The organism is Salipiger bermudensis (assembly GCF_020171625.1).
Classification (GTDB): domain Bacteria; phylum Pseudomonadota; class Alphaproteobacteria; order Rhodobacterales; family Rhodobacteraceae; genus Salipiger; species Salipiger bermudensis_B.
Map to the genome: position 1 here is coordinate 54,597 of NZ_JAIUZY010000009.1, position 53,691 is coordinate 108,287.

Sequence of the window (53,691 nt, forward strand, 5' to 3'; positions counted from 1 at the left end):
CAACCCGATCTCGGATCTGGCGGACGCCGCCGAGATCGGCCGCGACCGCAACAACCGCAGCAAGGGCAGTTCGCGCCGCATCCGCATCCCCGACCTGACGGCGCGGCCCGACGAGATCGGCCGCCTCTCGGGGGCGCTGCGCGGCATGGTTTCGGCGCTCTACGACCGCATCGACAGCAACGAACAGTTCGCCGCCGATGTCGCGCATGAAATCAAGAACCCGCTGGCCAGCCTGCGCTCGGCCATCGGCTCGCTGCGCATCGTCAAGAAGGAAGAGCACCGCGACAAGCTGCTCGACGTGATCGAGCATGACGTGCGCCGCCTCGACCGTCTGGTGAGCGACATCTCCAATGCCTCGCGGCTCGACAGCGAACTGGTCAAGGAAGAAGAGCAGGAGTTCAACCTGCTCGAGATGATCGGGAACATCACCCAGTTCCTTGGCGAGGATGCCCGCGGCAAAGGGGTCGAGTTCATCACCGACCTTCCCGCGAAACCGATCAGCATCAGCGGCCTCGAGCCGCGCCTCGCGCAGGTCTTCGTGAACCTGATCACCAACGCCATCAGCTTCTGCGAGGACGGCGACGCCATCCGCGTCTGGGCGCGCCGCCGCGACAACCGCGTGCTGGTGGTGGTCGAGGATACCGGCCCCGGAATTCCGGAAGAGGCGCTGCAGAAGATCTTCAAGCGCTTCTACTCGCAGCGCCCCGAAACCGATTTCGGCAACAATTCCGGCCTCGGTCTCGCGATCTCGAAGCAGATCGTCGAAGCCCATGGCGGGGTGATCTGGGCCGAGAATATCCGCCCCACCGAGGCCGACGTGACCTCCGAGCCGCTCGGTGCGCGCTTCGTTGTCGGCCTGCCGGTCTGAGCGCTCCTCTGATCCCCCCGTCCGATCCTCCGCAGCCCATGCCCTCCGACGCCTCCGAGATCCTGCACGCCACCGCCGTGGCCGTCATGGGCCGGGGGCTGCTGATCCGCGGCGCCTCGGGCAGCGGCAAGTCGGCGCTGGCGCTCGAGATGATGGCCCGCGGGGCCGTGCTGGTGGCCGACGACCGCGTCGTCGCCAGCCTGCGCGATGCGACGGTGTGGCTCGCGCCCCCTGCCCCGCTGGCGGGGATGATCGAGGCGCGCGGCATCGGGCTGCTGAACGCCGAGACCATCGCCCCTGTGGCGCTGGCCGCCGTGCTCGACCTCGACGATGACGAGACGGCGCGCTTGCCGCAGCACCGCGAAACCGTGCTGCTGGGGCAGAAAATCCCCTTGCTTCACAAATCCGCACATCCCTATTTTCCTGCAGCGCTCGTACAATATCTCAAGGGCGGCCGAAGGGAATAGACGAGGATGCAGGATCAATCGAAAGGACAACAGCGCGTCGTGCTGGTCACCGGGCCCTCGGGCGCCGGGCGCTCCACCGCGATCAACGTGCTGGAGGATCTCGGCTACGAGGCCATCGACAACATCCCTCTGAGCCTGATCCCGCGCCTGCTGCTCGAGGGCGGCGCCCTGGCGCGCCCGGTGGCCCTTGGCGTCGATATCCGCAACCGCGACTTCTCGGTGCAGGGGCTGCTCGAGCTGCACCGGCGCCTCACCGCCGAGCCCGCGCTGGACGCCCAGCTGTTCTATCTCGACTGCAGCGCCGAGGTGCTCTCGCGCCGCTATTCCGAGACCCGCCGCCGTCACCCGATGGCCCCGGACGAGAGCTACACGCAGGGCATCGAGCGCGAGCTTGCCCTGCTGGAAGAGGCCCGCAATGCCGCCGACATCCTGATCGACAGCAGCGCGCTCTCGCCGCATGACCTGCGCGCGCAGATGGCGGGGCAGTTCGCCGACCGGACCGGGCAGAAACTGGCGGTGGCGCTGCATTCGTTTTCCTACAAGCGCGGCCTGCCGCAGGGCCTCGACTGGGCCTTCGACTGCCGCTTCCTCGACAACCCGCACTGGCAGCCCGCACTGCGTGGGCTGACCGGCCTCGATGCCCCGGTGGTCGCGCACATCGAGACCGACGCCCGCTTCGCGCCCTTCGTCGCCAAGCTGACCGATCTGGCGCTGTTCGTGCTGCCGGCCTGCAAGGACGAGGGCAAGGCGCACCTGACCTTCGGCATCGGGTGTACCGGCGGGCAACACCGGTCGGTCGCCGTGACAGAAAGACTGGCCGCTGCCCTTGCAGACAGTGGCTGGCAAGTGTCAATTAGGCACCGCGAGCTCGAGCGTCGCGGACTGGCTTCCGCGTCCGGCCAGAACAGGACCATCGGAGGACAGAACGGGTGATCGGCATCGTGATCGTGGCCCATGGCGGACTGGCGCGGGAGTATCTCTCGGCGATCGAGCATGTCGTGGGCAAACAGCCCGGCATCGTCGCGGTCACCATCGAGGCCGACCATGACCGCGCCGACAAGCAGGCCGAGATCTGCACGGTGGCCGACGGTGTCGACACCGGCGATGGCGTCGTGGTGGTCACCGATCTCTATGGCGGCTCCCCGTCGAACCTGTCGCTGCTGGCCTGTCAGCCCGAGAACCGCCGGATCCTCTACGGCATGAACCTGCCGATGCTGATCAAGCTTGCGAAGAGCCGGCAGAAGGATGTGCCCGATGCGGTAAAAGGCGCGCTTGAAGCAGGACGGAAATACATCGACAGCGTCAACGTGAAGCCCGAGCCGCTCTGAGCGGGATCGCGCAGGCTCTGTCCAAGGGAATTTGTAGTTTATGGCCGACAACGTGCACCGCGAGCTGAAGATCGTGAACGAAAAAGGGCTACACGCCCGCGCCTCGGCCAAGCTCGTCGAGGTGGTCGAGGGGTTCGACGCGCGCGCCGAGATCAGCAAGGACGGCATGAGCGCCGGCGGCGACAGCATCATGGGGCTTTTGATGTTGGCAGCTTCCAAAGGAAGCCTTATTGAGGTCGAAACCTCGGGGCCGGACGCGGTCGCGCTGGCCGATGCGCTGGAAGCGCTGGTCGCGAACCGGTTCGGAGAAGAGAACTGACCGCCGGCAAACCCCACCGGCGCAGGACGACGGAACAAGGCGGGCACATGGTTGAGAGCTATCAGGCCACGGCCGGTCAGGGCGGCGTCACGCGTCCGCTGCACGCTCCCTACGACAAGCGCAAGCTCAGCTACGCCAACACCTTCACCAACCCGTGGAAGGCCAACACCATCCGCGCGCTGGAATGGGCGACCGGCAAGATCCCGATGATCCGGCTGGTGCGCAAGGTCGAGCGTGCCGGCATTCCCGACGGGCAGGAGTTCTGGCGCCACGCGCTGGGGCACATGCGCATCCGCCTTGACACGCCTGCCGAGCAGATCGCGCGCATCCCCAAGGACGGGCCTGTGGTCGTGGTGGCCAACCACCCGCACGGGCTGGTCGACGGCATGATCCTCGCGGATCTGATCGGTCGGGTGCGCACCGATTACCGCATCCTCACCCGCTCGCTGCTGACAGGGGTGAAGGAGATCGAGGAATTCATGATCCCGGTGCCCTTCCCGCACGAGGAAAGTGCCCGCGAGCAGAGCCTCGAGATGCGTGCCCGCGCCATGGATCACCTCAAGGGCGGCGGCGTCATCGCGCTGTTCCCGTCGGGGGTCGTCGCGGCCTCACACTCGCTGCTCGGTCCGGCGATCGAGGCGGTGTGGAATCCGTTCACCGCCAAGATGATCCAGCGCTCGGGCGCGACGGTGGTGCCGATCTACTTCCCCGGCCAGAACAGCCGCGCCTACCAGATCGCCAACCGGATCTCGCCGACCCTGCGCCAGGGGCTGCTGATCCACGAGGTGATGCACGCCTGCGGCCGCCCGCAGAAGCCGGTGGTCGGCGAGCCGATCACCCCCGAGACGGTGCGGGCCTGGAACGGAAAGCAGCGCGAGTTCATCGCCTGGCTGCGCGAGGCGACGCTTCGCCTCAGAACAGAACTCTGAGCCGCCGCAGAAAATTCGTACGAATTTTCTGATCCCCCACCGAGTAAGATTTTTCGTACGAAAAATCTTCGCCCGCGTCAGCGTGTCGGCACCGGCTCATCGCCGCGATAATCGTAGAAGCCGCGCTTGGTCTTGCGACCGAGCCAGCCCGCCTCGACATACTTTGTGAGCAACGGACAGGGCCGATACTTGGTGTCGGCCAGCCCGTCATGCAGGACGTTCATGATCGCGAGGCAGGTGTCGAGCCCGATGAAATCCGCCAGTTCCAGCGGCCCCATCGGATGATTGGCGCCGAGCTTCATCGCCATGTCGATGGAGCGCACGTTCCCGACCCCTTCATACAGCGTGTAGACCGCCTCGTTGATCATCGGCACGAGGATGCGGTTGACGATGAAGGCCGGGAAATCCTCGGCGCTGGCGGCGGTCTTGCCGAGGTTCTCGACCACCTTGAGGCAGGCCTGATAGGTCTCCTGATCGGTGGCGATGCCGCGGATCAGCTCGACCAGCTGCATCACCGGCACCGGGTTCATGAAGTGGAAGCCGAGAAACTTCTCGGGTCGGTCGGTGCGCGAGGCCAGCCGCGTGATCGAGATCGACGAGGTGTTCGAGGTCAGGATGGTGTGCGGCAGCAGGTGCGGCGCGAGGCTGTCGAAGATCTTCTGCTTCACCGTCTCCTGCTCGGTCGCGGCCTCGATGATCAGGTCGGTCTGGCCGATCTCGGCGATGTCGAGCGTCGACGAGATCCGGCCCAGCGCGCCGTCGCGCTCCTCCTGGGCGATCTTGCCGCGGCTGACCTGCCGGTCCAGGTTGGCGGCGATCAGGGACATGGCCTTGTCGAGCGCCTCGGGGCTGACATCCGAAAGCCGGACCTCGTATCCCGCGAGAGCCATCACGTGCGCGATGCCGTTGCCCATCTGGCCCGCACCCACAACACCGATCTTGCTGATATCCATCGCCGATAACCCTTTCGTTTGCGCGCCAAACATAGGCACGCGCCGCGACCCGCCGCAAGGCAGATGGGCCGGATTTGTCGGGCTTTTTCGCTTTAGCAAAATCTCAACTCCGCTGTCCGAGGCTCTCTTCCGGGTGAGTTTGAACCAAGGTGGGAGTCATGACCTTCGCTATGACAGCGCCGGGGGCGCTGGACTATTTTCCGTGTCGCTACGGCCGGTCGCGCGTGCTGTTCCGCGGGCCACGGCGGCCGCTCGATGTGCCGTACGTGGCCTTTCTCGGCGGCACCGAAACCTATGGCCGTTTCATTGAAACGCCGTTTCCTGCGCTGATCGAGCGCAGGCTCGAAACCACCTGTGTCAATCTCGGCGTGGTGAATGCGGGGCTCGACCTCTACCTGCACGATCCAGGCGTGCTGCACGTGGCCGAACGCGCCGACCTCTGCGTCCTGCAGGTCATGGGGGCGCAGAACATGTCGAACCGGTACTACGGCGTGCATCCGCGCCGCAACGATCGCTTCCTGCGCGCCTCCGAGCGGCTCCAGACCCTCTACCCAGAGGTCGATTTCACCGAGTTTCACTTCAACCGGCACCTGCTCGGTCGTCTGCAGGAGATCTCGGAAGAGCGCTTCGACGAGGTCGCCGCCGAGCTGCGGCAGGCCTGGCTGGCGCGGATGAAGCACCTGCTGACCCTACTGCGGGGCCGGGTGCTGCTGCTCTGGCTGTCCGGGAATCCGCCGCCCGACGCGCCCGACGCCTCGCTCGACGCCGGGCCGCTGCTCATCGATCGCACCATGCTCGACGCGCTGCGCCCGCGCTGCGTCGGGCTTGTCGAGATGCCGCAGAGCGAGGAGGCCCGGCAGTACGGCGCGCCGGGGCTGGTGTTCAGCGACTTCGAGGCCAGCGCCGCCGCCGAGTTCATGGGGCCGCTGGCGCATGACGAGACCGCCGCCGCGCTGGCGCCGCTGATCGCGGACTATCTCAACTGACGGTGCCTGCCCGATTTTCGGGCGGCGCCTGTCTCGCAAGACATTGATCCGCCTCGCTTGCCGCAGTGCGGCGAGCGGACGCAGGCGCGGGGTCGTGGACGCGTGGCCCAAAGGGTCTATAGCTGTGGTCCAAAGCCCCGCCCTGCCCGACATCCGGTGGCAGGCCCGTGAACAGCCGGAGACCCCTAATGCTGATCGAGAACCGCACCTTCGACGAACTCAAGGTGGGCGACAAGGCGCAGCTGAACCGCCTCATCACCGCCGACGACCTGCTGGTCTATGCCAACGTGTCGGGCAACCACAATCCGCTGCACATCTTCGATCAGGACGGCGATGGCGATGGCCACCCCGAGGCGATGGCGCCGGGCTCGTTCATCGGCGCGCTGCTCGGCGCCGTTCTGGGCAACGTGCTGCCTGGCGCCGGCGCCCTCTACCGTGCCCAGAACGCCCAGTTCCACGCCCGCGTCTTCGCCGGCGACGAGCTCGAGATCGGCGTCACCGTCACCGACAAGAACGAGCGCGAGACCACGGTGACGCTGGCCACCGAGGTGCGCCGCTTCTCCGACGGGGCGCTGGTGCTCTCTGGCGCCGCCGAGGTGCTCGCCCCGCGCCGCAAGGTCAGCTACAACAGCCACGATCTCCCGGGTCTCGTGGTGCAGCGCCATCGCCATTTCGAGAAACTGCTCAAACGCGCCGCGCCGCTCGCCGCCCTGAAGACCGCCGTTGTCTGCCCCGAAGAGCCCAACTCCCTCGGCGGCGCGCTCAAGGCGCGCGATCACACCCTGATCGAGCCGATCCTGATCGGCGACACCGACAAGATCGCCAAGGTCGCCTCTGCCATGGGCGTGACCCTCGATGACGTCGAGATCATCCACGAGCCGCTGCACCGCAACGCCGCGCGCAAGGCGGTGGAGCTGGTGCACGAGGGCCGTGCCGAGGCGATCATGAAGGGGCATCTGCACACCGACATGCTGCTGCGGCCGATCCTCGACAAGCAGACCGGTCTGCGCATGGGTCGGCGCTTCACCCATATCTTCGTGATGGACGTGCCGGGCCAGCCGCACCCGCTGCTGGTCACCGACGCCGCGATCAACATCGCCCCGGACCTCAAGACCAAGGTCGACATCACCCAGAACGCCATCGACCTCGCGATCTCGCTCGGCATCGAGCAACCCAAGGTCGGGGTGCTCTCGGCCACCGAGACGGTGAACCCCGACATCCCGTCCTCGATCGATGCGGCGCTGCTGTCGAAGATGGCGGAGCGTGGCCAGATCACCGGCGGGCTGGTGGACGGCCCTCTGGCGATGGACAACGCCGTCGACATCGCCGCGGCGCGCACCAAGGGCATCACCTCGGACGTGGCCGGGCGGGCCGAGATCCTCGTCGTACCCAATCTCGACGCCGGCAACATGCTGGCCAAGCAGCTGACCTACATCTCTCACGCCGAGGCGGCGGGGCTGGTGCTGGGGGCGCGGGTGCCGGTCATCCTCAACAGCCGCTCCGATGACGACATGAGTCGCCTCGCCTCCTGCGCGGTCGCGGCGCTGCATCACGCGCGGATGAGCGGCAGACTGGCCTGACAACGGCGCGCCCGCGGGCCGGGAAGCCCCCTTCGGCGGCGACTCCCCCGTGGCGGGAAAGCCTGAGCGCCCGCGCCTCGCCCGGCGCAAGCGAGAGGACGGGTCACGCGCATCTCGTCCGCCGGGGGTCGGCGCCTCCATCAACCTGACACCCCTTGTCATCAACACGTCACTTGCCCGGCGCGCTATACTTCCATATTTCATGAAATATGGAAGCGATAAGATTCGAACAGCTCGGCACCCTCAGCCACCCCCAGCGGATGGAGGTGTTTCGCCTGCTCATGCGGCGCTACCCCGACGCGCTGCCGGCGGGCGAGATCACCGAGGTTCTGGGGCTCAAGGCCAGCACCGCCTCGGTCTACCTCTCGGCCCTGCGCGAGGCCGGCCTGATCACCCAGACACGAGCCGGGCGCTCGCTGCTCTACCGGGCGAACGTCGCGGCGCTGCGCGGACTGGTGGGCTTTCTGTTCAACGATTGTTGCCGGGGGCGGCCCGATCTCTGCCCGCCCGAGGCGCTTGCCGGCCTGCAAACCGGCCCCGCCATCTCCGGCGGGCCATATAACGTGCTCTTCATCTGCACCGGCAACTCCGCCCGCTCGATCATCGCCGAGGCGCTGCTGAGCCACCTCGCGGGCGACCGCTTCATTGCCTTCTCGGCGGGCACCCGGCCCTACTCCGAGCTCAATCCGATGGCCATCGCCACGCTGCGCGACAAGGGCTTCGACACCGGGGGCCTGAGGGCCAAGACCATCTCGGAGTTTCAGGGCCCCGACGCGCCGAGACTCGACTTCGTCTTCACCGTCTGCGACCGCGCCGCGAACGAGGACTGCCCGGCCTGGGCCGGTCAGCCGATCAGCGCCCACTGGGGCCTGCCGGACCCGGTGAAGGCCACCGGCACCGAGGCCGAGAAAAGCCTCGCCTTCCAGCAGGTCTTCGGAATGCTCAAGCACCGCCTCACGGCCTTCACCGCGCTGCCGCTCGACACACTCGACCGCATCTCCCTGCAACAGGCCGTCGATCAGATCGGCCACCCCGAACCCGAGGACCACGCCGGATGACCACCTACGCACTGAACGGGCTTGGCCGCATCGGCAAGCTTGCACTGCGCCCGCTGCTCGACGCGGGCGCCGACATCGCCTGGATCAACGATGCGGTGGGCGATCCGGAGATGCACGCGCATCTTCTGGAGTTCGACACCGTGCACGGGCGCTGGGATGCCACCTTCTCGCATGACGCGGACAGCCTCTCCATCAATGGCACGCGCCTGCCGGTGCATGGCAAGACGCGGCTCGAGGACCTGCCGCTCGAGGGCGTCGACGTGGTCATCGACTGCACCGGCGTGTTCAAGACCGAGGCCAAGCTCGCGCCCTATTTCGCCGCCGGCGTGAAGAAGGTGGTGGTCTCGGCCCCGGTCAAGGACGGCCCGACCGCCAATATCGTCTACGGCGTCAACGACGACGCCTACGACCCGGCGCAGCACCACATCGTGACGGCGGCAAGCTGCACGACCAACTGCCTCGCGCCGGTGGTGAAGGTGGTGCACGAAAATCTCGGGATCCGACACGGCATGATCACCACGATCCACGACGTGACCAATACCCAGACCATCGTCGACCGCCCCGCCAAGGATCTGCGCCGCGCCCGCTCGGCCCTGAACTCGCTGATCCCGACCACCACCGGCAGCGCCACCGCGATCACGCTGATCTACCCCGAGCTGACCGGCAAGCTGAACGGCCATGCCGTGCGGGTGCCGCTGCTCAACGCCTCGCTCACCGACTGCGTGTTCGAGCTCGAGCGCGAGACCACCGTCGAGGAGGTCAACGCCCTCTTCGAGGCCGCCGCTACCGGCCCGCTCAAAGGCATCCTGGGCTACGAGACCCGCCCGCTGGTGAGCTGCGACTACGTCAACGACGCGCGCTCCGCCATCATCGACGCGCAATCGACGATGGTGGTCAACGGCACCCAGCTCAAGGTCTACGCGTGGTACGACAACGAATGGGGCTACGCCCACCGCCTCGTCGACGTGGCGCAGATGGTCGCCGCTTCGCTCTGACACGCCCCCGTCACGCGCCTGCGCTAGCACGCGCGTGACACTCCGCACCGGAAAGACCCGCCATGACCACCGTCGCCCCCGAGAGGCCGCTCGCGGCCTATATCGCCGTCACCGCGGCCTACTGGGCCTTCATGCTCACCGACGGCGCCCTGCGCATGCTGGTGCTGCTGCATTTCCACACGCTCGGCTTCTCGCCGGTGCAGCTGGCCTACCTGTTCGTGCTCTACGAGATCGCCGGGGTGATCACCAACCTGTCGGCGGGCTGGATTGCGGCGCGGTTCGGGCTGACTTCGACGCTCTATGCCGGGCTGAGCCTGCAGGTTCTGGCGCTGCTGGCGCTGGCACTGCTCGATCCCGCGTGGACGATCGGGGCCTCGGTGACCTTCGTGATGCTGGTGCAGGGGGCCTCGGGCGTGGCCAAGGATCTGGCGAAGATGTCGTCGAAATCGGCAGTGAAGCTGCTGGCGCCAAAGGGCGAGGACGGGCTCTTTCGCTGGGTCGCCGCGCTCACCGGCTCGAAGAACGCGGTGAAGGGGCTGGGCTTCCTGCTCGGCGCGGCGCTGCTGGCGCTGGCGGGCTTCGTGCCCTCGGTGCTCGCCATGGCGGCGGTGCTGGCGCTGATCCTCGTGGCGGTGGCGCTGCGGATGCCCAAGGGCCTGCCCGCGGGCCGCAAGGATGCCAAGTTCCGCGAGGTGCTGTCGAAGAACCGCAACGTGAACTGGCTGAGCTTCGCGCGGGTCTTCCTGTTCGGCGCCCGCGACGTGTGGTTCGTGGTCGGCATCCCGATCTACTTCTATGCCGTGCTGTCAGACGGCACCGAGGCGGGCAACCGCGTGGCCTTCTTCACCATCGGCACCTTCATGGCGGTGTGGATCATCCTCTACGGCGCGGTGCAGGCGGCGGCGCCGCGGCTGCTCAGGGCGCGCCAGCGCGGCGAGGCGGCGCTGGTCGGCGACGCCCGGCACTGGGCGCGGGCGCTCTTCGTGGTGCCGGCGCTGCTGGCGCTTCTGGTGGCCCTGGCCGGCGCGCCCGCGCCGTGGCTGACCGTGACGCTGGTGCTGGGCCTGCTGGTCTTCGGGGCGATCTTCGCGGTGAACTCGTCGCTGCACTCCTACCTCATCCTCGCCTTCACCGAGGATGACCGCGTGACCATGGATGTGGGCTTCTACTACATGGCCAACGCCGCCGGGCGGCTGCTGGGCACGGTGCTGTCAGGGGCGAGCTATCAGCTTGGCGGGCTGCCGCTCTGCCTTGGCACCGCCGCGGCCATGGTGGCGCTGAGCGCGTGGGGCGCGGGGCGGCTGCGCCCGCATCCGGCGACGGCCTGAGATTGCCTGCCGACCGAGGCCGGGCCGTCTGCACGAAGTGGAGGGTTCGCCTCGGCGTCAGTCGTTCTGGGCGCGATCGGCCAGCGTGTCGAGCTTGCCCATGTGGTAGAGTTTGACCTCGCGCGCCAGTCGCAGCGTGGGCTTTGCCATGAACAGCACCGAGCCCACGGTGAAGAACCAGATCGCCGGGGTCTCGTACTGCTTCCAGAAGAACAGCACCGAGCCGATGGTGAAGCATACGGCGGCGCCGAAATCGACCAGCGTGTGGGCGATCTCGAACCGCGCATAGACTCGGCGGGTGTCGGCGTTGCGCTGGCGGTTGGCGTGGTTGAAGAGCTTCATCGCGGGGCATTCCTCAGGTCGGCGGGCGTTTCCCGGATGTTAGGTCTTGGGCCCGCGATGGCCAATCGGATCAGCGCGACAGGCCACCCCGGATCGTCGGCACGTCGAGCGAGGCGAAGCCGTAGTGGCGCAGCCAGCGCAGGTCGCTGTCGAAGAAGGCGCGCAGGTCGGGAATGCCGTATTTCAGCATCGCGATGCGGTCGATGCCCATGCCGAAGGCAAAGCCCTGCCATTCGTCGGGATCGATGCCGCCGGCGGCCAGCACCTTGGGGTGCACCATGCCCGAGCCCAGAACCTCGAGCCAGTCGTCGCCCTCGCCCACCACGACCGAGCCGTCCTTCCACTGGCACTGGATGTCGACCTCGGCCGACGGCTCGGTGAAGGGGAAGTGCGAGGCACGGAAGCGGGTTTTCACCGTGGTGCCGAAATAGGCCGAGAAGAACTCTTCCAGCACCCATTTCAGGTTCGCCATGGAGATGTTCTTGTCGATGGCGAGGCCCTCGACCTGGTGGAACATCGGCGTGTGGGTCTGGTCGTAATCGGCGCGGTAGACGCGGCCCGGGCAGATGATGCGCAGCGGCGCGCCCTGCGCCTCCATCGAGCGGATCTGCACCGGCGAGGTGTGGGTGCGCAGCACGTGCGGCGGGCGGTCGTCGCCCTCGGCACGGTTCATGTAGAACGTGTCCATCTCGGCGCGCGCCGGATGGTGGCCGGGGATGTTGAGCGCGTCGAAGTTGTACCAGTCCTTCTCGATCTGCGGCCCTTCGGCCACCGAGAAGCCCATGTCGGCGAAGATCGCGGTGCACTCTTCCCAGACCTGGCTCACCGGGTGGATGGAGCCCTGGCGGCGGGTCCGGCCCGGCAGCGTCACGTCGAGCCATTCGGACTGCAGGCGCTCGTTGAGCGCAGCATCGGCCAGCGCCGACTTCTTGGCGGCGAGCGCGCTGTTGATCTCGTCCTTCAGCGCGTTGAGCCTGGGGCCCATGATCTGGCGCTCTTCCGGGCTCATCTTGCCGAGGCTGCGCATCTGCAGGCTGATCTCGCCCTTCTTGCCGACCGCCTGCACGCGCAGGTCTTCGAGCGCCGCCTCGTCGGCAGCAGCCCCAATCAGCTCGATGTACTTTTCGCGCAGATCATCCATCTCGGCACCCTCGTATCCAGGAGTTGTCCGTCACCTAGCCGGGCCGGTGGAAAGACGCAAGCCACAGGGGCAAAACCCCGGCGCCAAGGCCGATTGCGCGGCCTGTCTCTTGTCGCTAGAACGGGCGGGCGCACGGCCCGTTAGCTCAACTGGATAGAGCAGCTGACTTCTAATCAGCAGGTTCGGGGTTCGAGTCCTCGACGGGTCGCCAGCGCTTGTCTCCCTGCCAATGCACCATAAGCTTGCACGTTTTGGCGGTTTTCATGCACACCCACTGTCAACCTATATTTGCAGGAGGAACCTATCGTCGCATTTCCACGATCGCAGATATAATGAGGCACAACTTGAAGCTAAGAACCGAACCAATCACCGTTGAGACCTTAGGGTCAGGACTCATAGCCAATAGATGACGGTTGCCGCGAGGGAGATGGCTGAGAGGAAGACCTTTGGGCAGCGGTCGTAACGCGTGGCGACACGCCGCCAGTCCTTAAGCCTGCCGAACATGATCTCGATCCTGTTACGCCTTTTGTACCGACGCTTATCGTATGTCACGGTCTTCTTGCGCTGCTTTCGGCTCGGGATGCAGGCGCGTATCCCCTTGTCGTTCAATGCTTCTCGGAACCAATCGGCGTCATAACCGCAATCCCCGAGCAGCCAATCGACTTTCGGCAAGTTGCTCACCAAAGCCCGTGCGCCGATGTAGTCGCTGACTGTCCCGCGGTCACGAACAGGCTCAGGGGGCATTCGCCATCGTCGCTCGGACCAATGGCGCGACATGGCTCATCTGTCGCAGATGGCGTGCAACTTGGTATTCATGCCGCCCTTGGTTCGCCCGATCAGGCGTCCACGCCCCCCTTTTTCACGCCCATGCTGGTCGCTGTGCGGTGTGCCTTCAAATAGGTTGCGTCGATCATAACGATCTTCCGTTCGCCGTGATCGGCGGCCAAGCCGACCATCATCCGCGCGAAGATACCCTTGTCACTCCAACGTTTCCAACGGTTGTAGAGAGTCTTGTGTGGCCCATATTCCGCCGGAGCGTCGCACCAACGTAAATCATTGCGATTTATGAAAATAATCCCACTCAACACACGCCGGCCATCGACGCGAGGCTTGCCGTGGGACTTGGGAAGGAAGGGCTCCAGGCGCGCCATCTGCGCATCGGTCAACCAGAAGAGATCAGACATGTTCACCGCTCGATTTTCGAGCCGTGAATCACGCTGCTACCGGGAAATCAATGGGTCCTGACCCTAGGCCTCTGGCTATCTAAATACCACCCAACCGCTTGTACTACGCGATCCGCGGGCGGCTCCACCTGAAATTGCACCGTCGCCAACCCTCACAACAATCCGGACCTTTGGAGCTCTTACCCGAACTTTCGCTCTTCCGCCTCAGGCTGCTGGTAGGGGCCTCGCGCCTCGACCGGCCGCTTCCCGCCCCTCCTTATAAGTCACGCCGAGTTCCAAGGGGTGTTCCTGCCTGAGCGGCCGCTTCCATGTCCAGGCAAGGGTGTCTTCGCACGCGCAGCGGACGGCTGCTCTCCGCCCTCTTGCACCCTCTAGGTGGGGGTCGCTGCACGAAACCTCACCGGGATGGAGCATCATGATGAAGACGTCGAAGACGTCTTGCCCGAAATGCGCGAGCGAGCGGTGCGGCCGCTACGAAAATCACGCGCAGCGCAATCGCTGCCTCGCCATGTTCGTGTGCGCCTACAACACCGCGCGGCGCGAGAAGACGCTCAAGGGGCCAACGCCGGTGCAATTCATCCGGCGAGCATGGCAGGCCGATCCCGGCCTCATCCACCGATCTCCGTGTTTCTTGAACCCGGCGCCATACACCTGGCAGTTGGTGGCCTTGGTCAGGCCCGCAGCACCATCGCCACGGCGCAGGCAGCCGTTGCCGGCAGGCGCAGCATGTCGTGGATCTGGGCCACGCGTTCGGGCGTGTAGTAGCCCTCTTCATGCAGGATGTTCATCGTCGCGATGACCTTGCCGTTTATGATCAGCGGCAGGTTCACGACAGAGCCGCAGCCGAGCTTGCCGATCAGCTCGGCATCAGGGAACACCGTGTCGATATCGGCCAGCGTGTTGGACACGAAGGCCTGCTGCCGGGTCAGCACCTGTTCGAACCAGCGGTTCAGTACGATCGGCTTCTCGCCCGAGGTCGGATAGTTCTCGGCATCGTCGGTATAGGCGCGGCGCGCCACCATGGCCTCGGTGTCCGAGGTCATCACGGTGAACAGCTTCGCACCCACCGTCGCCTTGGTCAGCGCGCAAAGCGCGTCGAAGGCGGCCTCTTCGGTCGTGGCAGCCGCGAGGGCGGTGGTGAAATCGGCAAGCGCCTTGTTGGTATCGGTCATGCGGGGTCCTTGGTTTCGGATGCCGCCAAAATCACGGGACCGGCATCGGGGTTGCCGCCTGAGGCGGCATAGAGGTCGCGCGTATAGGGATCGGCGAAACTGCCGTCATAGAGCGCGGTCTTGGGGGCGATCTCGACGATGCGGCCCTTGTTCATCACCGCCATGCGATCGCACATGAAGCTGACCACCGGCAGGTTGTGGGTGACCATCAGGTAGGTCAGCCCCTGTTCACGGCGCAGCCGCTTCAGCAGGTTCAGGATCTCGGCCTGCACCGAGACGTCGAGCGCGCTGGTCGGTTCGTCCAGCAGCATCACCTTGGGTTCCAGCATCAGGGCACGCGCGATGGCGACACGCTGGCGTTGCCCGCCCGACAGCTGGTGCGGAAAGCGGAAGCGGAAACGCTGGTCGAGGCCAACGGCGCCCAGCATCTCGACAACCTTCTCGCTGCGCTTGCCGATGCCGTGGATCGCCAGCGGCTCGGACAGCACCGTGTCGATGGTCTTGCGGGGATGCAGCGAGGCGTAGGGGTCCTGGAAGACCATCTGGCAGGTCTCGGAGAACGCCCGGTCGGTACCATGGCCGCGCGGCTTGCCCAGCACGGATATCTTTCCCGTCCAGTCCGACGCCAGCCCGGCGATAGCCTTCAGCACGGTCGACTTGCCCGAACCGCTCTCGCCAACCAGCGCGAAGCTCTCTCCCGTCGCCACATCAAAGCTCACGTCGCGCACCACCTTGGTGTCTCCGTAGGAGATATCTAGATCCTTCAGGGAAATCGCGGCGCTGCTCATGTGCCTGCTCCTCCGCTGCGGTCCAACACCGGCAGCTCGTCTCGAGTTTCCTGCATGCGTGGCTGTGCCGACAGCAGGCCCTTCGTGTAGGGATGGCTGGCCTTGTGCAGATCGGCGGCCGCGCAGGCTTCGACCACCTCGCCGCCGTTCATCACCATGATCCGGTCGCAGTAGCGCGCCACTAGGTTCAGGTCGTGGCTGATCAGGATCAGCCCCATGCCGTTGCCGGTGACAAGCTCTTCGATCAGGTCCAGCACCTGCGCCTGCACCGAGACATCCAGGGCCGAGGTCGGCTCATCCGCGATCAGCAGCTGCGGGCGTGGGATCAGCATCATGGCGATCATCACCCGCTGTCCCATGCCGCCCGAAACCTCGTGCGGATACATCTTCGCCACCCGCTCGGGCTCGTTGATGCGGACCGAGTTCAGCATCTCGATCACCCGGGCGTTCAGGTCTCGGCGGGGCAGGTTTTCATGCACCTGCAGCGCCTCGGCGATCTGGTGGCCAATGGTCATCACGGGGTTCAGAGAGAACTTCGGGTCCTGCATGATCATCGAAATCCGCGCGCCGCGGATCTGGCGCATCTGGCGGCTGGTCTGCGCCATCAGGTCCAGACCGTCGAAGCGCAGGGTCTTCGCGGTCTGCTTGCCGGGTGCCCGGATCAGCCGAAGGATCGACCGGCCCGTCATCGACTTGCCCGAGCCGCTTTCGCCGACGATGCCCAGGCGCTCTTCGCGGCCCAGGCTCAGGTTCAGGCCCTTCACGACGTCCACAGGCCCCTTGGGGGTGGCAAAGCTGACCCGCAGGTCCTCGATTTCCAGAAGCGGTGCGTCGGTCATTTCTCGCCCCCCTGTTTCGGGTCCAGAACGTCACGCAGCCCGTCGCCCAGGAAGCAGAAGCCGAGCGAAACCAGAATGATGGCGAAGCCCGGCATGGTGGCGACCCACCACTGATCCAGGATGAAGGTCCGCCCGCGCGAGATCATGGCACCCCATTCCGGCAGCGGCGGCTGAGCGCCAAGCCCCAGGAAGCCCAGGCCGGCGGCGGTCAGGATGATGCCGGCCATGTCCAGCGTCACCCGCACGATCATCGAGGAGGTGCAAAGCGGCAGCACGTGCCGGAAGATGATCCGTCCATGCGAGCCGCCGACCAGCCGCACCGCCTGGATGTACTCGGCATTGCGAAAGGTCAGGGTTTCGGCCCGTGCGATGCGGGCATAGGCGGGCCAGGCGGTGATGGCGATGGCGATGATCGCGTTCTCGATGCCCGGCCCGAGGGCGGCGACGAAGGCCAGCGCCAGGATCAGCTTGGGCAGCGACAGGAAGACGTCCGTGAGGCCCATCAGAATACGGTCGACCCAGCCGCCGAAATAGCCGGCGACCGCGCCGATGATCAGTCCGAGGGGCGCGGAGATCACGGCCACGAGCGCCACGATCATCAGCGTGATGCGCGAGCCGTAGACGACGCGGCTGAAGATGTCGCGGCCCAGCTCATCTGTGCCCATCCAATGCTCGGCCGAGGGCGGCAGCAGGCGGCGTTGCAGGTTCTGCCCAACGGGGCTTTCCGGCGCGATCCAGGGCGCAAACAGCGCCGTGGCCAGCAGCAGAAGAATGATCAGCAAGCCCGCCACCGCCAGCGGATTGCGCATCAGCGCGCTGAACATGCGCCAGGCGCGGCCCAAGTTGGCCTGGGTCAGCGTGGCGGGACTGTCGTCCAGAAGCCAGTCACGGGTGCTCATCAGCGGCTCCTCGGGTCGAGGACGCGGTAGAGCACGTCCGACACTTTGTTGATCAGGATGAAGACCGAACCGATGACCAGCGTGGACCCCAGCACGGCGTTCATGTCGGCGTTCAGCAGCGCGGTGGTCAGGTAGTTGCCGATGCCGGGCCAGCTGAAGACGGTCTCGATCATCACCGAGCCTTCCAGCAGCGCGGCGTAGCTGAGGCCGATGACGGTGATCAGCGGCACGCGGATCGGCTTGAAGCCATGCACCCAGATCACCCGCCACTCGGGCACGCCCTTGACGCGGGCGGTGGTGATGAACTCCTGCCCCAGCTGGTCCAGCATGAAGCTGCGGGTCATCCGGGCGATGAAGGCCAGCGAGAAGAAGCCAAGGATCGATGCCGGCAGGAGGAGGTGCGAGAGCGCGTTCCGGAAGACATCCCAGTCACCCGCCAGCGCGGCGTCGATTAGCATGACATTGGTGCGCGCGGGCACGAGCCCTTCGTAGAAGATGTCCAGCCGCCCCGGTCCGGCGACCCAGCCGAGGCCAGCATAGAACACTGCCAAGCCGACGAGGCCCAGCCAGAAGGCGGGCACTGAATAGCCCAGCAGGGCAAAGACCCGCATCAGCTGGTCGACCCACTCGCCGCGCCGCGTGGCGGCCCAGACCCCGGCGGGCACACCAAGGACGACCCCGATGAAGATCCCCAGCGTGGCCATCTCCAGCGTCGCAGGGAAGACCCGCAGCAGATCGTCGGCCACGGGGCGGTTGGTCGAGATCGAGCGGCCAAGGTCGCCCTGCATCACCGACCAGACGTAGTCGAAGAACTGCACCAGCAGCGGCCGGTCCAGCCCCATGGCGATCCGCGCCGCATCGTATTGCTCTTGCGTCGCGCGGTCCCCGACCACCGAAAGCACGGGGTCGATGGGCACCACGCGCCCGATGAAGAAGGTGATTGCCAGCAAGCCCAGGAACGTCAGCGCGGTGACGACGACAAAGCCGCCGATCCCCCGCGCACCGCGTCCCGCCCTGACGGCCATTGATGCGTCTGTCGCCAAGGTCTCCGCCTCCTTTGGCATCGGTCGAGTGAACTCTCGTGACCAGTGTTACAAAGATTTTTTGCTATAGTAAAAAAAATTTTGTAGCGTGACGGAAAGGATCTCGGAGGACCCCACCATGGCACGGGAGAAGCAGAAGGCCGAGCCGCAGCTCGGACCGCTTATTCGCAAGCGCCGAAAGCAGCTTGGACTGACTCTGCAGGCATTGTGCGATAGCGCGGGTGTCTCGGTCGGCTACCTCAGCCAGGTGGAACGCGACAACGCGACGCCCTCGCTGGGGACGCTGGCGCAGATCGCCGCCGCGCTTGACGTGACGCTGGAATATTTCATCGCCACCCCCGGTCCCTCCGACAGCCTGACCCGCGCCGAGACCCGGCCCCGGTTCTCTCTGAACGGCTCGTCCATCGGCTACGAGAACCTGGCCACCGAGTTCCCCGGCGCCGAGCTGTCCAGCTACATCCTTCATGTGCCTGCGGGCTATGTCTCGGAAGTGGTCAGCCACGAGGGAGAGGAGATCATCTACATCCTGGACGGCGAGATCGAGCAGACCCTCGACGGCCAGGTCATCCGGATGAAGGCCGGTGACAGCCTGCATTACAGCGGGCTGCGCCCCCATTCCTGGACCAATCCCACCGACAAGCCCGTTCGGATCCTCTGGACGGGAACCCTGGCCGTGCTGAACCGCAAGGGCGGGATGAAACTACCGGAGATGGTGCAGCTGGAGAGCTGATCAACACCGTCCCACTCAACTCAACCCCAACAAGGAGAGCCACATGAGCATGCTGAAATCCGCGCTGTTTGCCTCGGCGCTTGCGCTGCCACTGGCGGGCACCGCGGCCCTGGCCGACACGCCTGATGACGTCCTGGTTATCGCCCAGAACATCGACGACATCGTCGCAATCGACCCGGCGCAGGCCTATGAATTCACCTCGGGCGAGCTGGTCACCAACCTCTACGACCGCCTGGTGCAGTACGATGCGGAAGATCCCACCATCCTGGCCCCCGGCATCGCGACCGAATGGGAGGCAGACGCCGACGCCAAGACCATCACCTTCACCCTGCGTGACGATGCGGTCTTCAACTCCGGCAACCCGGTGACCGCCGAGGACGTGCTGTTCTCGCTCAGCCGCGTCATCAAGCTGAACCTCACGCCCGCCTTTATCCTCGCCCAGCTTGGCTGGACCCCGGAGAACGTGGACGACATGGTCACCGCCGACGGCAACGTCGTGACGGTGAAATACGAGGGGGACTTCTCGCCTGCCTTCGTGCTGAACGTGCTGGCCGCGCGTCCTGCCTCCATCGTCGACAAGGCGCTGGTGATGGAGAACGAGGTCGACGGCGACATGGGCAATGCCTGGCTGAACGCCAACTCGGCAGGCTCCGGTCCCTTCGCGCTGACCGCCTACACGCCGGGTCAGATGGTGCGTATGGCCGCCAACGAGGACTACTTCAAGGGCGCCCCCGAGATGTCCCAGGTGATCATCCGCCACGTGGCCGAAGCCGCCACCCAGCAGCTGCTGCTGGAACAGGGCGACATCGACATGGCGCGCAATCTGACGCCGGACCAGATTGCCTCGCTGTCCTCGGACGAGATCAAGGTGGAGACCTTCCCCCAGGCCGCCGTCCACTTCCTGTCGTTCAACCAGAAAACCGAGAGCCTGACCGATCCCGCCGTCTGGGAGGCCGCGCGCTACCTGGTCGATTACTCCGGCATGACCGACACGATCATCAAGGGTCAGATGGAGGTCCACCAGGCCTTCTGGCCGAAGGGTTTCCCCGGCTCCTACGACGAGACGCCCTTCACCTATGATCCCGAGAAGGCCAAGCAGATCCTGGCCGATGCCGGTATCGAAATCCCCATCGAAGTGACGCTGGACGTGATCAACGCGGCCCCCTTCACCGACATGGCACAATCGCTGCAGGCCAGCTTCGCCGACGCGGGTATCGAGTTCGAGATCCTGCCCGGCACCGGCGCTCAGGTGATCACCAAGTACCGCGAGCGGACCCACCAGGCGATGCTGCTGTACTGGGGACCCGACTTCATGGACCCGCATTCCAACGCCAAGGCCTTCGCCTACAACTCCGACAACTCGGACGACAATTACCAGGCCACCACCACCTGGCGGAACGCCTGGGCCGTGCCGGACGAGATCAACGAAGAGACCATGGCCGCCCTGTCGGAAAGCGATCCTGAAGCCCGACTGGAGATGTACCGTGACCTGCAGGCCAAGGTGCAGGAGAGCTCTCCGATCGTGATCATGTTCCAGGCCTCCTACGAGGTCGCCATGGGCGCGGATGTCTCGGGTTACGTCAACGGCGCGACCTCGGACTACGTCTTCTACCGGCTGGTCGAGAAGGAGTAATCCCGCGACCGCCCGCAAGACCACAGGGTCGCCGGCTCTCCGGCGGCCCGTTTCGTTTCAGGAGTAGAGAATGACCTATCTGATGCAGGCCGAAGAGCGCCTCTCGCGGCTGCGCGCCCGGATGGCGGAAACCGATACCGACCTGGTGGTGCTGGGTCCCTCCAGTCACATGGCCTGGCTGACCGGGCTGAACCCGCATGGCGACGAGCGCCCCGTGATGTTGCTGGTCACCGCGGAGCATGCCGGCTTCCTGATGCCCGCGCTGAATGCCGCCATGGCGCAGGAGATCACCCAGCTTCCCCTGTTCACCTGGACCGATGACGATGGTCCTCGTGCCGCGCTGGATGCGCTTCTGGACGCCAGCGACGCTCGCCGCTCCGGCCTGTCGGTGGTCCTGGACGAGACCATGCGCGCTGATTTCGCGCTGCTGCTGCTCGACAACCTCGACAGCCCGCGCCGCCGCTTCACCGAGGACACCGTCGGCCTGCTTCGCACCCTCAAGGACAAGGACGAAGCCGCCCGCATCAAGGCCGCGCACCTGCTGAACGATGCCGCGGTCGCGGCCGCCTTCGCCGCCCTGAAGCCCGGGATGACAGAGGCTCAGGTGGTCGAGCTGATCGAGGCTCATTACAAGGCCAATGGCGCCGCCACGGCCTTCTGCTCTGTCTGCTTCGGCGGCAACGGGGCCTTTCCACACCACCACCCCGGTGCCACAACCTTGGGCGAGAACATGGCCGTGCTGATCGACACCGGCTGTGTGCTGGATGGCTATCCCTCTGACATGACCCGCTGCTGTTGGTTCGGCCCCGATCCCGACGCCGAGTTCCTGAAGGTCCGTGACCTGGTCGAGGCCGCCGTGCAGGCCGCGCTGGCGGCCGCGAAACCCGGCGCTCTCGCCTGCGCGGTGGATGCCGCCGCGCGCGATGTCATCACCGAAGGCGGCTACGGCGACCGCTTCCTGCACCGCACTGGCCACGGCCTGGGCATCGACATCCACGAACCGCCCTATATCACCGGCACCTCCGAGACGCCCTTGGCCATCGGAAATGTCTTCTCGATCGAGCCGGGCATCTACCTGGAGGGCAAGTTCGGCCTGCGCCTGGAAGAGATCGTGATCCTGCGCGAGGACGGCCCCGAGATATTCTCGGAACTTCCCCGGCTCTGAGACCTCCGGCCCCGGCTATCGAACCTGTCGCATTTGCCGAACGAGCGCGCCCCACCCAAGACCCGTCCTTGTCTTGTCACACAGGAACGCGGGGGGCGTGGCACCCCGTCGCTTGTCGCAACATCAAGTGCCGCAAGAACGTGACCGTTTGTCTGCGATGGCCGCGGAAAGGGGAACCGCGGTCGTCAGCCGCTCCCGACCACCTAGTCCAGCCCGGCCACGCGGATCACGTCGCGTCTTTACCTTTCTGAGCGTCAAAGCCGTTACCGCAGGGACGCCAGGGAAGGCAGTGACGACTCCCATGGTTCCGGCCTGCCGCATATCGGCAAACCGAGGCCATGGGGTCATCCGGGCCAAACCGCTGCCACGACCCAATCGCTCGAGATCTCCCCTGGCATCAAGCCTGTCATGGGTGACGATTGGCTGTGGCAAGCAGACACGGTCTTCAGGCCAATTCGGGCTCGCGGTGACAGGCACGCCCCTCGGCGTCGAACAGATGAAGATCCGAACCGGAGAAGGCCAGATGAACGATGTCGCCCGGCTGGGGCGCGTCGTCGCCGGAATTCTCCACGAGGAAAACCGGCGCGCCTTCGAGCTCCACGTGCAGGAGCGCCCCGCCGCCGGTGTATTCGCTGATGGAGACCCGGCCGCACAGGATGCCCTCGGCCTCGTCCACAATGCGAAGATGCTCGGGGCGCAGGCCGGCCTGCGTGGCGCCGCCGGTAGAAAAGCCCGCGCGCTGCAAGGGGGACCGGATCGCCTCGACCGGGCAGACGTTCATCTTGGGACTACCGATGAACTGCGCCACGAAGACGTTGTCCGGCCTTGCGTAAAGCTCCTTGGGGCTGCCGACCTGCTCGATACGGCCGTCCCGCAGGACGACAATGCGGTCGGCCAGGGTCATCGCCTCGATCTGGTCGTGCGTGACGTAGATCGTGGTATTACCAAGCCGCCGGTGAAGCGCCGCGATCTCGGCGCGCATGTGTACGCGCAGCTCCGCATCGAGGTTGGAAAGCGGCTCGTCGAAGAGAAAGACCTGCGGATCTCCGACAATGGCCCGGCCGATGGCGACGCGCTGCCGCTGGCCGCCCGAAAGCTCGCGCGGGTAGCGGTCGAGCAGCTTGTCGAGCTGGAGCGTGCGGGCGGCCTCGTTCACGCGGCGCTCGATCTCGTCGGGGCTTTCCTTGCGCACCTTGAGGCCGAATCCCATGTTCTGGCGCACGGTCAGGTGCGGATAGAGCGCGTAGCTCTGGAACACCATCGCAAGCCCGCGCTTGGCGGCCTGGACCTCATTGACCTTGCGGTCGCCGATCCAGAGCTCGCCGCCCGAGATGGTCTCGAGCCCCGAGATCATCCGCAGCAGCGTTGACTTGCCGCAGCCGGAGGGCCCGACGAAGACGACGAATTCGCCGTCGGCGACGTCAAGGTCGATGCCGCGGATCACCTCGATCTTGCCGAAGGACTTGGTGAGATTTCTAACGGTCAGTCGTGTCATATCGTACCTTTCGCGTCAGCCTTTCACGCCAGACATGGCGAAGCTTTCGATGATCTGCCGCTGTGCGATCAGGTAGACGATCAGGATCGGCACCACGGCAAGGCTCGTCGCCGCAAGCTGCAGATGCCAGAGCGGCGCGCCGTAGGGGTCGGTGAAGTTCGACAAGGCCAGCGGCAGGGTGAAGTTCTCGAGGCTGGAGAGGAAGACCAGCGGTTCGAGGAAGAGGTTCCACGAGAAGAGGAAAGTGATGATCGCCACGGCGGCAAGGGCGGGCCGCGACATGGGCAGGGCGATCTTCCACCAGATCCCAACGCGGCTGAGCCCGTCCATCTTGCCCGCGTCCTCGAGCTCCTTGGGCAGGGCCACGAAGTACTGGCGCATGAGGAAGGTCGCCATGACGCCGTGCGGGCCGAAGACCGGAAGCAGGATCAGGGGCACATGCGTGTCCATGACGCCGAGCCACTTCATTAGGAAGAAGTTCGGCACGATCGTCACCTCTTCGGGGACCATGAGCGCCGACATCAGGAACACCATCAGCAGCGCCGCCCCGGCAAAGCGCATCCGCGCCAGGGCATAGCCCGCCAGCGAGGACAGCAGCAGCGTCAGCACCGTGACCGCGCAGGCGATGTAGATGGAATTGAAGTACTGGCGCGCGAAGGGTTGGTAATCGAACACCTCGACGAAGTTCTGCCAGCGCCACGTCCGGGGGATGAGGGTCGGCTCGCCGAAGATCTCGGTCGGCCCCTTGAAACCGGACGAGATCATCCAGAGGAACGGGAACAGGAAGGGGATCGCCACCACCACGAGCGAAAGCATCCAGCAGGTGCGTTTCACGGTGGCGAGTTGCGGTTGCGACAGGGCCATCAGGTCGATCCTTTCTGGCGCAGGATGAGCTGGACGACCGTCAGCGCCAGCACGATGACGAACATGATCATCGCCAGTGCCGAGGCATAGCCGATCTCGAAGAACTCGAAGGCCTGTTGGTAGATGTAGAAGGCCAGCACGAGGGTGCCGTTCTCGGGGCCGCCGCCGGTCATCAGGTAGATGTGGTCAAAGACCTTGAACGAGCCAATGGTGGTGATGACCATGATGATCAGGGTCGTCGGCGCCAGCAACGGCCAGATCACCATGCGGAAGATCTGCCATTCCGAGGCCCCTTCGAGGCGGGCGGCCTCCTCGTAATCACGGGGGATGGACTGAAGCGCTGCGATGTAGAGGATCATGTTGAGTCCCACCATCTTGAGCACGCGCGTCACGATCACCGCGGCCATGGCCCAGTTCGGCTCGCGCAGCCAGTTCGGACCGTCGATGCCGACCGTGGCGAGCATCTGGTTCACCGCCCCGGCATCGCCCTGAAGCAGGAATTTCCAGACGATTGCCCAGGCCACCGCCGAGGTGACAACCGGGGCGAAGAAAATCGTGCGAAAGAAGACGACACCCCGGAAGGGACGGGCCAGCGCCATCGCGAGCGCCAGCGCCAGGGCCATGTTCATCGGAACGAGGCCGGCGGCGAAGATCACCGAATTGCGGATGACCTGCCAGAAGTCGGGGTTCTGCGTGAGAGCGTCCTCGTAGTTGGCGAGCCCGACGAAGGTGGTGTCCTGGCTCAACAGGTTCCACTCGGACAGCGAGTAGAAGACCACCGCGATCAGCGGCCCGAGGAAGAAAATCAGGAAGCCGATGAGGGTCGGGCTGACGAAGAGCCAGCCCTCGATCGTCTCGCGGCGCTTCAGGGTCAGCCACGGCGCGCGCGGGGCGCGCACCGTGGTCCCGGTTTCGTTCAGCGAAGCCATGCGCGGGGGCTCACAGCTCGTCCTGGATGGCCGCGCAGACCGCCGCGAGCGTGGCCGGCACGTCAGCATCGGCCCGGAAGAGCGCGTCGAAACGCGGCTTCATCGCGGCAAGGATCTTGGGCGCGTTCTCGTGGCTGGGAAGCACGCTGCCCTGCTTGATCGCGTCGCTGACATGGGCCATCTGCTCGGCCGGGATCAGCTCGTTCGCATCGATGAAAGCGTCGCTGTCGAGAACCGAGGCCCGCGCCGGCGGGAAGAACTGCGCCATCACCTCGACGTTCTCGGCATTGGTCATGAAGGCTGCGAACTCGGTCGCCAGCTCCTTGTTGTCGCCTTGCGCGAAGACCGAGATGCCGGCCTGTCCGATGATCGGCGCGGCGCCAGCGGGTCCGGTGGGCAGCGGTGCGATCCCCCAGGCAAAGCCCGCCTCGGGCATCTTCGAGGCGCGCGAGATCTGGTTGACCGTCATCGCGGCGCTGCCCGAGAAGAAATCGCCCTGCTCGCCCGGCGGCACGATCGATTGGTCCTCGAAGATCATGTCGTGCAGTATGGTCACCGCCTCGACCGCCTTGGGATCGTCGAAGCCGCATTCGCCGTCCTGCCAAGCGTGCCCGCCATACGCGCGGATCGGCGGCATGATCGCGTGCATGATCCGGCTGTCGTAGCCTTCGCCGTCCTTGAACTCGAAGCCCCAGGCATCGTTGGCCTCGGTCAGCTTCAGGGCGGCGTCTCGGAACGCTTCCATCGTCCACTCGCCGGCCTCGACCATCGCGAGCGGATCCTCGAGCCCTGCGGCCTCGAACATGTCCTTGTTGTAGAAGACCATGAACGGCGAGGTGGAGAACGGGATGCCGTAAACCGCGTCGCCGTCGCTCCAGAGGTCCATTGCCGGGCCGGAGAAATCGTCAAGGTCGTAGCCCTCGGTCTCGCGCAGGGCGGGGCCGATGTCCTCGACGACGCCGGCAGCGATGAAGGCCGGAATGCTGTCCTCGAACATCCAGCCGAGGTCGGGCGGGTTGCCGCCCGCGATCTGGAAGGTCAGCTTCTGGGTGTAATCCCCCGCCGGGATGGTCTCGAAGCGCACCGTCACGTCAGGATGGCTTTCGCGGAAGCCTTCGGCGATGCCGTTGAGCATCTCAAGGTGGGCATCGTTGCCTGTCCACACGGTAAAGCGCAACTCCTGCGCGCTGGCGCCCCCGGCAAGCAGCGCCGATGCGGCGACACCGGCGGCGAATAGGCCTTGTCTGGTCATAGTTAATCCTCCCTTTTTCATGATCTTCCACTCCTCCGTTATCCGGGCCGGGTTAAGGGCCCCGCACGCGGGGAACGGGCAGTCCGGCGACGCCGGCGTCGAGCGCCAGAAGCGCCCCTGCCCGCGGCTCCTCGGCGGCGGCCCGCCCTTCGGGCAGCACCGACATGCTGGTGACGCAGAGCGTTCGCAGGTCCGGGCCGGCAAAGCACAGGTTCGTCGGTCGGCTGACGGGCAAGTCGACATGCATGAGTTCCCGCCCTTCGGGCGAAACCCGGACAATGCGCCCGGCGTCGATCGCGGCGAACCAGTAGCAGCCCTCTGCATCCATGGCGGCGCCGTCGGGCCGCCCGGTTGTGGGCCGGTGAAAGACGCGGCGGTTCGATAACGCGCCGGTCGCGCGGTCGAGTTCGAAGGCCCAAATGACGCAGACCTCGGGATCACTGTCGCTGAGATAGAGCGTCCGCCCGTCCGGTGACACGGCAAGGCCGTTCTGCGTGCGAAGGCCGTCCAGCACCCGGACCGGGCCTGTCGGATCCAGCCGGTAAAGCGCGCCGCCCTGCCCGCTGTCCCGGGGCATCGCCATGGTCCCGGTCCAGAACCGGCCCTGCATGTCGGGGGCACCGTCGTTCATTCGCCAACCGTTTGCCGGCCCATCCGGCGCGGCGACCTCGGTGCAGGTGCCGTCGTCGTCGACACGGCTCCAGCCGTTGCCGAGCGCGGCGAGGATGTCGCCCCCGCTGGTCAGTGCCAGCGCAGAAGGCCTGCGGTCGAGCGCGATGCTCTGTGCCATGCCGCCGGACAGGTCGATGCGGCGAATGGCGTGCCCTTCGATATCGCACCACCACACACGGCCGCTGCCGGGATCCCAGAGAGGCCCCTCGCCGACGATGTCGGGCCCCTCGTGAAGCACGCGGACGGAAGGCGCCCTTGCGGTCATCCCGGCACCTGCGGCAGCGCTCCGGGCGCATCGCCCGCGGTCCAGCCACCATCCACCGGGATCTCTGCCCCCGTAATGTAAGAGGCCCCCTCACCGCAAAGCATCAGGACCGGGGCGACGCAATCCTCGGGTGTTCCCTGCCGGCGCGCCGGGATTTTCGCGGTGACCGCTGCCAGGAAGTCAGGATCGGCGTAGCGCCCGGCGGTGCGCTCCGTCTCGATCGCGCCTGGTGCGATGGCGTTCAGGGTTACGCCATCTGCCGCGACCTCACGGGCGAGCGCCCGCAGCGCCGTAATCTGAGCCGATTTCATCGCGGCGTAGGAGAGGGTCTCGGCGCGCGGACGCGCCGCCATGACGCTGCTTACCGCCACGACGCGGCCCCAGCCGCGCGCCGCCATGGGCGGGACGAGGTGCTGGCAAAGCGTCAACAGCGATCCCAGATTGCCCGCGAGATGATCCGAGAGGCCCTGCGCCGTGATCTCTTGCCAGGGGCCGCGTCGTTCGATGGCGGCATTTGCGATCAGGATGTCGACGGGGCCGCCGGACAGAACACTGCGGGCAAGGCCCTCGGCCGCCCCGTCGCGGGTGAAATCGGCCTCGTGGATCTCGGCGTCGAGCGTTTCGCGCGCGCCGCCGGGGTTGCCGAGATGATGCAGCACCACCTGCGCGCCCTCGGCCGCGAGGCCGCGCGCAATCGCCCGTCCGATCCCGGTATCGGCCCCGGTGACAAGGGCGCGGCGGCCCGCAAGAGAGCCGGCCTCAGCCATTCCCCCGCGGCTCCCCTGCCACTTCGAAGGACGCGATGTCGGCTGCCTCGTAATGGCGGTCGATCATACGGACGGCCTCTTCGGGATGACCGTCGCGGATGGCGGCGAAAAGGTCGGCGTGGCGGTCCACCGTCGCTTTCCAGTCGGCGCGGGTGCGGCTCGACCGGCGCGAAAAAAGCTCCGAAACCTCGCGCTGAACCGAGCGCATCCCTTCGACCTGCATCCTGATCATCGTGTTGCCGGTCGCCATCGCCATTCCAAGGTGAAAGGCGATGTCGGCGGCAGTGAAGCCGTCCGGCTCTTCAAGACCGTCGTACATATCGGCCAGCGCCTCCTCCATCATGGCAAGGCCCTCTGGATCGCGCCGCGTGGCGGCCAGGCGTGCGATCCCGGTCTCAACAAGGTGGCGCATCTCGTTGGCCTCGCGCAGACGCGTCAGGCTTGACCGAACGGCATAGCCATAGATCCGGTCCAGGGGCTCGCCGGTGATCGCCTTGGCGCGCGCGACCTTGCCCTGCTGGGTCTGGATCAGACCGGCGCCGGACAGCTGGCGCAGCGCCTCGCGGGCGATGGGCTTGCTGACGCCGAACTCCCTGGCGATTTCGCCCTCGGACGGCAGGGCGTCACCGGTGGCGATCCGTCCGTCGAACAGTGCCGAGGCGATGGCCTCGGACACTGCGTCGGCCAGGCGTGGCGGCGCGTTGAGCTTGGCGGCGAAGATGGGCTTGTCGGTCGTCTCGTCGGGCATCTCGAATCCTTTGGCTGTCTTCTTCCTAGCCGCTTCCTGATAACCTAGCAACTAAGTTTGTTAGTTGCCAAGAAGTCAGCTTGTGCATACGGTTGGCCTGCGCCGGCCGCGTCGGCACGCCAGAGGAGGAAAATTCGTGCAAGAAGGTGACGCACACCGGATAACCGAGGTCATCGCGCATCCGCTGACCCACAGGCTGCCGGCCTCCACGCAGACATCCTGGGGGAGCTACGACAGGGTCTCGATCATGCTGGTCGAGGTGCGGACCGACACCGGGATCATCGGGTTCGGCGAATCGCTCGCGCGGTTTGCGCCCTGCGCCTACGCGGAGCTCGTGCAGACGGCGCTGGCGCCGCGACTGATCGGTCGCGACCCGCGCCACATCGGTGCCAATTGGGCAGTGATGCGAAGAGCGCTCAGCGGCCGGGCGGGCGGGATGCTGATCGAGGCCATCGCCGGGGTCGATATCGCGCTCTGGGACATCGCGGGCAAGGCGGCGGGACAGCCAGTCTGGCGTCTTCTTCAGGGCGAAGGCACGCCGGCAGTGCCGGTCTACGCGGCCTCTGTTGGCTGGGCCGATGACGACAGCGCGGCAGAGGAGGAAGCGGTCGATTTCGTCGGCCGCGGCTTCACCAGCCTCAAGGTCAAGATCGGCGCACCGGTCATTGCGGCCTGTCGCAGGATCGCGCGTATCCGCGCGGCTGTCGGGGATCATGTCGAACTGACCGCCGATGCGAACTGGGCCTACGACCTCGACGGCGCGATTGCCGTGGGCCAGGCCCTCGCCCGAAACGGCTACACCTGGTTCGAGGAGCCGCTGCGCCCCGAGGACGAGGACGGCTATCGCGCGCTCCGCCGGCGATGCGAGGTGCCGCTTGCCGCGGGCGAAAGCAACTACACCCTCGATCAGGCCGCTCCGCTTGTCACCGACCGGACGCTCTCGGTCCTGCAGCCGAACATCACCCGGTCCGGCGGAATCACCGAAACCCTGCGCATGGCGCGCCTCGCCGCCGCCCATGGCGTCACCTACGCGCCGCACGTCGGAATGTCCGGGATCATCTGCGAAGCGGCCAGCCTCCACGTCGCCGCTGCCATGTCGAACACGCGGATCATGGAATGCCCATGCAGCGCGAACCTCTTCAAGTCGGAGCTCGCCGATCTCGCACCGGGCGCTGCGCGTGCCGAAGGCGGCATGCTGGCGGTGCCCGAGGGGCCGGGCCTTGGCTTGGAGATCAACCGCGACGCGCTGTCACGCATGAAAGCGCTGGCACTCGAGGAGGTCGCATGAAGGACGAGACCACCGGCGCCATCCGCATCTCGGACGTGATTGCCCATCCGCTGACCCAGAAGCTGCCGCGTCCGACTGTCACCTCTTGGGGCAGCTACGAAGAGGTCTCCACGGTTCTCGTGGAGGTGCGCACCGATGCCGGTATTGTCGGGATCGGCGAGACGCTCGGCCGCTTCGCGCCGCGGGCCTACGCGCGCCTTATCGAAACGGCGCTGAAGCCGCGGCTCGTCGGGCAGCCCGCCGCCTCGATCGGAACCCATTGGGCCCGCATGAGACGCGCACTGTCAGGCCGGGCTGGCGGGATGCTGGTCGAGGCCATGTCAGGCGTCGACATCGCGCTCTGGGATATTCTCGGCAAGGCCGCCGACCTGCCCGTCGCCACGCTGCTGGGCGGCATGAACCGGTCCCAGATCGATGTCTATGCCGCTGCCGTGAACTGGGGTCCGGTGTCGGAAATGGAAGCGGAGCTTGCCGCGCTGATCGCGCAGGGCTTCCCGCTGATCAAGGTGAAGATGGCCCGCCCGGTGGACGAAGCGATCCGCAGGATCGAGGCAATGCGTCGAAAGGCCGGCGACGGGATTGCCCTCTGCGTCGACGCAAACTGGGCCTACGAACTCGACGAAGCGATCGAGGTCGGGCACGCCCTTGCCGCCAACGGATACACCTGGTTCGAGGAACCGCTCGCGCCGGAGAACGAGCAGGGATACGAGGAGTTGCGTCGCCGCTGCGCCGTGCCCCTTGCCGCCGGCGAAAGCAATTTCACCGTGGACCAGGCAAAGCGGCTCGTCACATCGCGCACGCTGTCTGTCCTGCAACCGGACGTGGCCCGCGCTGGCGGCATCACCGAGACCCGCCGCATGGCCGATTTCGCCGGGGCATTCGACGTGGCCTACGCGCCGCATATCGGCATGTCCGGCATCGTCTGCGAAACCGCCTCCGTCCATCTCTCTGCCGCCATGCCGAATTTCTGCGTGATGGAATGTGAGGGCGACCGCAGCCCCTTCAAGACAGAGATCGCCGATCTGGCCCCTGCCTGTCTGCGCCAGCGCGGCGGCAAGCTTGACGTGCCGGCCGGACCGGGGCTGGGCCTCACGATCGACTGGGACGCGGTGGCGCGCCTGCGCAGCCCCGAATGACACAACCCGAGGAGCACACTATGGAAAACCGCGCCCCCGCGGATGAACTCGAGACACAGCTGCTGCGTGCATTGCGTCTGTCTGACCCCGACCTCAGCCGGTTCGACCCGATGCGACGGATCATCAGCCATGACGACTTCTCGCGCGGGCACTGCGGCTGGTCGCAACTTGTCGGCAATTACGAGGACACGCTGGACACGATGCTGCCGGGCTATGCCCAGCACACAAGCGCCATGCTCTCGACCCTTGGCCATTGGGATGCGGGATCGCATGGCGGCCTCGACAGCAGCTACGCGCTGAAGATCGCAACCCGACCGCGCGCAGGTGCCCAGAACGTGGCGATCAAGCGGCTGACCATGCGGGCGCGCTGCCCGATCCGCTTCGAGGCCTACGTGACCTTCAAGCCGGAGGCGACCGAGCTGAAGCTTGGCGACACCGACGTCCGCTCGTTCGGCTTTCTCTTCGACCTCCAGGGGGGAGACCGCGATGACGGGGTTGAGCGCGTCATGCCCCACATGCGCTTTCTCAACGCGGCCGATGGCCAGCACGTCCAGAAATGGCAGTACAAATCCCAGACGGCCGAGATGCTCGACATCGGCGACGGCAGCAAGACCAACAGCCACTACCACCTCGCCCCCGAGGGGTGGGAGGACCTTCCCGGCGGCGCGCAGCGGCTCTGCTACAACGAGATCGCGACAAAGGTGAACTGGTGCTATATCCGCTTCGACTTCGATCTGGCCGAGATGAAAGCCCTGGCCTTTCAGTGCAACGACCAGGTTTTCGACGTCTCGGGGTTCGAACCGATGCGCATCCCGGCCATGAAGAACCTCTGGTGCATGCTCAACTTCGGCATGTTCGCCGAGACCGACGTGGACAAACGCGCCTTTCTCTACATCGACTCGATCTGCATCTCGGGGGACTTCTGATGCTGCCGGAAAATGTCACCGCCGTCGTCGCACGCAATGAAACCTGGTCCGGCCTCTCAACGACCGAACCCTACGAGGTCGGGTGGGCCCGCGAGGCGATCATCTTCGTGCGCGCGCTGAAGCAGCCGCAGGGCCACCAGCCCGAGGCTGTGATCGAGCTGTCGCCAGACGGGATTCACTGGGTTCCCGAGGGGACCAGCCTGGCGATGCCGAAAGCGAAAGATGCGGTCTCTGTCGCCCGCATCCTCCATTTCGGAAACTGGCTGCGTCTGCGTGCGAAACACGACGAGGGCGCCGAGACGACGATACTCGTGACAATTCACCTGAAAGCCTGAGTCGCGCGGACGGCAACGCCAGTTCGCGGGCAAACGGGCGGCCCAGGCCGTGGTGACAAAAGGGGTCTCAGCGGGCGGCAGGCGTGATTCAGGCTGGCAACGTCGATGTGGACCCAGGGCAATCGCGTTTGGCTCGATCGGCTGCCAGCCAAGTGAGAATGCTACGGAGGAAGGCTTCGTCCCGGCCTGCGCGCTGGAGCTTCATGGATAGCGAGCCCTTCGATGTGTCCCGCCGGACGACGTCCAGCGCGCGGCGGCGGAGGATGGCGATGTTGGCCGGGCTGGCGTCCTTGCGGCTGCGCGCCGCGTTCCCGCGGAACGACACGTCGAGTTACCAGTGCAGCGCTTCTCGATCGTCCAGCGGGCGCGAACGGTGGCCAGCAGGACGTCGGGCGAGGGAAGCCAGGACAGCGCGGAGATTCGGGTCTCGGAGCTGGTCCTGCCATCGATCTCGCGCGTCGCGTCGATTTGACCGAATGCCTTGAGCCTAAGGAACTCATGATGCTCCGCACGACCCTTGGCCGTAATGACCATGGCCCTGCAGGTCTCGTTCGGGCGGTGATCGCTGTCTTCGGTGACCGCGACTGGGCTCTTGGAACTGAGTCACCTAGCGAAAAGTTATTACAGCGCCCGCCGCGAGGGTCCCAACTCAGACCGCCAGTGCCAAGTTCGATTCCCCTGGGCCTCCGACTGGACCATGGCGCCCCTGGCCGACGTCCTCGAGGTCGCCGTGGGCCGCCCGCAAACCTTGGAAACCACCGCCCTGGGCGTGGCTTGGCTGGCCGGATCGGCCTTCGGTCTCTGGCCCGACTGCGTGGGCTTCGCCAAAGCCTGGAGCCTGGACCGCCTTTTCCAACCGGGTATGGACCCGGCCGAGCGTAAGGCCCAGATGGACGGCTGGGCAGACGCCGTGTCGCGCTCCCTGATCCGCCCCGAGGGCTGGCCCGCCGCCGTCGCCAGGGCCCGCGAAGTGAAGGCCCCCTGGCGCCGGACCGCGGCCCAGGCCCGAAACGCAGCAGCCTCCCCGGTCGCCCGGGACGGCTGCGGATCAGCTTTGGCTTTTCCCTCCCTCGCCCGCCCGGGAGCACCCGAGGCCGGGCCGGATCAGGCCCGCCGCTAAAGCCGCGCCAGCCAGATCGAAATCGCGGGGAAGGCGATCAGGATCGCCATCGCCACCACCATGGCTAGCACGAAGGGGAAGGCACCGCGGAAGATGTCGCCCACGCTCAGCGTGCCGTCGTCGATGGCCGATTTGATCGTGTAGACCGACAGGCCGAAGGGCGGCGTCAGCAGCCCCATCTCCACGGCCACCACGGTCAGCACCCCGAACCAGATCAGATCGAAGCCCGCCGCCTCGGCCACCGGCAGGGCAATGGGCAGGACGATCAGCATGATCGAGATCGAGTCGATCAGGCAGCCCAGCGCCACGATCAGCGCCAGGTAGATCAACAGGAACCCGTAGGGCCCGATCGAGCCGTCTACAAGCACCGAGGCCAGTTCGCGCGGCACCCCCGACAGGGCCAGCATCCGCGAAAAGAAGGTCGCGGCCAGGATCAGGAACAGCACCGAGACGGTGATCTGCCCGGTTTCCACCATCAGGTTCCACAACGTCCGCTTGGGCAGGGCCCGGCGCATCAGTGCGATCACCAGCGCACCTGCGGCCCCGGCGGCACCGGCCTCGGTCGGGTTCAGGAAACCTCCGTACAGGCCGCCCAAGACCACCAGCATCAGCGCTAGGATGGGCACCGACTTGACGATCAGCCGGCTGACGGGGAAATCCTCGAACGTGGCCATGTCAGTCGTACGCTCATAGACGAAGTCCTTGCGGCGCAGTGCCAGCAGCAGGATCGTGACCGAAAAGACCACCGCCAGCAGCAGCCCCGGCCCGACGCCCGCCAGGAACATCCGACCCACCGATTGCTCGGCCAGGACGGCATAGACGATCATCAGCAGCGAGGGCGGGATCATCATCCCCAGCACCGAACTGCCGGCGACGACGCCCGTGGCGAACTTTTTGGTATAGCCGTGGCGCGTCATTTCGGGCACCGCCACGCGCGAGAACACCGTAGCCGAGGCGATGGAGATCCCGGTGATCGAGGCAAAGACCGCATTGGCAAAGACCGTGGCGATGCCCAGCCCCGCCGTGACCCTTCGCAACAGCTTCTGGAAGACGTCGAAGGTGTCCTTCCCGACGTTCGACACGGTCACCAGCAGCCCCATCAGCACGAACAGCGGCACCACCGCGTAAAGGTATTCTCGCAGGCTGTCGTTACCCGCCGCCCCCAGCATCCGCAGCGCGACACTGTCATTGCGGATCATCGAGACGCCGAAGAAGGACACGCCCAGCATGGCGATCCCGATGGGCATGCCAAGGTAGATCAGCACGATCAGCCCGGCAATGGCGGTATATCCGATCTCGAGCGGGGTCATCGTGTCACCTCGGTCTGTCCGGCGGCGGCGCGGATGTTGCGCAGCGCCCGGACCAGGAATTCAAGGGCCGCGACGGTCAGCCCCACAAGAATGAACAGGCGGAAAGGCCATGTGGGCAGCGTTCCCAGGCCGGGCGTGCCGATGAACTCGCCTCGGCTGAAATCGGTGATCATCACGTCCAGCGTGGCGCGGGCCATCATGCCGATCAGCACCGCTCCGCCCAGCGAGAAGACCGTCTCGAGCCCGGCACTCACACGCGGGCGGTTGATGCGCAGCGGGTCGATGAACAGACCCGCCCGGGCCAGGCGGTCGGCCCGCACGGTGGCGGCGAATTGCAGGCAGACGATCATCACCAGCAGCAACGCGCCCAGTTCCGACACGAGCGGCAGCGAGGCCCCCATGCCGTTGCGCGCTACGATGTCGGCGCAGATGATCAGCATTAAACCGGCGATCAGCGCCGTGCCCAAGGCTGCCAGCGTGTTGACCACGCCGCCCCAGATGCGGGACGGCAGGGAATGGTGCCCGTCGGCGCCATTCGGGTTGGAGTCAGGATGCGTCACGTGCCTGTCCCGGGATCAGAGTTCGTCATCCCAGGCGCGCACCGGCGCGCCCCCGCGCTCACGCACGCCGTCAATATAGGCCTTCATGAAGTCGCGCGCCGGGGCGCCCTGCCCCTCCAGCCCGTCGGCCCATTCCTTGGCGATGTTGGGCATGGCGTTCGCCCAGGCCTCGCGGTCTGCCTCGCTCATCGGGGTGATCTCGACCGGGGTGGCCTGGCCCGCGCCTGCCTCGACCATCTTGTCCAGCGCGGCCTGGTGGCGTTCGTTCAGATCCTTGCCGTGGCTTTCGGTATAGTACTTTCCGGCCTCGATCATGGCAGTCTGCACCTCTTCGGGCAGGCCGTCCCAGCTATCGCGGTTGATTGCCACCGCGCCCGAGAAGGCAACGCCCATGTCCACATTGGTCACATGCGGCGCGACCTCGTAGATCTTGGCGGGCAGCACGCCCAAGGCAAGCGACAGCACGCCGTCGGACACGCCGGTCTGAATGTCGGTGTAGAAGCTGGTCAGCGACCCGTCCACCGCATTGGCCCCGGTGCCGCGCAGCCAGTTGCCCAGCACGCCCGGCGCCGACAGCTTCATACCATCCAGATCTGCGAACCCGGTGATCGGTTCCTTGGTATAGACGTCGTAGCTGTCGGTGCCGGTGAAGCCCAGGACCTTGAGGTTGTATTGCTCCCACTCATTGCGGAAGGCCTCGTTGGTCTCGAACAGCTCCTCCATCACGTCCAGTTGCAGCGAGGCATCGGCGGTGGTGAAGGGCGCGTAGGAGGACGCTTGGCTCATCGGCAGCTTGGCCGGCTCCAGCATCGAGAAGACCCAGCCCACGTCGGTGATCCCCTGTTCGACGGAATCCAGCGTGGCATTGGCCTTGTAGAGCGTGCCGCCGAAGGCTTCGTTCCACTCGATCTGGTAATTGCCGCCCTCGGCCAGGATCTCGTCCGTGCGGGCCATGAAGTGGGTCTTGATCATGCCCACCCAGGGGATCACCGTCGGGTGGCTGGAAGCCACGGTCAGGCTGATCGTTTCCTGCGCGAAGGCGGCGCCGGGCATGGCGAGCACCCCGACAAGAGCGGTGCGAAGCATCAGGTTCATTTGGGTTCTCCTCCCTTGGTGTTTGTCTTTTGTCTCATGGTTCTGGCCATCGGGTCAGATCAGCTCGAAGCGCTGGCTTGACATGTCCAGCCGCAGCGTGACCGAGCCTTCGTTGACCATCCACGGGCGCACACGGAAGTCCCGCGCGCCCGCCTTGTGCATCGGATCGCTTTCCGCGATCTGGATCGCCTCGGCCCGCGATGTGGCGCGCACGACGACCAAGCCCTCGCCTTCCCAGCTTTGTTCGTCATCGGTCCACATGGGACCGGCCGAGTAGAGGATCCCGTCGGCTTCAAGCTGCACCTGGAATTCCAGGTGCCGGTCAAGATGCTCGAAGACCGGGCCCATGCCGTTCACCGGCGTCGTGAAGATCGCGTAGAGCTGCCTTTGCAGCATCTGCTTGCTGGCCTCCTTCACGTCCGATGCCGGTACGGATCTCAGTATCTCTGTCATGTCTCCCCCCCTTTTGGCTGATCCGGTGGCGCGGCTAGCCGGCCTTGGACCGACGCAGTTCGTCGCGGATTTCAGCACCGTGTTCGTCCAGCACCGGCGGTGCCAGCACATCGGTTTCGGGCGCGCCGTCAAAGTTGTAGGGCGGGCGCACGGTGGTGAAGGTGCCCAGCTCGCTGCTTGGCACGCTGACCTTGATGCCCAGGTGCTGCGCCTGCGGATCCTCCAGCGCCTCGCCGGCTTCGTAGGCGGGCGAATGCGGCACCTCGTTCGCGTTCAGCGCCGCGCACCATTCGTCGCGGGTTTTGCTGGCGAAGACCGGCGTGAAGATCGCAATCAAGTCGTCCTGGTGCCGGATGCGCTGCAGCCGTTCGGCAAAGCGAGGGTCGTCCTTCAACTGCTCCTGCCCGGTAGCGGCCAACAGCCCGTCCCAGAACTTTTCGGGGCTGGAGAGATGGAAGGCGATCCATTTCCCGTCGCCGCACTGGAAGGTATAGCTTTGCGACACGGTCGGACGCGACAACGGGCCCATCACCTCGCCCACGGAATAATAGTGGGTGAAGCTGTCCAGGTTGAAATGGCACATGGCTTCCAGCATCGAGATGTCGATGCGCCGCCCCTGCCCGCCCCTCTCGCGTTCGAACAGCGCCGCGATACAGGCCATGGCCGCATATTGGCCGGTGACCGCATCGGCGATGGCAGGACCGATCACGCGCGGGTTTTCCGGCGGGGTCAGCAGCCGCAGATAGCCGCTGGCGGCCTGGGCGACCGAATCGAACACCGGGCGGTCACGGGCGGGCCCGGTGGCCCCCAGCCCCGAGATGGCGCAGTAGACCAGCCGCGGGTTGATCGCTCGCAGTTCCGCCTCGCCTGCGCCCAGCCTCTCGGCCACGCCGGGGCGGAAGTTCTGGATGAAGATGTCGGCGCTGGCGACCAAGTCATGGAAGACGGCCAAGTCGTCGGCCTGCTTGGTGTCCAGCGCGATCGACCGTTTGTTGCGGTTGTAGGTCTGGTAATGCGGCGAATAGAGGCCACCCTTGAACGCCCGGAACGGATCGCCGGTGCCGGGGCGTTCGACCTTGATCACATCCGCGCCCAAGTCGGCCAAGTGCATCCCGCAGGCCGGTCCGGTGATGTATGTGCCCAGTTCGACGACGCGCACACCCTTGAGAATCTTGACCATGCCGATCAGCCCCCATGCTTGGACGACACCGGGCCGTCATAGGTGATGCCCTTGTCGGCGACGTTGGACATGATGAACCCGATCGAGCGCAGACTTTCCTCGTAAAGATGCGCCGACAGCCCCGCCGCGCGGGCCAGAAGCGGCACCGCCTTGACCGCCTGCAGCGGAAAGCCCGCGTCCAGGATCGTCGCCGGGATGGCGCCGGAGACGTTGATCGGCAGCGGCCGACCGGTGATCTCGGGGGCGTACTTGCCCAGGATGCGCAGCGTCTCGACATACCGGCCGCTGTTGCCGATCTCGTCCGACAGGGCCAGCAGCACGTTCGCGCGGGGGTCGCCCTCGCTGTGCTGGCCGTGGCCCAGACCCGGCACTTTCTTTTTGGCGGCGACAAGGTCGTTCAAGCTGGCGATGGCGGCGGTTTCCACATCGGTACCGTCTGCCGCGGTGCGGTCCAGCACCTGCTGCAGGAACTGGGCGGCGGCCTCGGACGATCCAGCGACCACGCTGCCCATGCCCAGAAGCCCCGCCGACATGGCGCCTTGCCAGGCGTCGGGCCCTGCGGCCAGCGTCATCCGCGCCGCCTGGACCGACGGCACCAGCCCATGTTCGGCGATCGCCACAAGGCAGGCATCCATCATCCGGCGCTGCGTGGCACTGGGCCTCTCGCCCAGCACCAGAAGCCAGAAGTAATCGGTGAAATCGATCTTGCCGATCAGGTCGTCACACAGATCCTGACCCCGGATCGTGATGCTGTGGGCGTCGGAGGTCGAGATCGACGTGAAGTTTTGATCCTGCTTGCCGATGCGCATTACGTAATCCTTTTTCGCATACCGAAATATTTTGCTCTTGCCGAAAGACTACGGGCCAGCTTAGGGTCACGTCAAGCAGGATTGTTGCGGCGCCATGGATCGCCGCGCAACGAACTGAAAGGGAGGGCGTGATGCGCGATATGAACCAGTTCAAGATCACCGAAGCCGTCAAGGACAGCTTCAAGACCGAACCGGGCAGCCGATTCGAACAGCTGCTTCACGGGCTGATCGAGCATCTGCACGACTACACCCGCGAAAACAGCATCACCCATGACGAATGGATGCGCGTGCTGATGTTCCTGTATGACTGCGGGAAAATCTCGACCCCCGAAAGGCACGAATTCATCCTGCTTTCCGACGTGCTGGGCTTTTCCGCGCTGGTCGACATGATCAACACCCGGGGCGGCGCCACCGAGGGCTCGAACCTAGGGCCCTTCTACCTGGACAACGCGCCGGTCAAGAAGCTGGGGGCCGATCTGGCTGAGGGGCGCGAGGGCGTCACCGTGCTGGTCCATGGCAAGGTGACCGACATCCTGCACAAGCCCCTGCCCGGCGCGGTGATCGACACCTGGCAGGCCGATGGCGCGGGCACCTATCCGATCCAGGAACAGGAGCACGGCCAGGACAAGATGGACCTGCGCGGCAAGTTCACCTGCGACAACCAGGGCCGGTACTTCTACACCACCGTGCTGCCCAAGCCCTATACCGTGCCCTACGACGGCCCCGTCGGCGAGCTGCTGCGCGCCGGCAACCGCCACGCCTGGCGCGCCGCGCATCTGCATTACATTGTCTCGGCCCCCGGCATGTCGGCCATCACCACCGAGGTCTTCTTCGAGAACACCGAATACATCGACAACGACGCGGTCTTCGGTGTGCGAAAATCGCTCATCGCCAAGTTGCAGCCCGTCCGCAAGGCCGACCAGTTCGACTATGAGCTTGACGTCAAGCCGGATGCGGTCTTCGAGTTCGACTTCGTTCTCGCACCGGAAGGCTGATTTCCTTGACCGATCCCGCCGACAAACCCAGCGAATTCGTCGACAGCCTGGCCAAGGGGCTGGCCATCCTCGACGGCTTCGACAGCGCCCATCCCGAGATGACACTGACCGAGGTCGCGCAGCTGGCCAACCTGTCTCCCGCCGCGGCACGTCGCAGCCTGATCACGCTGGAGCACCTGGGCTACATCGGACGGACCGGCAAGCGGTTCCACCTGACGCCCAAGATCCTGACACTGGGCTCGGCCTTCTACGCCTCGACCCGGATCGAGGAGGTGCTGCAACCGGAACTGCGCGGCCTGATCGACAGGTTCGGCGATGCCTCGTCGATCGGAACGCTGGACGGGCATGACGTGATCTATGTCGCCCATCTTTCGGTCCAGCGAGCGCGGCGGGCGCAGGCCAATGTCGGCGCACGCTACCCGGCCTTCGCCACCTCGATGGGGCGGGTGCTGGTCGCAGGCCTGCCGCAGGCCGACCGTATGGCCTGGCTGGCCAGCCTCCGGCCCGATCCGCTGACGTCGAAGACCTGCGTGGACCCCTGCCACCTGGGCGAACAGATCGAGGAGGTGCGCGCCAACGGCTATGCCACCACCGTCGACCAGCTGGACTATGGCATCACCGCCATCGCCGTGCCGATCCGCGATGCCGAGGGGCGCACGGTCGCGGCGCTGAACAGCTCGGGCTACACCGGGCTGGTCACCCCCGAAATTCTAGTCGCCGAACGCCTGCCCGAGCTGCGCGCGACGGCCTCGCATATCTCGGCCCAGCTGACACGCTACCCGGTCCTCGGATCGGTCTTGGCGGCTGGCCTCAGCCCTTAATTCGGGCCCCGGCCCCGGCCTTCTTGGAAGGCAGGGCAATCGCGTTTGGCTTGATCGGCTGCCAGTCCAGTGAAAATGCTGGGCAGGAAGGCTTCGTCCCAGCCTGCGCGCTGGAGCTTCATGGCGATAACTATGAATAGCCCCGCGTTTGTTAGACGCCTTCTTGTCTCAGTTTCTGCTGCCGCTCGAACTCGACAGGTGACAGCATTCGGTTCCGCACGTGCTTGCGCTTTGGATTGTAGAACATCTCGATGTAGTCGAACACGTCCCGCCGTGCTTCTTGGCGGGTCCGGTAGGTGCGGCGCCTGATCCTCTCGCGCTTGAGGAGGTTGAAGAAGCTCTCGGGCGAGACCTTGTCCGCCATTGGTCCGAGGACAATGGTCGAGCGCGTTGTCGTGGCAATTGCCGCGTCGGCTCATGGAATGCTCGAGGTCGTGGGCTTTTAGGAGTGAGCGGGTGAGCGCCACAGGTCCGAGCGCCCCCGCGAACGCCCAGTCCATGCTTGTGAACTGGCTGCCCTGATCCGAGTGGATCAGCACCTCAGCCTTCGGCTTCCTTCGCCATGTGGCCATGAGCAGAGCTTGGAGCACGACGTCGGTCGTCTGGCGTGACCGCATGCACCATCCGACCACCCGCCGAGAAAACAGGTCGATTACGACCGCGAGGTAAGCGAAGCCCTCCTGCGTCCGTATGTAGGTGATATCGGTCACCCAGACTCTGTCCGGAGCCTCCACGTCGAACTGCCGATCCAAGGTTTTGTCGACCACGAGCGAGGGTTTGCCGCCATACTTCCCGGGGCGGCGCTTGTAGCCGATCTGTGCCGTGGTCCCAGCCAGCCTGGTCAGGTGGGCAACGCGGTTCAGACAAGCGCTTTCGCCCAGATCGAGAAGATCGTTGTGAAGCTTGCCCCTCTCGGGACATTGCTGCGCAATGCCCTGCCGGGCAGTGGGTGCCCATAGACCTTGCCGCTTTCGACCCAGGCCTCCTTCAGCAGTTCGGTCTGGCGAGCGTCTTCCTGAGCGCGCTTGCTGAGCGGCGCCTTCACCCACGCATAAAAGCCGCTCGGTTGGATGCGCAGACACCGGCACATCGCCCTAACAGAGAACTGCCCGCGATGCTCGGCCACGAACGCCGTCGCCATTGGGCTCGAACCAATGGCGCCCCAATGGCTCCACTCACTTTGCATCCCTGGCGAAATACGCGTCGTCATTGTCGCTCGGACCCATGGCGCTCCCAATGACGACCCTTTTTTAGGATGTCACGCTCCTCCGAGACCCGCGCCAGCGCCTTCTTCAGGCGCCGGATCTCGGCGTCCTTCTCCGCCTCTCCCGAGGACGCTTTCGCGAACTTCTTCTTCCAAGCGTAGAGCGAATACGCGCTGCCCCCCAAACGCTCCGACACTTCCCTGACCGGGTAGCCCCGCTCGGTGATCTGCGCGACCGCGTCCTGCTTGAACTCATCGCTGAACTTGCTGCTGCTCATCATGGCCTCCTTGCCTCAAAATTAGCGAAGAAGGCGTCCACGATACACGGGGCTATTCGGTCGGTTACCCCGCGAACCCCCGGCGCACCCAGGGTGAACTCTGGAACATGGTTCGCCACCAGTGCCGCGAACAGGCCGTCATCGGCCTCTACTACGACGAATGCCAGCACGCCTTCACGTCTGGCAAAACGTCCAACGAGAAGCTCCTCGACCGCTTCAAGGCGCTGATGAAGGAGCCGGAATGGCCATTGATGCTCATCTTGTCAGGCGTCCCGGTCTTGGCCAAGCATGTGAACTCTGAAGAGCAGATCGCCCTTCTCCTCTCCCATATCCATTTCGATGAGATCCACTTGGGCAAGTTTGCCGATCCGACAAAGGATCCGGACATGCTCGAACTGAACAAGCTCGTCTACACCTATGCCGAACGCGCCGATATCGATGTCGAAGAGCTTGTTGATGTCGATTCTCTGCAGCGCCTCGATTTTGCCTGCGCTTCCAGATGGGGACTCGTCATCGAGCTGCTGATCCGCGCCTTTGGCTTGTGCAGACTTCGCAGCCAGAAGAGCGCCACGGTCAAAATGTTCTCCGAGGCCTACGCCCAGAACTCCCGCCTGCCTCAGGGCATGTGCCCCTTCACCGCACCCGGCTATCGCGACATGATCGACGGCGACAAACTCATGAGAATGGTGCTGGACGACTAGCGGCAGGCCAATATCGGTATGGACGTTTCAGGGCTCACATTGCGGGCCCTTTTTTGGCCGCAGCCGTGCATGCTTATGTGTCAACTGTGCATGCTTATGCCTTGCAGGGAAGAGCACCCCATGGCAAGCCTCTGAGATACATATGATAATTATGCCTTATGCAGCCACCGAATCATTTGGGTGTGCAAGCTTATGGTGCATTGGCACTCCCGCCGCGCGCGCCCCAGCTTGTCGCCGGCATCGTCAAGGAGACCAGAATGCAGCTGCCCGCCCCGATTGCCGCCCTCACCCGCCATCTGGAGGCGATGACCCTGCTCGGCATCGTCGTGGTCGCCGGGGCGATCTGGAGCTTCGTGGCGCTGGCCGCCGAGATGATCGAGGGCGACCTGCACGCCTTCGACGAGGCGGTGCTGCTGGCGTTGCGCTCTCCCGGGGACCTCGCCAACCCGATCGGGGGGCCGCAGCTCGAGGTGGCGATGCGCGATCTGACCGCCCTGGGCGGCGTCACCATCCTGACGCTGATGACCGGGGCGGTGCTGGTCTACCTGATCCTGCGCGGTGCGCGCGCCTCGGCGCTTTTCGTGCTCTGCGCCGTGCTGGGCGGCCAGCTGCTGTCGCATTTCGCCAAGTTCGCCTTCTCGCGTCCTCGCCCCGATCTGGTGCCGCACGGGGTCGACGTGGCGACCGCCTCGTTCCCGTCCGGGCATTCGATGATGGCGGCGGTCACCTACCTGACGCTTGCGGTGATGCTGGCCCGCACCGAGACGCAGCATCGGATCCGGGTCTTCCTGATCGTCCTTGCCGCGCTGCTGGCGGTGCTTGTCGGCACCAGCCGGGTCTATCTCGGGGTGCACTGGCCCTCGGACGTGCTGGCCGGATGGTGTCTTGGCGCCGCCTGGGCCTTTGGCGTGGCGCTGCTGGCGCACTGGCTGGCGCGGCGCGGGCGGATCGAGCCCGAGGTCGGGCCGGACGGCGAGGTCCCGCCCCGGTGACGGGGCGCACCTCACTCGCATCATATCCCGAACCGGTGACGCGCTGCGCCTTAACAGCGCCCTCCAGACATTAAAAAACCGCGCCCGGAGCCCCGGGCGCGGTTTGAATGTCTCGAAAGCTCAGTCCGCTCAGGCGGCCAGGGCACCCTTGGCCTGATCCACGATCGCGCCGAAGGCTTCGGGCTCGTGAACGGCGAGGTCTGCGAGGACCTTGCGGTCGACCTCGATGCCGGCCTTGGTCAGACCGTTGATGAACTTCGAGTAGGTCAGAGCCTCGTCATGGGCGCGGACGGCTGCGTTGATACGCTGGATCCACAGGGCGCGGAAGTTGCGCTTGCGGTTCTTGCGGTCGCGGGTCGCGTACTGGTTCGCCTTGTCGACGGCCTGTGCGGCAACCTTGAAGGTGTTCTTGCGACGACCGTAGTAGCCTTTCGCCTGATCGAGAACCTTCTTGTGACGGGCGTGGGTGACGGTACCACCTTTGACTCGTGCCATGTGTCTAGCCTCCTATCAGCGGTCGTAGGGCATGTAGCCCTTGACGATTTTCGCGTCGGGTGCCGACAGCGTGGTGGTGCCGCGAGCGTCGCGGATGAACTTCGTGGTGCGTTTGATCATGCCGTGGCGCTTGCCGGCCTGACCTGCGACGACCTTGCCGGTCGCAGTTACCTTGAAGCGCTTCTTGGCGCTCGATTTTGTCTTCATCTTGGGCATTTCCGTCTCCTTGACGTTCTGCGGTGAACGCGCGACTCGGCATGCCACTGAGGGCCGGACACGCGGTAAGAGGCGCCCTCATAGGCGCGACGGGGCTTCGATGCAAGCGGGAATCATGGGGATGCAAGGCCCGCGGCCTCCGTCCGCGGCGGCTATCGCACAAGATCGGCGATGACGCCATAGAGGGCATCGGGCACGTCGCGCGGCGCGTAGCCGCCCGGCTGGCGGCCATTGCCGAGCAGCAGGACCGCCAGCGCTGCCGCCGACATAGGGGCGGCGGCTGTCGGCATAGGCCGAGCACAGCGCAAGCACGGCGCAGGAGGCCACAAACAGGCCGAGCACAAGCAGCTGATCCGGGGTCATGCGGCGCAGCCTAGCATGGCCTCCGGGCGCTGTCGTGCGGCCATCGGGTCTTTCGCCCCCGGAACGATAAAGGCCCCCGCGTCTTGCGACGCGAGGGCCCGCGATTGGCCATGTGTCCGGATCACTCGGGATCGGTGGAGTAGATCAGCCGCTCGTCGCAGGGCGCGACGCGCAGGATGTTGGTGGTGCCGGGCATGTTGAACGGCACGCCGGCGGTGACCACGATCTGGTCCTCGGAACCGGCATAGCCCTGCGCCCGCGCGGCGCGCGCGGCGTTCACCACCGCCTGCTTGAAGCGCTCGAGCTCGCCGGTCATGACGCAGTTTACGCCCCAGGTCAGGGACAGGCGGCGGGCGGTGCCACGCAGCGAGGTCATGGCGATGATCGGCACCCGCGGACGCTCACGCGCCACCTTGGTCACCGTGGTGCCCGAGGAGGTGAAGCAGCAGATCACCTTGATGTTGGCCGACTCGGCAATCTCGCGCGCGGCGGCGACGATGCCGTCAGCCACGCCGGTCTTCTTGATGTTGCGGCTCGCCTCGATGACCTCGGTGTAGGTGGTATCATTCTCGACGCTCACGGCGACGTTGTTCATCGTCGTCACCGCCTCGACCGGGTACTGCCCGGCGGCGGATTCCGCCGACAGCATGATCGCGTCGGAGCCCTCGTAGATCGCGGTGGCCACGTCGGAGACCTCGGCGCGGGTGGGCATCGGGCTCTCGATCATCGATTCGAGCATCTGGGTGGCCACGATCACCGGCTTGCCGGCGGCGCGGCACTTGCGGATCAGGCGCTTCTGGATCGGCGGCACCGCCTGCACCGGCAGCTCGACGCCAAGATCCCCGCGCGCCACCATGATGCCGTCCGAGGCCTCGAGGATCTCGTCGAAGCTCTTCACCGCGGAGGGCTTCTCGATTTTCGACAGGATCGCGGCGCGTCCGTCGCAGAGCTTGCGCGCCTCTTCGACGTCTTCGGGGCGCTGCACGAAGCTCAGCGCCAGCCAGTCGACGCCGAGCGCCGCGGCGAATTCCAGATCCTTGCGATCCTTCTCCGATAGCGCCGCCAGCGGCAGCACCACGTCGGGCACGTTGACGCCCTTGCGGTTGGAGATCGTGCCGCCCGCCTCGACGGTGCAGTTGGCGAAATCCTCGCCGCACTCTTCGACCCGCAGGCGGATCTTGCCGTCATTGACCAGCAGGTGCGACCCGACGCTGAGCGCCTGGAAGATTTCCGGGTGCGGCAGGCAGACCCGGCTCCGGGTGCCCGGGGCCTTGTCGAGGTCGAGGCGGAAGCTCTCGCCCCACTCTAGCTCTTCCTCGCCGTTCTCGAACTCGCCGACGCGGAGCTTCGGCCCCTGCAGGTCGGCCAGGATGGCGATCGGGCTGTCGAGATCCTTCTCGACCTGCCGGATGGCGCGGTGCAGCTTGGTGATGTCCTCGTGGGTGCCGTGGCTCATGTTGAGACGAAACACGTCTGCCCCGGCTTCGTGCAGGGTGCGGATCATCTCGTAGGTGTTGCTCGCCGGGCCAAGCGTGGCCACGATCTTCACTTTGCGCAAACGTCTCATATTCCGTCTCCCCTGCGGCGGTGCCGCCAATTGTTCTGCCTTAACCAGTTACCGCTAACGCTTTCTCACCCGCGGTATTGCGCAATTCCATTCATGGCGCAACTGCTCTAAACGGACCGTTGCGAACGAGGCAACCGCCATGGCTTACACTCCATACCAGATCGAGGGAGAGGCTCGGAAAGGGCGCTTTCTGGTCACCTGCGATCATGCGACCAATACCGTGCCGCCCGACCTGGGGGGAACCCTTGGTCTGCCCGAGGCCGACATGGCGCGCCATATTGCCTATGACGTGGGCGCCCTGGGAACGGCGCGCGCGCTGGCCGAGGCGCTCGACGCGCCCTTGGTCTGGGCGAATTTCTCGCGGCTGGTGATCGACCCGAACCGCGGCGAGGACGACCCGACCCTGTTGATGCGGCTCTATGATGGCTCGATCATCCCCGGCAACCGCCACGCCGATGCCGAAGAGAAGGCGCGCCGGCTCAACGCCTATTACCGCCCCTACCACGCCGCGCTCGAGCTTCTGGCGGCGGCGCGCGACGAGGTGGCGATCGTGTCGGTGCACTCCTTCACCCGACAACTGCGTGGCCGCGCGACCCGGCCCTGGCACGTGGGCATTCTTCACGCTTGGGACGCGCGGCTCTCCGACCCGCTGATTGCACGGCTTGCGCAGGAACCCGACCTGACGGTGGGGCGCAACCAGCCCTACCCCGGCCACCTGCCCGGCGATGCCATCGACCAGCACGCGCTCCGTCACGGGCGGGTCAACACGCTGATCGAGCTGCGCAACGACCTGATCGAGACCGAGGCGCAGCAACGCCACTGGGGCGCCCGACTCGCGCCGCATCTGCAGGCCGCCCTCGACGCCGTGCCCGAGTGACCCCATATCCGGGCAAGCGCCCACCCCAGGACGACACCATGATGACGACGGAGGATCCGATGGACGACCAAACCCGAATCGAGCTCGAGGCCGCCGCCTTCCGCCGGCTGCGCAAGCACCTGATGGAAGACCGGAAGGACGTGCAGAACATCGACCTGATGAATCTCGCCGGCTTCTGCCGCAACTGCCTGTCGCGCTGGTATCAGGAAGCTGCCGCAGAGCGCGGCATCGAGATGGACAAGGAAGACGCGCGCGAGATTTTCTACGGGATGCCTTACGACGACTGGAAGCAGATGCACCAGACGCCGGCGGATGACAGCAAAAAGGCCGCCTTCGAGACGGCCTTTGAGGAGAATGTCGGCAAGAAGAGCTGAGTCGCCGGGCGGGGCCAAGCAGTCTCGCCCACGACATGAAGCAGATCGGGCGCGGGCCAGTGGTCCGCGCCTTTCTCTTTGGCGCTCTTAGAGGTCGTTATCGCGTGCGCGCAGCTGCCGGGCGCGGGTCAGGATGGCGTCCTCGACCGCGCGCATGGTGGCGCCGTCGACGGGACCGGAACGGGTCATCAGCGCGACGTTGAGAGAGCGCGCGTCGAGCGCCGGGTCGGAGACGTAGATCGTCGCGCGGTAGGCGGTGCCGCCGCCCGGCGGGGTGCCGTAGCCGGTGGTGATGACGCCGGTGAAGGGATCGACCGAGTCGACCGGAAGGAAGTCCAGCACGTCGAGCGAGGCATTCCAGATGTAGCGGTTCACCGCGCCGACCTTGCCGGCATCCTCGCGCGCACCGAAAATGTCCCAGATGGTGGAATCGGGTTTGCCGTCGCTGCCGTAGATCTCCTGCTCGATGATCTCCTGCGAGGTCTGGGCGTTGCCCGGCGGCACGTTGCGCGTGTCGGATCCCTGTCCGTCGAACCAGCCGCAGCCGGACAGCAGAAGCAGCCCGCCCGTGAAGATGGCACCCGTCGCCGTGCGCATAAATCTCATCTGCTCAAGCTCCTGCCCGTCTCGTCATTGCGCCCCTGCATACTCGGGCACCGGGCGCGCGACAAGCCGGGAATGCCGGAGATACCAGAGGCCACGGGAGAGGCGGGTCGGGCCACCCGGGAACGTTGTGGCAATTGCGCATCACTGATTTGCTTGTTGCCCGAGCCGTCCAGCGCGGAGTTGCAAACGCACGGTCCGAGGGCGCATAGAAAGCCCATCAAGGCCGGGCTACCCGGATTGGTACGTGCCTTACGAACACATGAGGGAAACAATGAAAAGCATTCTGTTTGCTACCACCGCGCTGGTTGCAACCGCAGGCGTCGCCTCGGCAGAAATCGCCCTGACCGGTAACGCCGAAATGGGTATCTACGCTCCGGTGGACGTCGACGTCGACGGCGATCGCGAAATGGGCGACACCCAGTTCTTCACCGACATGGACATCCGTTTCACCCTGTCCGGCGAAGCTGACAACGGCCTGACCTTCGGCGCAACCATCGACCTCGATGAAGCCGCTGACAACAACAACCCCGGCCGTTTCGAAAACCCGAACCAGCAGGGCGGTGAAGCGATCTTCATCTCCTACGGCGGCGCGACCTTCACCATGGGTGACACCGACGGCGCTCTCGACGCTCGCGTGCCGGAAATGGCGCTCGCAGCTGGCTCGCTGAACGACGACGAAACCATCCACCTCGGCTTCAACCACGGCGACGGTCTCAGCGACTCCGACGGCGACGGCTTCACCACCGTTATCGAAGACGGCGTTGGCCTCTCGCTCGACGGCTTCGGCGACGGTCAGGTTGCTCGTATCGACTACGCCTACGACGCGTTCACCTTCTCCGCATCGATGGAGCAGGTTGCAGACGGCGCAGACGTTGAGGACCTCGGCGACACCATCTGGGGCATCGGCGTGGCATACTCCGGCCAGCTGTCGACCATCGACCTGACCGTCGGTCTCGGCTACCAGACCCTCGACGAGTACGCAGACGTGACCTCGGTCGGCGCAACCGGTGGCTTCGGCAACGGCTTCTCCGCCGGCCTGACCTACACCGACATGTCCATCGACGGTGGCGACGACATCGAGCACTGGGGCGTTGGCTTCGGCTACGAGATGAACGCAATCGCAGTCGGCATGAACTACGGTGAGTACACCCAGGACGACGACAAGCTGTCCGGCTTCGGTCTGGCCGCGTCCTACGACCTCGGTGGCGGTCTGTCCGCTCGCCTCGGCTACGGCTACTCGGACATCGATCCGGACGGCGCGTCGAGCGACGACTACGACACCTACTCGCTGGGTCTCAGCATGAACTTCTAATCTCCTCTGAGATTAGGATAAGGAAAGAGCGGGCATTTGCCCGCTCTTTTCTTTTTGTCCGACCGAAAGGTGCCCGCCATGCTGCCGCTCTCTGCCGACACCAAGGCCCGGTTGATGAAACAGGCCGCCAGCGACATGGCGCAAGGGCGTCTGGCCGAGGCTCGGAGCGCCTTGCAACAGCTCGCCCTCGCCGATCCCAAGCGGGCCGATATCCCCTACCAGCTGTCGCGCATCGCCTTCGAGCTGGGGGACCGCGAAACCTGCCTGGCCGAGCTGCGCAAGGCGGTGGCGCTCGCCCCGGACAATCCACAGCTCACCCGCCAGGCCGCCGAGCGCTTCCGCCATCTCGGCGCCAGCGACGAGGCGCTCGCCGCCTACGACCGGCTGATCGCCGCCCCCGGCAACAGCCTTGGCGCACGAGCCGACAAGGCGCATTACCTTCAGCATCTCGGGCGCTTCGACGAGGCCGAGACGATCTTTCGCAAGCTGCTGAAGCAGCACCCGAACGAGGCGCAGCTCTACCGAATCTTCCTCGGTGGCAAGAAGCTCGCCAAGGGCGATCCGCTGCTGCCGGCGATGGAGAAGCTCTGGGCTCGTAAGGACCTGCCCGAGCCCGCCCGCATCCAGCTTGGCTATGCCCTCGGCAAGGCGCTGGACGAAACCGGCCAGCCCGAGAAGGGCTTTGCTTGCGTCGCCCGCGCCAATGCGCTGCAGCGCAAGGCCGCCCCCTTCGACAACGCCGCACAGGATCGCGAGTTCGCCACCGTGCGCGCCGCGCAGGACGCCCTCCCCCCGCAGTCCGCGACCGCCAGTGACCTCGCCCCGCGCCCCGTCTTCGTGACCGGGATGCCGCGCTCGGGCACAACGCTGGTCGAGCGCATCCTCGCAGCCCACAGCGAGGTGAGTGCGGGCAACGAACTGGGGCTGGCGCTGAAGCTGGCCTACGGGATCTTCGGGGCCGGCGAGCAGATGCGCCCGATCACCGAGACCGCAAAGCTCGACGCCTTCGCGCGGCGCTACACCACGCTGGCCCGGCGCGACGTGCCCGGCGACAGCCCGGTGATCACCGACAAGTCGATTCTCTCCTACCTGATCGTCGGCCTGCTGCACCGCGCCCTGCCGCAGGCGCGCTTCGTCGTCGTGCAGCGCGATCCGCGCGACATCGCGCTGTCGATCTACAAGAACTACTTCAACACCGGCAGCCACCGCTACGGCAACGACCTCGCTGACATCGCCCATGCCATCAAGCGCTTCCGCGGCTTTGTCGCGCATTGGAAACAGGCGCTGCCCGGCGTGGTGCACGAGATCCGCTACGAGGACCTGGTCGCCGACCCCGAACCGCAGTCGCGGGCATTGATCGCGGCGGCGGGGCTTGACTGGCAGGAGGCCTGCCTCGATTTCCACAAGAACACGAGCGGCGCCGTGAAGACCCTCAGCGTCAGCCAGGCGCGCCAGCCGATCTATACCGGCTCGGCGCAGGCCTGGACGAAACACGAGCGCGAGTTGCAACCCTTCATCAAGGCGTGGGGAGACGAACCATGGGACTGACCGACATCCGCGAGCGCGTGGCCAAGGCCGAGAAACAGGCCGGGCGGCCCGAGAGATCGGTAGAGCTGATCGCGGTGAGCAAAGTGCAACCGATCGAGCGCGTCGAGGCGGTGCTCGAGCAGGGCCACCGGGTCTACGGCGAGAACAAGGTGCAGGAGGCGCAGGGCAAGTGGCCGGCGCTGAAGGAGCGGTTCGACGGCATCGACGTGCACCTGATCGGGCCGCTGCAGACCAACAAGGCGCGGCAGGCGATGGAGCTGTTCACGGCGATCCACGCGGTCGACCGCCCGAAGCTCGCCAACACGCTGGCGCGGCTGGCGCAGGAGATGGGTCATTGCCCGGATCTCTTCGTGCAGGTCAACACCGGCGAGGAGCCGCAGAAGGCGGGGATCCTTCCAGCCGATGCGGATGCCTTCATCAAGGAGGTGCGCGGGCTCGACCTGCCGCTCAAGGGGCTGATGTGCATCCCCCCCGTCGAGGAGACCCCATCGCTGCATTTCTCCCTGCTGGCCAAGATCGCCGAGCGCAACGGGCTCGAGGGGCTGTCGATGGGAATGTCCTCGGATTTCGAGCAGGCGATCTCGCTCGGGGCGACTCACGTGCGGGTCGGCTCGGCGATCTTCGGGGAACGCGACTACGGGTGAAGGGTAGCGGGGGCGTTCGCCGCCTGGGGATGCCGCCGCGCATCGCCGGACCGCGGGGCGGCGATCCAAGGCTCTGAACCTCTCGATTTATCCCGGCCAAGTCCGAAAGAGCTCGACACTTCGCCTTGGCGTCACCAAATCGCCGGCCCGGGGGGCGGTCCGGCGATGCGCGGTGGCCTGCGGCCTTGATTCCGCGCCGCACTGTATGACCACCCGCGAGCGCCCAACCTCTCCACCATCCCCGCCCCGATCCCCCTTCCCCGCGTCACCCCGTCTTGCGCCCGCCGGCGGACGGGGCTAGGCCTTCGACCATGCGGATCATCCGGGATTACCAGTATGTCGAGCCCCAGGACCGGGGCGCCAGCGTGGCCATCGGGAACTTCGATGGCGTGCATCGCGGCCACCAGGCAGTGATCGGCCTCGCGCGCGCGGCGGGCGGCGATGCGCCGCTCGGTGTGCTCACCTTCGAGCCGCACCCGCGCGAGTATTTCGCGCCCGAGTCGGCCCCCTTCCGGCTGATGTCGGCCAAGGCGCGTGCCTCGCGGCTTGAGAAGCTCGGCATCGATCGGCTTTACGAGATCAACTTCAACGCCGCCCTCGCCGCGCTCACCCCCGAGGAGTTTGCCCGCAAGGTGATCAAGGACGGGCTGGGCCTCAAGCACGTGGTCGTGGGCGCCGATTTCTGTTTCGGCAACAAGCGCGCCGGCACCGTCGATGACCTCAGGCGCTTCGGCAAGGAGATGGGCTTCGGCGTCACCGTGGCCCCGATCCTCGAACACGAAGGCGGGCAGGTCAGCTCCACCGCCATCCGGGAGGCGCTCAGCGAGGGCCGCCCGCGCGACGCCGCCGCCCAGCTCGGGCACTGGCACCGCATCGAGGGCACGGTGATCGGCGGCGAGCAGCGCGGTCGCGAGCTGGGCTATCCCACCACCAACATGTCGATCGACGGGCTGCACCCGCCGAAGCTCGGCGTCTATGCGGTTCTGGTCGAGGTGCTCACCGGCGAGCACAAGGGCCAGTACCACGGCGCCGCCTCGATCGGCGTGCGCCCGATGTTCGGCGAGAACCGCCCGAATCTCGAGACCTTCATCTTCGACTTCAAGGGCGACCTCTACGGCGCCACGCTCTCCATTGGCCTAGTCGAGTACCTGCGCCCGGAGCAGAAGTTCGACAGCCTCGAAGCGCTGATCGAGCAGATGGATGCCGATTGCATCCGCGCCCGCGACATTCTGGAGACCCTATGAGCGATCCCATCGACCGCAGCGGCCTTGCGCCGCGCTTCTGGGAGACCAAGGCGCTGAAGGACCTCTCCCCTCGCGAATGGGAGGCGCTGTGCGACGGCTGCGGCAAATGCTGCCTGAACAAGCTCGAGGACGAGGAGACCGGCGAGGTCGCGCTCACCGATGTCGCCTGCCGCCTGTTCGACGACGGCACCTGCCGCTGCGCCCAATACCCGATCCGGCACCAATTCGTGCCGGAATGCATCGTTCTCAAACCCTCGAATATCGACGAACACGCCTACTGGATGCCCCAGACCTGCGCCTATCGCCTGCTCTGGGCCGGCGAGCCCCTGTTCGACTGGCACCCGCTGATCTCGGGCGACCCCGAGACCGTGCATCAGGCCGGCGTGTCGATGCGTGACAGCACCGTGCCCGAATTCGAGATCGACGAGGACGACTGGGAAGACCACATCATCGAGGAGCCCGTCTGATGTTCTTTGCCTCCGACAATTCCGGCCCGGTCCCGC

57 protein-coding genes, 1 tRNA gene and 2 pseudogenes (2 of these 60 running past the window's edge) are annotated in these 53,691 nt (G+C 65.8%); 32 read left to right on the top strand and 28 right to left on the bottom strand.

Features of this window, described 5'->3' with window-relative positions; translation table 11 throughout:
- The 6 genes in view from LCM15_RS16015 to LCM15_RS16040 are tightly spaced (at most 47 nt apart) and all read left to right on the top strand, a layout consistent with a single transcriptional unit that may run on beyond the window.
- On the top strand, window positions 1–868 hold the 3' portion of the coding sequence (locus LCM15_RS16015) for a sensor histidine kinase (RefSeq protein WP_224858178.1). Its footprint begins 863 nt before the window's first position; 868 of the gene's 1,731 nt are visible here — the last part of the coding sequence; its start codon lies beyond the left edge, outside the window; its stop codon occupies window positions 866–868.
- A 38-nt stretch (window positions 869–906) separates the two neighbouring features.
- Entirely contained in the window at window positions 907–1,335 is a 429-nt protein-coding gene (locus tag LCM15_RS16020) for an HPr kinase/phosphorylase (protein ID WP_224858180.1), read from the top strand.
- A 6-nt stretch (window positions 1,336–1,341) separates the two neighbouring features.
- Window positions 1,342–2,268: an RNase adapter RapZ gene (gene rapZ, locus LCM15_RS16025; RefSeq protein ID WP_224858182.1), complete on the top strand. Its 927-nt coding sequence runs from the start codon at window positions 1,342–1,344 to the stop codon at window positions 2,266–2,268.
- On the top strand, window positions 2,265–2,663 hold the full coding sequence (locus tag LCM15_RS16030; RefSeq protein WP_224858184.1) for a PTS sugar transporter subunit IIA: 399 nt from the start codon (window positions 2,265–2,267) through the stop codon (window positions 2,661–2,663). Before rapZ ends, LCM15_RS16030 begins: the two co-directional genes overlap by 4 nt.
- A 40-nt stretch (window positions 2,664–2,703) precedes the next feature.
- Entirely contained in the window at window positions 2,704–2,982 is a 279-nt protein-coding gene (locus LCM15_RS16035) for an HPr family phosphocarrier protein (protein WP_224858186.1), read from the top strand.
- A gap of 47 nt (window positions 2,983–3,029) precedes the next feature.
- The gene (locus LCM15_RS16040) at window positions 3,030–3,911 is read left to right on the top strand and encodes a lysophospholipid acyltransferase family protein (protein WP_224858188.1); all 882 of its coding nucleotides are present in this window, start codon (window positions 3,030–3,032) and stop codon (window positions 3,909–3,911) included.
- A gap of 77 nt (window positions 3,912–3,988) precedes the next feature.
- Here the strand turns inward: LCM15_RS16040 and LCM15_RS16045 are convergent, their stop codons facing one another.
- Window positions 3,989–4,864 carry a 3-hydroxybutyryl-CoA dehydrogenase gene (locus LCM15_RS16045; RefSeq protein ID WP_224858190.1) on the bottom strand — a complete coding sequence of 292 codons (876 nt, stop codon included), beginning with the start codon at window positions 4,862–4,864 and terminating at the stop codon, window positions 3,989–3,991.
- Window positions 4,865–5,022: 158 nt separating this feature from the next.
- Between LCM15_RS16045 and LCM15_RS16050 the strand changes: the two genes are divergently transcribed.
- From LCM15_RS16050 to arsJ, 5 genes are all read left to right on the top strand, one after another.
- Window positions 5,023–5,850 carry a DUF6473 family protein gene (locus LCM15_RS16050; RefSeq protein WP_224858192.1) on the top strand — a complete coding sequence of 276 codons (828 nt, stop codon included), beginning with the start codon at window positions 5,023–5,025 and terminating at the stop codon, window positions 5,848–5,850.
- Between the two features lie 188 nt (window positions 5,851–6,038).
- The gene (locus tag LCM15_RS16055) at window positions 6,039–7,430 is read left to right on the top strand and encodes a bifunctional enoyl-CoA hydratase/phosphate acetyltransferase (protein ID WP_224858194.1); all 1,392 of its coding nucleotides are present in this window, start codon (window positions 6,039–6,041) and stop codon (window positions 7,428–7,430) included.
- A 209-nt stretch (window positions 7,431–7,639) separates the two neighbouring features.
- On the top strand, window positions 7,640–8,488 hold the full coding sequence (locus LCM15_RS16060; protein WP_224858196.1) for a helix-turn-helix domain-containing protein: 849 nt from the start codon (window positions 7,640–7,642) through the stop codon (window positions 8,486–8,488).
- On the top strand, window positions 8,485–9,483 hold the full coding sequence (locus LCM15_RS16065; protein ID WP_224858198.1) for an ArsJ-associated glyceraldehyde-3-phosphate dehydrogenase: 999 nt from the start codon (window positions 8,485–8,487) through the stop codon (window positions 9,481–9,483). The genes LCM15_RS16060 and LCM15_RS16065 overlap by 4 nt, the downstream gene beginning before the upstream one ends.
- Window positions 9,484–9,545: 62 nt before the next feature.
- On the top strand, window positions 9,546–10,811 hold the full coding sequence (arsJ, locus tag LCM15_RS16070) for an organoarsenical effux MFS transporter ArsJ (RefSeq protein WP_224858200.1): 1,266 nt from the start codon (window positions 9,546–9,548) through the stop codon (window positions 10,809–10,811).
- A gap of 57 nt (window positions 10,812–10,868) precedes the next feature.
- Here the strand turns inward: arsJ and LCM15_RS16075 are convergent, their stop codons facing one another.
- Together LCM15_RS16075 and pheS are read right to left on the bottom strand one after the other, a co-directional pair.
- The gene (locus tag LCM15_RS16075) at window positions 10,869–11,153 is read right to left on the bottom strand and encodes a YrhK family protein (RefSeq protein ID WP_224858202.1); all 285 of its coding nucleotides are present in this window, start codon (window positions 11,151–11,153) and stop codon (window positions 10,869–10,871) included.
- Between the two features lie 70 nt (window positions 11,154–11,223).
- Window positions 11,224–12,294, bottom strand: a complete 1,071-nt coding sequence (gene pheS, locus LCM15_RS16080; protein WP_224858204.1) for a phenylalanine--tRNA ligase subunit alpha — start codon at window positions 12,292–12,294, stop codon at window positions 11,224–11,226.
- A 134-nt stretch (window positions 12,295–12,428) separates the two neighbouring features.
- On the opposite strand from pheS, the gene LCM15_RS16085 reads away from it, so the two are divergent.
- Window positions 12,429–12,505 (top strand) — tRNA-Arg (locus tag LCM15_RS16085).
- A 182-nt stretch (window positions 12,506–12,687) separates the two neighbouring features.
- On the opposite strand, the pseudogene LCM15_RS16090 reads toward LCM15_RS16085, so the two are convergent.
- The 6 genes and pseudogenes from LCM15_RS16090 to LCM15_RS16115 all read right to left on the bottom strand — a co-directional run bounded on the left by LCM15_RS16090 (window position 12,688) and on the right by LCM15_RS16115 (window position 18,201).
- Window positions 12,688–13,478: pseudogene (locus tag LCM15_RS16090) on the bottom strand (IS5 family transposase).
- Window positions 13,479–14,149: 671 nt separating this feature from the next.
- Window positions 14,150–14,650 carry a GAF domain-containing protein gene (locus tag LCM15_RS16095; protein WP_224858206.1) on the bottom strand — a complete coding sequence of 167 codons (501 nt, stop codon included), beginning with the start codon at window positions 14,648–14,650 and terminating at the stop codon, window positions 14,150–14,152.
- Complete coding sequence (locus LCM15_RS16100; protein ID WP_224858208.1) at window positions 14,647–15,438, bottom strand: ABC transporter ATP-binding protein; 792 nt, start codon at window positions 15,436–15,438, stop codon at window positions 14,647–14,649. The genes LCM15_RS16095 and LCM15_RS16100 overlap by 4 nt, the downstream gene beginning before the upstream one ends.
- Window positions 15,435–16,277 carry an ABC transporter ATP-binding protein gene (locus LCM15_RS16105; protein ID WP_224858210.1) on the bottom strand — a complete coding sequence of 281 codons (843 nt, stop codon included), beginning with the start codon at window positions 16,275–16,277 and terminating at the stop codon, window positions 15,435–15,437. Before LCM15_RS16105 ends, LCM15_RS16100 begins: the two co-directional genes overlap by 4 nt.
- Window positions 16,274–17,176: a nickel transporter permease gene (nikC, locus tag LCM15_RS16110; protein ID WP_224858211.1), complete on the bottom strand. Its 903-nt coding sequence runs from the start codon at window positions 17,174–17,176 to the stop codon at window positions 16,274–16,276. The genes LCM15_RS16105 and nikC overlap by 4 nt, the downstream gene beginning before the upstream one ends.
- Window positions 17,176–18,201 carry an ABC transporter permease gene (locus LCM15_RS16115; RefSeq protein ID WP_224858419.1) on the bottom strand — a complete coding sequence of 342 codons (1,026 nt, stop codon included), beginning with the start codon at window positions 18,199–18,201 and terminating at the stop codon, window positions 17,176–17,178. Before LCM15_RS16115 ends, nikC begins: the two co-directional genes overlap by 1 nt.
- Window positions 18,202–18,337: 136 nt before the next feature.
- Between LCM15_RS16115 and LCM15_RS16120 the strand changes: the two genes are divergently transcribed.
- The 3 genes from LCM15_RS16120 to LCM15_RS16130 all read left to right on the top strand — a co-directional run bounded on the left by LCM15_RS16120 (window position 18,338) and on the right by LCM15_RS16130 (window position 21,747).
- Entirely contained in the window at window positions 18,338–18,949 is a 612-nt protein-coding gene (locus tag LCM15_RS16120; RefSeq protein WP_224858212.1) for a helix-turn-helix domain-containing protein, read from the top strand.
- Window positions 18,950–18,992: 43 nt separating this feature from the next.
- Complete coding sequence (locus LCM15_RS16125) at window positions 18,993–20,582, top strand: ABC transporter substrate-binding protein (RefSeq protein WP_224858213.1); 1,590 nt, start codon at window positions 18,993–18,995, stop codon at window positions 20,580–20,582.
- Window positions 20,583–20,652: 70 nt separating this feature from the next.
- Window positions 20,653–21,747 carry a M24 family metallopeptidase gene (locus tag LCM15_RS16130; RefSeq protein WP_224858214.1) on the top strand — a complete coding sequence of 365 codons (1,095 nt, stop codon included), beginning with the start codon at window positions 20,653–20,655 and terminating at the stop codon, window positions 21,745–21,747.
- Window positions 21,748–22,192: 445 nt separating this feature from the next.
- Here LCM15_RS16130 and LCM15_RS16135 read toward each other — a convergent pair whose 3' ends face one another.
- The 7 genes from LCM15_RS16135 to LCM15_RS16165 are packed head-to-tail and all read right to left on the bottom strand — an operon-like array spanning window position 22,193 to window position 28,739.
- Window positions 22,193–23,242 carry an ABC transporter ATP-binding protein gene (locus tag LCM15_RS16135; RefSeq protein ID WP_224858215.1) on the bottom strand — a complete coding sequence of 350 codons (1,050 nt, stop codon included), beginning with the start codon at window positions 23,240–23,242 and terminating at the stop codon, window positions 22,193–22,195.
- 15 nt (window positions 23,243–23,257) lie between these two features.
- Window positions 23,258–24,106, bottom strand: a complete 849-nt coding sequence (locus LCM15_RS16140) for a carbohydrate ABC transporter permease (RefSeq protein ID WP_224858216.1) — start codon at window positions 24,104–24,106, stop codon at window positions 23,258–23,260.
- The gene (locus LCM15_RS16145) at window positions 24,106–25,035 is read right to left on the bottom strand and encodes a carbohydrate ABC transporter permease (protein ID WP_224858217.1); all 930 of its coding nucleotides are present in this window, start codon (window positions 25,033–25,035) and stop codon (window positions 24,106–24,108) included. Before LCM15_RS16145 ends, LCM15_RS16140 begins: the two co-directional genes overlap by 1 nt.
- A 10-nt stretch (window positions 25,036–25,045) precedes the next feature.
- The gene (locus LCM15_RS16150) at window positions 25,046–26,287 is read right to left on the bottom strand and encodes an ABC transporter substrate-binding protein (RefSeq protein ID WP_224858219.1); all 1,242 of its coding nucleotides are present in this window, start codon (window positions 26,285–26,287) and stop codon (window positions 25,046–25,048) included.
- A 52-nt stretch (window positions 26,288–26,339) separates the two neighbouring features.
- On the bottom strand, window positions 26,340–27,197 hold the full coding sequence (locus LCM15_RS16155) for an SMP-30/gluconolactonase/LRE family protein (protein WP_224858221.1): 858 nt from the start codon (window positions 27,195–27,197) through the stop codon (window positions 26,340–26,342).
- Between the two features lie 23 nt (window positions 27,198–27,220).
- The gene (locus tag LCM15_RS16160; protein WP_224858223.1) at window positions 27,221–27,991 is read right to left on the bottom strand and encodes an SDR family NAD(P)-dependent oxidoreductase; all 771 of its coding nucleotides are present in this window, start codon (window positions 27,989–27,991) and stop codon (window positions 27,221–27,223) included.
- Window positions 27,984–28,739 (bottom strand): FadR/GntR family transcriptional regulator, encoded by a 756-nt coding sequence (locus LCM15_RS16165; RefSeq protein ID WP_224858224.1) that lies wholly within the window; start codon window positions 28,737–28,739, stop codon window positions 27,984–27,986. The genes LCM15_RS16160 and LCM15_RS16165 overlap by 8 nt, the downstream gene beginning before the upstream one ends.
- Window positions 28,740–28,875: 136 nt before the next feature.
- Between LCM15_RS16165 and LCM15_RS16170 the strand changes: the two genes are divergently transcribed.
- The 5 genes from LCM15_RS16170 (at window position 28,876) to LCM15_RS16190 (ending at window position 33,544) form a co-directional block, all read left to right on the top strand.
- Window positions 28,876–30,027: a mandelate racemase/muconate lactonizing enzyme family protein gene (locus LCM15_RS16170; protein ID WP_224858225.1), complete on the top strand. Its 1,152-nt coding sequence runs from the start codon at window positions 28,876–28,878 to the stop codon at window positions 30,025–30,027.
- Window positions 30,024–31,163, top strand: coding sequence for a mandelate racemase/muconate lactonizing enzyme family protein (locus LCM15_RS16175; protein WP_224858226.1), 1,140 nt, complete (start codon window positions 30,024–30,026; stop codon window positions 31,161–31,163). Before LCM15_RS16170 ends, LCM15_RS16175 begins: the two co-directional genes overlap by 4 nt.
- 20 nt (window positions 31,164–31,183) lie before the next feature.
- A complete protein-coding gene (locus LCM15_RS16180) occupies window positions 31,184–32,089 on the top strand; it encodes a DUF6772 family protein (protein ID WP_224858227.1) in 906 nt (301 codons plus the stop codon).
- Window positions 32,089–32,424: a hypothetical protein gene (locus LCM15_RS16185; RefSeq protein ID WP_224858228.1), complete on the top strand. Its 336-nt coding sequence runs from the start codon at window positions 32,089–32,091 to the stop codon at window positions 32,422–32,424. The genes LCM15_RS16180 and LCM15_RS16185 overlap by 1 nt, the downstream gene beginning before the upstream one ends.
- Window positions 32,425–33,121: 697 nt before the next feature.
- A complete protein-coding gene (locus LCM15_RS16190; RefSeq protein WP_224858229.1) occupies window positions 33,122–33,544 on the top strand; it encodes a hypothetical protein in 423 nt (140 codons plus the stop codon).
- Here LCM15_RS16190 and LCM15_RS16195 read toward each other — a convergent pair.
- The 6 genes from LCM15_RS16195 to LCM15_RS16220 are packed head-to-tail and all read right to left on the bottom strand — an operon-like array spanning window position 33,541 to window position 38,951.
- Entirely contained in the window at window positions 33,541–34,854 is a 1,314-nt protein-coding gene (locus LCM15_RS16195) for a TRAP transporter large permease (RefSeq protein ID WP_224858230.1), read from the bottom strand. The two genes, LCM15_RS16190 and LCM15_RS16195, sit on opposite strands and share 4 nt — an antisense overlap.
- The gene (locus LCM15_RS16200; protein ID WP_224858232.1) at window positions 34,851–35,414 is read right to left on the bottom strand and encodes a TRAP transporter small permease subunit; all 564 of its coding nucleotides are present in this window, start codon (window positions 35,412–35,414) and stop codon (window positions 34,851–34,853) included. Before LCM15_RS16200 ends, LCM15_RS16195 begins: the two co-directional genes overlap by 4 nt.
- A gap of 15 nt (window positions 35,415–35,429) precedes the next feature.
- Window positions 35,430–36,509, bottom strand: a complete 1,080-nt coding sequence (locus tag LCM15_RS16205; RefSeq protein WP_224858235.1) for a C4-dicarboxylate TRAP transporter substrate-binding protein — start codon at window positions 36,507–36,509, stop codon at window positions 35,430–35,432.
- A gap of 54 nt (window positions 36,510–36,563) precedes the next feature.
- Window positions 36,564–36,962: a YciI family protein gene (locus LCM15_RS16210; protein WP_224858237.1), complete on the bottom strand. Its 399-nt coding sequence runs from the start codon at window positions 36,960–36,962 to the stop codon at window positions 36,564–36,566.
- 34 nt (window positions 36,963–36,996) lie between these two features.
- A complete protein-coding gene (locus tag LCM15_RS16215; RefSeq protein ID WP_224858239.1) occupies window positions 36,997–38,142 on the bottom strand; it encodes a CaiB/BaiF CoA transferase family protein in 1,146 nt (381 codons plus the stop codon).
- Between the two features lie 5 nt (window positions 38,143–38,147).
- Window positions 38,148–38,951, bottom strand: coding sequence for a citryl-CoA lyase (locus LCM15_RS16220; RefSeq protein ID WP_224858241.1), 804 nt, complete (start codon window positions 38,949–38,951; stop codon window positions 38,148–38,150).
- 131 nt (window positions 38,952–39,082) lie between these two features.
- Here LCM15_RS16220 and LCM15_RS16225 point away from each other — a divergent pair, with 131 nt between their 5' ends.
- On the top strand, window positions 39,083–39,946 hold the full coding sequence (locus tag LCM15_RS16225) for a dioxygenase (protein WP_224858243.1): 864 nt from the start codon (window positions 39,083–39,085) through the stop codon (window positions 39,944–39,946).
- A gap of 5 nt (window positions 39,947–39,951) precedes the next feature.
- Entirely contained in the window at window positions 39,952–40,767 is an 816-nt protein-coding gene (locus LCM15_RS16230) for an IclR family transcriptional regulator C-terminal domain-containing protein (protein WP_224858245.1), read from the top strand.
- A gap of 151 nt (window positions 40,768–40,918) precedes the next feature.
- Here the strand turns inward: LCM15_RS16230 and LCM15_RS16235 are convergent.
- Window positions 40,919–42,249 (bottom strand): annotated as a pseudogene (locus LCM15_RS16235) (IS3 family transposase).
- Between the two features lie 107 nt (window positions 42,250–42,356).
- Here LCM15_RS16235 and LCM15_RS16240 point away from each other — a divergent pair.
- A complete protein-coding gene (locus tag LCM15_RS16240) occupies window positions 42,357–42,950 on the top strand; it encodes a hypothetical protein (RefSeq protein WP_224858247.1) in 594 nt (197 codons plus the stop codon).
- A gap of 257 nt (window positions 42,951–43,207) precedes the next feature.
- Complete coding sequence (locus tag LCM15_RS16245) at window positions 43,208–43,942, top strand: phosphatase PAP2 family protein (protein WP_224858249.1); 735 nt, start codon at window positions 43,208–43,210, stop codon at window positions 43,940–43,942.
- Window positions 43,943–44,071: 129 nt separating this feature from the next.
- Here the strand turns inward: LCM15_RS16245 and rplT are convergent, their stop codons facing one another.
- The 4 genes from rplT to pyk all read right to left on the bottom strand — a co-directional run bounded on the left by rplT (window position 44,072) and on the right by pyk (window position 46,583).
- Window positions 44,072–44,437: a 50S ribosomal protein L20 gene (gene rplT, locus LCM15_RS16250; RefSeq protein WP_007796779.1), complete on the bottom strand. Its 366-nt coding sequence runs from the start codon at window positions 44,435–44,437 to the stop codon at window positions 44,072–44,074.
- A gap of 15 nt (window positions 44,438–44,452) precedes the next feature.
- Complete coding sequence (rpmI, locus tag LCM15_RS16255; RefSeq protein ID WP_009504408.1) at window positions 44,453–44,653, bottom strand: 50S ribosomal protein L35; 201 nt, start codon at window positions 44,651–44,653, stop codon at window positions 44,453–44,455.
- 152 nt (window positions 44,654–44,805) lie between these two features.
- Entirely contained in the window at window positions 44,806–44,943 is a 138-nt protein-coding gene (locus tag LCM15_RS16260; protein ID WP_224858251.1) for a hypothetical protein, read from the bottom strand.
- 194 nt (window positions 44,944–45,137) lie between these two features.
- Window positions 45,138–46,583, bottom strand: a complete 1,446-nt coding sequence (gene pyk, locus LCM15_RS16265) for a pyruvate kinase (RefSeq protein WP_224858253.1) — start codon at window positions 46,581–46,583, stop codon at window positions 45,138–45,140.
- Between the two features lie 139 nt (window positions 46,584–46,722).
- Between pyk and LCM15_RS16270 the strand changes: the two genes are divergently transcribed.
- Entirely contained in the window at window positions 46,723–47,460 is a 738-nt protein-coding gene (locus LCM15_RS16270) for an N-formylglutamate amidohydrolase (RefSeq protein ID WP_224858255.1), read from the top strand.
- A 59-nt stretch (window positions 47,461–47,519) separates the two neighbouring features.
- Window positions 47,520–47,834: a DUF1244 domain-containing protein gene (locus LCM15_RS16275; RefSeq protein ID WP_224858421.1), complete on the top strand. Its 315-nt coding sequence runs from the start codon at window positions 47,520–47,522 to the stop codon at window positions 47,832–47,834.
- An 87-nt stretch (window positions 47,835–47,921) separates the two neighbouring features.
- Here the strand turns inward: LCM15_RS16275 and LCM15_RS16280 are convergent, their stop codons facing one another.
- Window positions 47,922–48,440: a DUF3576 domain-containing protein gene (locus LCM15_RS16280; RefSeq protein WP_412103297.1), complete on the bottom strand. Its 519-nt coding sequence runs from the start codon at window positions 48,438–48,440 to the stop codon at window positions 47,922–47,924.
- A 271-nt stretch (window positions 48,441–48,711) separates the two neighbouring features.
- Here LCM15_RS16280 and LCM15_RS16285 point away from each other — a divergent pair, with 271 nt between their 5' ends.
- From LCM15_RS16285 to LCM15_RS16310, 6 genes are all read left to right on the top strand, one after another.
- A complete protein-coding gene (locus tag LCM15_RS16285; protein WP_224858257.1) occupies window positions 48,712–49,752 on the top strand; it encodes a porin in 1,041 nt (346 codons plus the stop codon).
- Between the two features lie 78 nt (window positions 49,753–49,830).
- Window positions 49,831–51,300 carry a sulfotransferase family protein gene (locus LCM15_RS16290; RefSeq protein WP_224858259.1) on the top strand — a complete coding sequence of 490 codons (1,470 nt, stop codon included), beginning with the start codon at window positions 49,831–49,833 and terminating at the stop codon, window positions 51,298–51,300.
- The gene (locus tag LCM15_RS16295) at window positions 51,291–51,944 is read left to right on the top strand and encodes a YggS family pyridoxal phosphate-dependent enzyme (protein ID WP_224858261.1); all 654 of its coding nucleotides are present in this window, start codon (window positions 51,291–51,293) and stop codon (window positions 51,942–51,944) included. Before LCM15_RS16290 ends, LCM15_RS16295 begins: the two co-directional genes overlap by 10 nt.
- A 311-nt stretch (window positions 51,945–52,255) precedes the next feature.
- Window positions 52,256–53,188 (top strand): bifunctional riboflavin kinase/FAD synthetase, encoded by a 933-nt coding sequence (locus LCM15_RS16300; RefSeq protein ID WP_224858263.1) that lies wholly within the window; start codon window positions 52,256–52,258, stop codon window positions 53,186–53,188.
- The gene (locus tag LCM15_RS16305) at window positions 53,185–53,655 is read left to right on the top strand and encodes a YcgN family cysteine cluster protein (RefSeq protein ID WP_224858265.1); all 471 of its coding nucleotides are present in this window, start codon (window positions 53,185–53,187) and stop codon (window positions 53,653–53,655) included. The genes LCM15_RS16300 and LCM15_RS16305 overlap by 4 nt, the downstream gene beginning before the upstream one ends.
- On the top strand, window positions 53,655–53,691 hold the 5' end (the start) of the coding sequence (locus LCM15_RS16310; protein WP_224858267.1) for a threonine aldolase family protein. The gene runs 1,007 nt beyond the window's last position; 37 of the gene's 1,044 nt are visible here — the first part of the coding sequence; it begins with the start codon at window positions 53,655–53,657; the stop codon falls past the right edge of the window. Before LCM15_RS16305 ends, LCM15_RS16310 begins: the two co-directional genes overlap by 1 nt.

Excerpts from the sequence above, each read along its gene's own strand:
- LCM15_RS16020 (WP_224858180.1), top strand. The coding sequence starts at position 907 with ATGCCCTCCGACGCCTCCGAGATCCTGCACGCCACCGCCGTGGCCGTC.
- rapZ (WP_224858182.1), top strand. The coding sequence starts at position 1,342 with ATGCAGGATCAATCGAAAGGACAACAGCGCGTCGTGCTGGTCACCGGG.
- LCM15_RS16035 (WP_224858186.1), top strand. The coding sequence starts at position 2,704 with ATGGCCGACAACGTGCACCGCGAGCTGAAGATCGTGAACGAAAAAGGG.
- LCM15_RS16040 (WP_224858188.1), top strand. The coding sequence starts at position 3,030 with ATGGTTGAGAGCTATCAGGCCACGGCCGGTCAGGGCGGCGTCACGCGT.
- LCM15_RS16045 (WP_224858190.1), bottom strand. The coding sequence starts at position 4,864 with ATGGATATCAGCAAGATCGGTGTTGTGGGTGCGGGCCAGATGGGCAAC.
- LCM15_RS16050 (WP_224858192.1), top strand. The coding sequence starts at position 5,023 with ATGACCTTCGCTATGACAGCGCCGGGGGCGCTGGACTATTTTCCGTGT.
- LCM15_RS16055 (WP_224858194.1), top strand. The coding sequence starts at position 6,039 with ATGCTGATCGAGAACCGCACCTTCGACGAACTCAAGGTGGGCGACAAG.
- LCM15_RS16060 (WP_224858196.1), top strand. The coding sequence starts at position 7,640 with ATGGAAGCGATAAGATTCGAACAGCTCGGCACCCTCAGCCACCCCCAG.
- LCM15_RS16065 (WP_224858198.1), top strand. The coding sequence starts at position 8,485 with ATGACCACCTACGCACTGAACGGGCTTGGCCGCATCGGCAAGCTTGCA.
- arsJ (WP_224858200.1), top strand. The coding sequence starts at position 9,546 with ATGACCACCGTCGCCCCCGAGAGGCCGCTCGCGGCCTATATCGCCGTC.
- LCM15_RS16075 (WP_224858202.1), bottom strand. The coding sequence starts at position 11,153 with ATGAAGCTCTTCAACCACGCCAACCGCCAGCGCAACGCCGACACCCGC.
- pheS (WP_224858204.1), bottom strand. The coding sequence starts at position 12,294 with ATGGATGATCTGCGCGAAAAGTACATCGAGCTGATTGGGGCTGCTGCC.
- LCM15_RS16095 (WP_224858206.1), bottom strand. The coding sequence starts at position 14,650 with ATGACCGATACCAACAAGGCGCTTGCCGATTTCACCACCGCCCTCGCG.
- LCM15_RS16100 (WP_224858208.1), bottom strand. The coding sequence starts at position 15,438 with ATGAGCAGCGCCGCGATTTCCCTGAAGGATCTAGATATCTCCTACGGA.
- LCM15_RS16105 (WP_224858210.1), bottom strand. The coding sequence starts at position 16,277 with ATGACCGACGCACCGCTTCTGGAAATCGAGGACCTGCGGGTCAGCTTT.
- nikC (WP_224858211.1), bottom strand. The coding sequence starts at position 17,176 with ATGAGCACCCGTGACTGGCTTCTGGACGACAGTCCCGCCACGCTGACC.
- LCM15_RS16115 (WP_224858419.1), bottom strand. The coding sequence starts at position 18,201 with ATGGCCGTCAGGGCGGGACGCGGTGCGCGGGGGATCGGCGGCTTTGTC.
- LCM15_RS16120 (WP_224858212.1), top strand. The coding sequence starts at position 18,338 with ATGGCACGGGAGAAGCAGAAGGCCGAGCCGCAGCTCGGACCGCTTATT.
- LCM15_RS16125 (WP_224858213.1), top strand. The coding sequence starts at position 18,993 with ATGAGCATGCTGAAATCCGCGCTGTTTGCCTCGGCGCTTGCGCTGCCA.
- LCM15_RS16130 (WP_224858214.1), top strand. The coding sequence starts at position 20,653 with ATGACCTATCTGATGCAGGCCGAAGAGCGCCTCTCGCGGCTGCGCGCC.
- LCM15_RS16135 (WP_224858215.1), bottom strand. The coding sequence starts at position 23,242 with ATGACACGACTGACCGTTAGAAATCTCACCAAGTCCTTCGGCAAGATC.
- LCM15_RS16140 (WP_224858216.1), bottom strand. The coding sequence starts at position 24,106 with ATGGCCCTGTCGCAACCGCAACTCGCCACCGTGAAACGCACCTGCTGG.
- LCM15_RS16145 (WP_224858217.1), bottom strand. The coding sequence starts at position 25,035 with ATGGCTTCGCTGAACGAAACCGGGACCACGGTGCGCGCCCCGCGCGCG.
- LCM15_RS16150 (WP_224858219.1), bottom strand. The coding sequence starts at position 26,287 with ATGACCAGACAAGGCCTATTCGCCGCCGGTGTCGCCGCATCGGCGCTG.
- LCM15_RS16160 (WP_224858223.1), bottom strand. The coding sequence starts at position 27,991 with ATGGCTGAGGCCGGCTCTCTTGCGGGCCGCCGCGCCCTTGTCACCGGG.
- LCM15_RS16165 (WP_224858224.1), bottom strand. The coding sequence starts at position 28,739 with ATGCCCGACGAGACGACCGACAAGCCCATCTTCGCCGCCAAGCTCAAC.
- LCM15_RS16175 (WP_224858226.1), top strand. The coding sequence starts at position 30,024 with ATGAAGGACGAGACCACCGGCGCCATCCGCATCTCGGACGTGATTGCC.
- LCM15_RS16180 (WP_224858227.1), top strand. The coding sequence starts at position 31,184 with ATGGAAAACCGCGCCCCCGCGGATGAACTCGAGACACAGCTGCTGCGT.
- LCM15_RS16185 (WP_224858228.1), top strand. The coding sequence starts at position 32,089 with ATGCTGCCGGAAAATGTCACCGCCGTCGTCGCACGCAATGAAACCTGG.
- LCM15_RS16190 (WP_224858229.1), top strand. The coding sequence starts at position 33,122 with ATGGCGCCCCTGGCCGACGTCCTCGAGGTCGCCGTGGGCCGCCCGCAA.
- LCM15_RS16195 (WP_224858230.1), bottom strand. The coding sequence starts at position 34,854 with ATGACCCCGCTCGAGATCGGATATACCGCCATTGCCGGGCTGATCGTG.
- LCM15_RS16205 (WP_224858235.1), bottom strand. The coding sequence starts at position 36,509 with ATGAACCTGATGCTTCGCACCGCTCTTGTCGGGGTGCTCGCCATGCCC.
- LCM15_RS16210 (WP_224858237.1), bottom strand. The coding sequence starts at position 36,962 with ATGACAGAGATACTGAGATCCGTACCGGCATCGGACGTGAAGGAGGCC.
- LCM15_RS16215 (WP_224858239.1), bottom strand. The coding sequence starts at position 38,142 with ATGGTCAAGATTCTCAAGGGTGTGCGCGTCGTCGAACTGGGCACATAC.
- LCM15_RS16220 (WP_224858241.1), bottom strand. The coding sequence starts at position 38,951 with ATGCGCATCGGCAAGCAGGATCAAAACTTCACGTCGATCTCGACCTCC.
- LCM15_RS16225 (WP_224858243.1), top strand. The coding sequence starts at position 39,083 with ATGCGCGATATGAACCAGTTCAAGATCACCGAAGCCGTCAAGGACAGC.
- LCM15_RS16240 (WP_224858247.1), top strand. The coding sequence starts at position 42,357 with ATGGTTCGCCACCAGTGCCGCGAACAGGCCGTCATCGGCCTCTACTAC.
- LCM15_RS16245 (WP_224858249.1), top strand. The coding sequence starts at position 43,208 with ATGCAGCTGCCCGCCCCGATTGCCGCCCTCACCCGCCATCTGGAGGCG.
- rplT (WP_007796779.1), bottom strand. The coding sequence starts at position 44,437 with ATGGCACGAGTCAAAGGTGGTACCGTCACCCACGCCCGTCACAAGAAG.
- rpmI (WP_009504408.1), bottom strand. The coding sequence starts at position 44,653 with ATGCCCAAGATGAAGACAAAATCGAGCGCCAAGAAGCGCTTCAAGGTA.
- LCM15_RS16260 (WP_224858251.1), bottom strand. The coding sequence starts at position 44,943 with ATGCCGACAGCCGCCGCCCCTATGTCGGCGGCAGCGCTGGCGGTCCTG.
- pyk (WP_224858253.1), bottom strand. The coding sequence starts at position 46,583 with ATGAGACGTTTGCGCAAAGTGAAGATCGTGGCCACGCTTGGCCCGGCG.
- LCM15_RS16270 (WP_224858255.1), top strand. The coding sequence starts at position 46,723 with ATGGCTTACACTCCATACCAGATCGAGGGAGAGGCTCGGAAAGGGCGC.
- LCM15_RS16275 (WP_224858421.1), top strand. The coding sequence starts at position 47,520 with ATGGACGACCAAACCCGAATCGAGCTCGAGGCCGCCGCCTTCCGCCGG.
- LCM15_RS16280 (WP_412103297.1), bottom strand. The coding sequence starts at position 48,440 with ATGAGATTTATGCGCACGGCGACGGGTGCCATCTTCACGGGCGGGCTG.
- LCM15_RS16285 (WP_224858257.1), top strand. The coding sequence starts at position 48,712 with ATGAAAAGCATTCTGTTTGCTACCACCGCGCTGGTTGCAACCGCAGGC.
- LCM15_RS16290 (WP_224858259.1), top strand. The coding sequence starts at position 49,831 with ATGCTGCCGCTCTCTGCCGACACCAAGGCCCGGTTGATGAAACAGGCC.
- LCM15_RS16295 (WP_224858261.1), top strand. The coding sequence starts at position 51,291 with ATGGGACTGACCGACATCCGCGAGCGCGTGGCCAAGGCCGAGAAACAG.
- LCM15_RS16300 (WP_224858263.1), top strand. The coding sequence starts at position 52,256 with ATGCGGATCATCCGGGATTACCAGTATGTCGAGCCCCAGGACCGGGGC.
- LCM15_RS16305 (WP_224858265.1), top strand. The coding sequence starts at position 53,185 with ATGAGCGATCCCATCGACCGCAGCGGCCTTGCGCCGCGCTTCTGGGAG.